Source organism: Acinetobacter sp. MYb10, from assembly GCF_002980175.2.
GTDB classification, from domain to species: domain Bacteria; phylum Pseudomonadota; class Gammaproteobacteria; order Pseudomonadales; family Moraxellaceae; genus Acinetobacter; species Acinetobacter guillouiae.
On the sequence record NZ_CP058272.1, the window covers coordinates 691,935 to 748,755 of the forward strand.

The 56,821-nt window shown below is 36.0% G+C and carries 68 protein-coding genes (2 of these 68 only partly in view); 32 read left to right on the top strand and 36 right to left on the bottom strand.

The genetic code is table 11. From position 1 onward, the window contains the following. The 11 genes from CQZ96_RS03235 to CQZ96_RS03285 form a co-directional block, all read right to left on the bottom strand. Positions 1-21 carry the 5' portion of a hypothetical protein gene (locus CQZ96_RS03235; RefSeq protein ID WP_105712690.1) on the bottom strand. It extends 228 nt beyond the left edge of the window, so only the first 21 of its 249 coding nucleotides appear in the window; its start codon is at positions 19-21; the stop codon falls past the left edge of the window. Positions 22-2,988: 2,967 nt separating this feature from the next. Beyond that, positions 2,989-3,297: a hypothetical protein gene (locus tag CQZ96_RS03240; protein WP_105712693.1), complete on the bottom strand. Its 309-nt coding sequence runs from the start codon at positions 3,295-3,297 to the stop codon at positions 2,989-2,991. Between the two features lie 30 nt (positions 3,298-3,327). Next, positions 3,328-3,561: a hypothetical protein gene (locus CQZ96_RS03245; RefSeq protein WP_105712694.1), complete on the bottom strand. Its 234-nt coding sequence runs from the start codon at positions 3,559-3,561 to the stop codon at positions 3,328-3,330. Positions 3,562-3,876: 315 nt separating this feature from the next. Beyond that, entirely contained in the window at positions 3,877-4,506 is a 630-nt protein-coding gene (locus CQZ96_RS03250) for a hypothetical protein (protein WP_105712695.1), read from the bottom strand. A gap of 76 nt (positions 4,507-4,582) precedes the next feature. Then, on the bottom strand, positions 4,583-5,056 hold the full coding sequence (locus CQZ96_RS03255) for a hypothetical protein (protein ID WP_105712696.1): 474 nt from the start codon (positions 5,054-5,056) through the stop codon (positions 4,583-4,585). 4 nt (positions 5,057-5,060) lie between these two features. Then, positions 5,061-5,468, bottom strand: coding sequence for a DUF559 domain-containing protein (locus CQZ96_RS03260; protein WP_105712697.1), 408 nt, complete (start codon positions 5,466-5,468; stop codon positions 5,061-5,063). Continuing rightward, complete coding sequence (locus CQZ96_RS03265) at positions 5,469-6,389, bottom strand: helix-turn-helix domain-containing protein (RefSeq protein WP_105712698.1); 921 nt, start codon at positions 6,387-6,389, stop codon at positions 5,469-5,471. Further along, positions 6,386-6,682, bottom strand: coding sequence for a hypothetical protein (locus CQZ96_RS03270; RefSeq protein ID WP_105712699.1), 297 nt, complete (start codon positions 6,680-6,682; stop codon positions 6,386-6,388). The genes CQZ96_RS03265 and CQZ96_RS03270 overlap by 4 nt, the downstream gene beginning before the upstream one ends. Beyond that, positions 6,679-6,924 carry a hypothetical protein gene (locus CQZ96_RS03275; protein ID WP_105712700.1) on the bottom strand — a complete coding sequence of 82 codons (246 nt, stop codon included), beginning with the start codon at positions 6,922-6,924 and terminating at the stop codon, positions 6,679-6,681. The genes CQZ96_RS03270 and CQZ96_RS03275 overlap by 4 nt, the downstream gene beginning before the upstream one ends. Before the next feature lie 45 nt (positions 6,925-6,969). Then, a complete protein-coding gene (locus tag CQZ96_RS03280) occupies positions 6,970-7,467 on the bottom strand; it encodes a phage regulatory CII family protein (RefSeq protein ID WP_004720015.1) in 498 nt (165 codons plus the stop codon). A 59-nt stretch (positions 7,468-7,526) separates the two neighbouring features. Then, positions 7,527-7,712 carry a hypothetical protein gene (locus CQZ96_RS03285; RefSeq protein ID WP_105712701.1) on the bottom strand — a complete coding sequence of 62 codons (186 nt, stop codon included), beginning with the start codon at positions 7,710-7,712 and terminating at the stop codon, positions 7,527-7,529. Positions 7,713-7,814: 102 nt separating this feature from the next. Between CQZ96_RS03285 and CQZ96_RS03290 the strand changes: the two genes are divergently transcribed. Together CQZ96_RS03290 and CQZ96_RS03295 are read left to right on the top strand one after the other, a co-directional pair. Next, on the top strand, positions 7,815-8,537 hold the full coding sequence (locus CQZ96_RS03290; protein ID WP_105712702.1) for a S24 family peptidase: 723 nt from the start codon (positions 7,815-7,817) through the stop codon (positions 8,535-8,537). Positions 8,538-8,611: 74 nt separating this feature from the next. Next, positions 8,612-10,747 carry an ATP-binding protein gene (locus CQZ96_RS03295; protein WP_105712703.1) on the top strand — a complete coding sequence of 712 codons (2,136 nt, stop codon included), beginning with the start codon at positions 8,612-8,614 and terminating at the stop codon, positions 10,745-10,747. Here the strand turns inward: CQZ96_RS03295 and CQZ96_RS03300 are convergent. Continuing rightward, the gene (locus tag CQZ96_RS03300) at positions 10,721-11,953 is read right to left on the bottom strand and encodes a DNA cytosine methyltransferase (RefSeq protein WP_228722771.1); all 1,233 of its coding nucleotides are present in this window, start codon (positions 11,951-11,953) and stop codon (positions 10,721-10,723) included. The genes CQZ96_RS03295 and CQZ96_RS03300 overlap by 27 nt on opposite strands. Positions 11,954-12,342: 389 nt before the next feature. On the opposite strand from CQZ96_RS03300, the gene CQZ96_RS03305 reads away from it, so the two are divergent. From CQZ96_RS03305 to CQZ96_RS03335, 7 genes are all read left to right on the top strand, one after another. Further along, complete coding sequence (locus CQZ96_RS03305) at positions 12,343-12,813, top strand: hypothetical protein (protein ID WP_105712704.1); 471 nt, start codon at positions 12,343-12,345, stop codon at positions 12,811-12,813. After that, on the top strand, positions 12,813-13,433 hold the full coding sequence (locus tag CQZ96_RS21615) for a hypothetical protein (RefSeq protein ID WP_228722772.1): 621 nt from the start codon (positions 12,813-12,815) through the stop codon (positions 13,431-13,433). The genes CQZ96_RS03305 and CQZ96_RS21615 overlap by 1 nt, the downstream gene beginning before the upstream one ends. An 11-nt stretch (positions 13,434-13,444) precedes the next feature. Then, a complete protein-coding gene (locus CQZ96_RS03315; RefSeq protein WP_105712705.1) occupies positions 13,445-14,179 on the top strand; it encodes an ERF family protein in 735 nt (244 codons plus the stop codon). Positions 14,180-14,191: 12 nt separating this feature from the next. Then, positions 14,192-15,418, top strand: coding sequence for a hypothetical protein (locus CQZ96_RS03320; RefSeq protein ID WP_105712706.1), 1,227 nt, complete (start codon positions 14,192-14,194; stop codon positions 15,416-15,418). A 134-nt stretch (positions 15,419-15,552) separates the two neighbouring features. Then, the gene (locus CQZ96_RS03325; protein WP_034616612.1) at positions 15,553-15,792 is read left to right on the top strand and encodes a hypothetical protein; all 240 of its coding nucleotides are present in this window, start codon (positions 15,553-15,555) and stop codon (positions 15,790-15,792) included. Positions 15,793-15,795: 3 nt separating this feature from the next. Further along, on the top strand, positions 15,796-16,395 hold the full coding sequence (locus CQZ96_RS03330; protein WP_105712707.1) for an HNH endonuclease signature motif containing protein: 600 nt from the start codon (positions 15,796-15,798) through the stop codon (positions 16,393-16,395). Then, positions 16,396-16,683, top strand: a complete 288-nt coding sequence (locus CQZ96_RS03335) for a DNA-binding protein (protein ID WP_105712708.1) — start codon at positions 16,396-16,398, stop codon at positions 16,681-16,683. On the opposite strand, the gene CQZ96_RS03340 is transcribed toward CQZ96_RS03335, so the two are convergent. Then, positions 16,680-17,699 (bottom strand): tyrosine-type recombinase/integrase, encoded by a 1,020-nt coding sequence (locus CQZ96_RS03340; RefSeq protein WP_105712709.1) that lies wholly within the window; start codon positions 17,697-17,699, stop codon positions 16,680-16,682. The genes CQZ96_RS03335 and CQZ96_RS03340 overlap by 4 nt on opposite strands. Positions 17,700-17,976: 277 nt before the next feature. On the opposite strand from CQZ96_RS03340, the gene tusD reads away from it, so the two are divergent. The 4 genes from tusD to CQZ96_RS03360 all read left to right on the top strand — a co-directional run bounded on the left by tusD (position 17,977) and on the right by CQZ96_RS03360 (position 19,457). After that, entirely contained in the window at positions 17,977-18,345 is a 369-nt protein-coding gene (gene tusD, locus CQZ96_RS03345) for a sulfurtransferase complex subunit TusD (protein ID WP_004720599.1), read from the top strand. Between the two features lie 43 nt (positions 18,346-18,388). After that, positions 18,389-18,739: a hypothetical protein gene (locus CQZ96_RS03350; RefSeq protein ID WP_096734067.1), complete on the top strand. Its 351-nt coding sequence runs from the start codon at positions 18,389-18,391 to the stop codon at positions 18,737-18,739. Between the two features lie 20 nt (positions 18,740-18,759). Next, positions 18,760-19,044: a DsrH/TusB family sulfur metabolism protein gene (locus CQZ96_RS03355; protein ID WP_105712710.1), complete on the top strand. Its 285-nt coding sequence runs from the start codon at positions 18,760-18,762 to the stop codon at positions 19,042-19,044. Between the two features lie 101 nt (positions 19,045-19,145). Beyond that, positions 19,146-19,457, top strand: a complete 312-nt coding sequence (locus CQZ96_RS03360) for a TusE/DsrC/DsvC family sulfur relay protein (RefSeq protein WP_004821403.1) — start codon at positions 19,146-19,148, stop codon at positions 19,455-19,457. Between the two features lie 89 nt (positions 19,458-19,546). Here the strand turns inward: CQZ96_RS03360 and CQZ96_RS03365 are convergent, their stop codons facing one another. The 3 genes from CQZ96_RS03365 to CQZ96_RS03375 all read right to left on the bottom strand — a co-directional run bounded on the left by CQZ96_RS03365 (position 19,547) and on the right by CQZ96_RS03375 (position 23,214). Continuing rightward, positions 19,547-20,845: a reprolysin-like metallopeptidase gene (locus CQZ96_RS03365; protein ID WP_105712711.1), complete on the bottom strand. Its 1,299-nt coding sequence runs from the start codon at positions 20,843-20,845 to the stop codon at positions 19,547-19,549. A 420-nt stretch (positions 20,846-21,265) separates the two neighbouring features. Further along, positions 21,266-21,745, bottom strand: coding sequence for a winged helix-turn-helix transcriptional regulator (locus CQZ96_RS03370; RefSeq protein ID WP_004720612.1), 480 nt, complete (start codon positions 21,743-21,745; stop codon positions 21,266-21,268). Between the two features lie 251 nt (positions 21,746-21,996). Next, positions 21,997-23,214: an alkane 1-monooxygenase gene (locus tag CQZ96_RS03375; protein ID WP_056511027.1), complete on the bottom strand. Its 1,218-nt coding sequence runs from the start codon at positions 23,212-23,214 to the stop codon at positions 21,997-21,999. A 191-nt stretch (positions 23,215-23,405) separates the two neighbouring features. Here CQZ96_RS03375 and CQZ96_RS03380 point away from each other — a divergent pair, with 191 nt between their 5' ends. Further along, positions 23,406-24,326 (top strand): AraC family transcriptional regulator, encoded by a 921-nt coding sequence (locus CQZ96_RS03380; protein ID WP_004720615.1) that lies wholly within the window; start codon positions 23,406-23,408, stop codon positions 24,324-24,326. Between the two features lie 117 nt (positions 24,327-24,443). Here the strand turns inward: CQZ96_RS03380 and CQZ96_RS03385 are convergent, their stop codons facing one another. The 3 genes from CQZ96_RS03385 to CQZ96_RS03395 all read right to left on the bottom strand — a co-directional run bounded on the left by CQZ96_RS03385 (position 24,444) and on the right by CQZ96_RS03395 (position 27,366). Continuing rightward, positions 24,444-26,318 (bottom strand): SurA N-terminal domain-containing protein, encoded by a 1,875-nt coding sequence (locus CQZ96_RS03385; RefSeq protein WP_105712712.1) that lies wholly within the window; start codon positions 26,316-26,318, stop codon positions 24,444-24,446. A gap of 129 nt (positions 26,319-26,447) precedes the next feature. Next, on the bottom strand, positions 26,448-26,720 hold the full coding sequence (locus CQZ96_RS03390) for an HU family DNA-binding protein (RefSeq protein WP_004720620.1): 273 nt from the start codon (positions 26,718-26,720) through the stop codon (positions 26,448-26,450). A 160-nt stretch (positions 26,721-26,880) separates the two neighbouring features. Next, positions 26,881-27,366: a phasin family protein gene (locus CQZ96_RS03395; protein WP_004821389.1), complete on the bottom strand. Its 486-nt coding sequence runs from the start codon at positions 27,364-27,366 to the stop codon at positions 26,881-26,883. Between the two features lie 268 nt (positions 27,367-27,634). Between CQZ96_RS03395 and CQZ96_RS03400 the strand changes: the two genes are divergently transcribed. The 8 genes from CQZ96_RS03400 to fdx all read left to right on the top strand — a co-directional run bounded on the left by CQZ96_RS03400 (position 27,635) and on the right by fdx (position 33,889). Beyond that, the gene (locus tag CQZ96_RS03400) at positions 27,635-28,288 is read left to right on the top strand and encodes a hypothetical protein (protein WP_004720623.1); all 654 of its coding nucleotides are present in this window, start codon (positions 27,635-27,637) and stop codon (positions 28,286-28,288) included. Positions 28,289-28,438: 150 nt separating this feature from the next. After that, on the top strand, positions 28,439-28,912 hold the full coding sequence (locus CQZ96_RS03405) for an Rrf2 family transcriptional regulator (RefSeq protein WP_004720625.1): 474 nt from the start codon (positions 28,439-28,441) through the stop codon (positions 28,910-28,912). Position 28,913: 1 nt separating this feature from the next. Then, the gene (locus tag CQZ96_RS03410) at positions 28,914-30,131 is read left to right on the top strand and encodes an IscS subfamily cysteine desulfurase (protein WP_004720627.1); all 1,218 of its coding nucleotides are present in this window, start codon (positions 28,914-28,916) and stop codon (positions 30,129-30,131) included. 110 nt (positions 30,132-30,241) lie between these two features. Beyond that, a complete protein-coding gene (gene iscU / locus CQZ96_RS03415; protein ID WP_004720629.1) occupies positions 30,242-30,628 on the top strand; it encodes a Fe-S cluster assembly scaffold IscU in 387 nt (128 codons plus the stop codon). 45 nt (positions 30,629-30,673) lie between these two features. Beyond that, entirely contained in the window at positions 30,674-30,994 is a 321-nt protein-coding gene (gene iscA / locus CQZ96_RS03420; RefSeq protein ID WP_004720632.1) for an iron-sulfur cluster assembly protein IscA, read from the top strand. Between the two features lie 100 nt (positions 30,995-31,094). Next, positions 31,095-31,610, top strand: a complete 516-nt coding sequence (hscB, locus tag CQZ96_RS03425) for a Fe-S protein assembly co-chaperone HscB (protein WP_105712713.1) — start codon at positions 31,095-31,097, stop codon at positions 31,608-31,610. A 65-nt stretch (positions 31,611-31,675) separates the two neighbouring features. Then, positions 31,676-33,535: a Fe-S protein assembly chaperone HscA gene (gene hscA, locus CQZ96_RS03430; RefSeq protein WP_004720636.1), complete on the top strand. Its 1,860-nt coding sequence runs from the start codon at positions 31,676-31,678 to the stop codon at positions 33,533-33,535. Positions 33,536-33,550: 15 nt separating this feature from the next. Beyond that, complete coding sequence (gene fdx, locus CQZ96_RS03435; protein WP_004720638.1) at positions 33,551-33,889, top strand: ISC system 2Fe-2S type ferredoxin; 339 nt, start codon at positions 33,551-33,553, stop codon at positions 33,887-33,889. A gap of 99 nt (positions 33,890-33,988) precedes the next feature. On the opposite strand, the gene CQZ96_RS03440 is transcribed toward fdx, so the two are convergent. The 9 genes from CQZ96_RS03440 to CQZ96_RS03480 all read right to left on the bottom strand — a co-directional run bounded on the left by CQZ96_RS03440 (position 33,989) and on the right by CQZ96_RS03480 (position 44,052). Then, entirely contained in the window at positions 33,989-35,437 is a 1,449-nt protein-coding gene (locus tag CQZ96_RS03440; protein WP_004720640.1) for an adenylate/guanylate cyclase domain-containing protein, read from the bottom strand. A gap of 54 nt (positions 35,438-35,491) precedes the next feature. Further along, positions 35,492-35,926: an HIT domain-containing protein gene (locus CQZ96_RS03445; RefSeq protein WP_004720642.1), complete on the bottom strand. Its 435-nt coding sequence runs from the start codon at positions 35,924-35,926 to the stop codon at positions 35,492-35,494. 229 nt (positions 35,927-36,155) lie between these two features. Beyond that, positions 36,156-39,617: a transcription-repair coupling factor gene (mfd, locus tag CQZ96_RS03450; RefSeq protein ID WP_105712714.1), complete on the bottom strand. Its 3,462-nt coding sequence runs from the start codon at positions 39,615-39,617 to the stop codon at positions 36,156-36,158. Positions 39,618-39,912: 295 nt separating this feature from the next. After that, on the bottom strand, positions 39,913-40,269 hold the full coding sequence (locus tag CQZ96_RS03455) for a hypothetical protein (protein ID WP_105712715.1): 357 nt from the start codon (positions 40,267-40,269) through the stop codon (positions 39,913-39,915). Between the two features lie 106 nt (positions 40,270-40,375). Then, a complete protein-coding gene (locus CQZ96_RS03460) occupies positions 40,376-41,317 on the bottom strand; it encodes a Dyp-type peroxidase (protein WP_105712716.1) in 942 nt (313 codons plus the stop codon). A gap of 182 nt (positions 41,318-41,499) precedes the next feature. After that, entirely contained in the window at positions 41,500-41,883 is a 384-nt protein-coding gene (locus tag CQZ96_RS03465; protein WP_323848065.1) for a DUF6678 family protein, read from the bottom strand. Between the two features lie 150 nt (positions 41,884-42,033). After that, entirely contained in the window at positions 42,034-42,819 is a 786-nt protein-coding gene (locus tag CQZ96_RS03470; protein ID WP_105712718.1) for a glutathione S-transferase N-terminal domain-containing protein, read from the bottom strand. 42 nt (positions 42,820-42,861) lie between these two features. After that, the gene (rraA, locus tag CQZ96_RS03475; protein ID WP_105712719.1) at positions 42,862-43,374 is read right to left on the bottom strand and encodes a ribonuclease E activity regulator RraA; all 513 of its coding nucleotides are present in this window, start codon (positions 43,372-43,374) and stop codon (positions 42,862-42,864) included. Between the two features lie 12 nt (positions 43,375-43,386). Beyond that, positions 43,387-44,052 carry a nucleoside-diphosphate sugar epimerase gene (locus tag CQZ96_RS03480; protein ID WP_105712720.1) on the bottom strand — a complete coding sequence of 222 codons (666 nt, stop codon included), beginning with the start codon at positions 44,050-44,052 and terminating at the stop codon, positions 43,387-43,389. 213 nt (positions 44,053-44,265) lie between these two features. On the opposite strand from CQZ96_RS03480, the gene rpsT reads away from it, so the two are divergent. Beyond that, positions 44,266-44,532: a 30S ribosomal protein S20 gene (rpsT, locus tag CQZ96_RS03485; RefSeq protein WP_004720657.1), complete on the top strand. Its 267-nt coding sequence runs from the start codon at positions 44,266-44,268 to the stop codon at positions 44,530-44,532. Positions 44,533-44,685: 153 nt separating this feature from the next. Here rpsT and ispF read toward each other — a convergent pair whose 3' ends face one another. Further along, the gene (gene ispF / locus CQZ96_RS03490; RefSeq protein WP_105712721.1) at positions 44,686-45,177 is read right to left on the bottom strand and encodes a 2-C-methyl-D-erythritol 2,4-cyclodiphosphate synthase; all 492 of its coding nucleotides are present in this window, start codon (positions 45,175-45,177) and stop codon (positions 44,686-44,688) included. Between the two features lie 100 nt (positions 45,178-45,277). Between ispF and CQZ96_RS03495 the strand changes: the two genes are divergently transcribed. From CQZ96_RS03495 to CQZ96_RS03520, 6 genes are all read left to right on the top strand, one after another. Continuing rightward, on the top strand, positions 45,278-45,928 hold the full coding sequence (locus CQZ96_RS03495) for a hypothetical protein (protein ID WP_004720662.1): 651 nt from the start codon (positions 45,278-45,280) through the stop codon (positions 45,926-45,928). Between the two features lie 26 nt (positions 45,929-45,954). Continuing rightward, entirely contained in the window at positions 45,955-46,638 is a 684-nt protein-coding gene (locus tag CQZ96_RS03500) for a hypothetical protein (protein WP_171287871.1), read from the top strand. A 47-nt stretch (positions 46,639-46,685) separates the two neighbouring features. Then, entirely contained in the window at positions 46,686-46,835 is a 150-nt protein-coding gene (locus CQZ96_RS03505; protein ID WP_171287872.1) for a hypothetical protein, read from the top strand. 21 nt (positions 46,836-46,856) lie between these two features. Further along, positions 46,857-47,498: a DUF4304 domain-containing protein gene (locus CQZ96_RS03510; protein ID WP_105712722.1), complete on the top strand. Its 642-nt coding sequence runs from the start codon at positions 46,857-46,859 to the stop codon at positions 47,496-47,498. A 198-nt stretch (positions 47,499-47,696) separates the two neighbouring features. Continuing rightward, on the top strand, positions 47,697-48,737 hold the full coding sequence (locus CQZ96_RS03515) for a helix-turn-helix domain-containing protein (protein ID WP_105712723.1): 1,041 nt from the start codon (positions 47,697-47,699) through the stop codon (positions 48,735-48,737). Positions 48,738-48,777: 40 nt separating this feature from the next. After that, a complete protein-coding gene (locus CQZ96_RS03520) occupies positions 48,778-49,320 on the top strand; it encodes a CbrC family protein (protein ID WP_105712724.1) in 543 nt (180 codons plus the stop codon). 22 nt (positions 49,321-49,342) lie between these two features. On the opposite strand, the gene CQZ96_RS03525 is transcribed toward CQZ96_RS03520, so the two are convergent. From CQZ96_RS03525 to CQZ96_RS03550, 6 genes are all read right to left on the bottom strand, one after another. Beyond that, the gene (locus CQZ96_RS03525) at positions 49,343-49,954 is read right to left on the bottom strand and encodes a GNAT family N-acetyltransferase (protein WP_105712725.1); all 612 of its coding nucleotides are present in this window, start codon (positions 49,952-49,954) and stop codon (positions 49,343-49,345) included. 150 nt (positions 49,955-50,104) lie between these two features. Further along, the gene (locus tag CQZ96_RS03530; RefSeq protein WP_105712726.1) at positions 50,105-50,713 is read right to left on the bottom strand and encodes a GNAT family N-acetyltransferase; all 609 of its coding nucleotides are present in this window, start codon (positions 50,711-50,713) and stop codon (positions 50,105-50,107) included. 98 nt (positions 50,714-50,811) lie between these two features. Further along, positions 50,812-51,663, bottom strand: a complete 852-nt coding sequence (locus tag CQZ96_RS03535) for a DMT family transporter (RefSeq protein ID WP_105712727.1) — start codon at positions 51,661-51,663, stop codon at positions 50,812-50,814. 116 nt (positions 51,664-51,779) lie between these two features. Beyond that, positions 51,780-52,817 (bottom strand): class II fructose-bisphosphate aldolase, encoded by a 1,038-nt coding sequence (fba, locus tag CQZ96_RS03540; RefSeq protein ID WP_004720677.1) that lies wholly within the window; start codon positions 52,815-52,817, stop codon positions 51,780-51,782. A 128-nt stretch (positions 52,818-52,945) separates the two neighbouring features. Then, entirely contained in the window at positions 52,946-53,224 is a 279-nt protein-coding gene (locus CQZ96_RS03545; RefSeq protein WP_105713018.1) for a hypothetical protein, read from the bottom strand. A gap of 148 nt (positions 53,225-53,372) precedes the next feature. After that, positions 53,373-54,560 carry a phosphoglycerate kinase gene (locus CQZ96_RS03550; RefSeq protein ID WP_105712728.1) on the bottom strand — a complete coding sequence of 396 codons (1,188 nt, stop codon included), beginning with the start codon at positions 54,558-54,560 and terminating at the stop codon, positions 53,373-53,375. A 139-nt stretch (positions 54,561-54,699) separates the two neighbouring features. On the opposite strand from CQZ96_RS03550, the gene CQZ96_RS03555 reads away from it, so the two are divergent. After that, entirely contained in the window at positions 54,700-55,083 is a 384-nt protein-coding gene (locus tag CQZ96_RS03555; RefSeq protein ID WP_004720680.1) for a DUF2237 family protein, read from the top strand. 21 nt (positions 55,084-55,104) lie between these two features. Beyond that, positions 55,105-55,698 (top strand): Maf family protein, encoded by a 594-nt coding sequence (locus tag CQZ96_RS03560; protein ID WP_105712729.1) that lies wholly within the window; start codon positions 55,105-55,107, stop codon positions 55,696-55,698. Positions 55,699-55,801: 103 nt separating this feature from the next. Here CQZ96_RS03560 and CQZ96_RS03565 read toward each other — a convergent pair whose 3' ends face one another. Then, positions 55,802-56,197 (bottom strand): hypothetical protein, encoded by a 396-nt coding sequence (locus tag CQZ96_RS03565; protein WP_105712730.1) that lies wholly within the window; start codon positions 56,195-56,197, stop codon positions 55,802-55,804. 144 nt (positions 56,198-56,341) lie between these two features. Here CQZ96_RS03565 and CQZ96_RS03570 point away from each other — a divergent pair, with 144 nt between their 5' ends. Further along, positions 56,342-56,821: the beginning of a cupin domain-containing protein gene (locus CQZ96_RS03570; RefSeq protein WP_105712731.1), read on the top strand. It continues 684 nt past the right edge of the window; the window shows 480 of its 1,164 coding nt (coding positions 1-480); it begins with the start codon at positions 56,342-56,344; its stop codon lies off the right edge, out of view.

A 56,821-nucleotide genomic window follows, 5' to 3' on the forward strand; every position in this document is an offset into this window, starting at 1 on the left:
ATCCCTCAATTCATTCTTCATCGTACTTACCCTCTTTTACATAAATATTAGAGAATAAAAAACAGCTAAAAATATAAGTATTAGATAAATATCTAAGAAAATTAGCTGTTTTTTAAACTCTTAATTTGTTAGTTATCAAAAGCTTTTAGACAATGGCGACAGACAATTAATTCACCATCTTTACAACGATGAATATCCAACACTCTGTGTATGCCAATGAAGCATTTAAAATATTGAAACACAATTGCCTCCTCTCTAAATGCATATCTTTAGATATGCTTATGTCTACATTGAATTATTTATAAATCCATATTCCTGCAGGAACGCTTCCAAACTCATGAACTATTAAAGTTAGTACAACGAAGATAAAGAAGAAAAATGTAATGTTCAGCGCTTTAAATATCATTTTCTTCATCCTCGTTTTGTTACGCTATTGCTTCTATCGAAACTCTTTTAAATTATTTGATCGACAAATTCTTCAAGATTCAATTTGAAGAAGTTCAAATTTTCTTAAATCGTTTAATAGCAATAACTTCCAACTATCCCCCATGCTTAACAAGACTAATATTTTCATAATTCATTTTTACTTTGTAAATATGAGAATATTAAAAATAGCACCTTGATTTGTATCAATATTATGTTCTTAAGATAATTTTTGTATTGAATGTGAAAAAATGTAATAAATTGATCATTTTTTAACGATAAATTTTGAAATATTTTTTGGAATAACAAGTTGTTTTTTTGATATTAGATATAAAATATTCAATTCAATCATGCTTATTTTTTTATTAAAACTCTTGGACTTCAAGATATCTTAGGTCTTCTAGAATTTCTAAAATTTCATTTACGATAAAAATCTGATCGCAGATTCCATTATTCTTCTTAATTATTTTAAAACCAAGTTCAATATTGGATCTCACATTTTTAGTAAAAATTCTAGAATTTTTCACGATCAAACACGATGATAACTCATGTTCATTTCCATCATTATCGACAACATAAAGCAAATCTGTAAAATTCAATTTAGAGCTCTTATGGGTAAAAAATCGAAAAACAAAGGGAAAACAATTGATTAATAAAAATTATGATTTATTTGAATAATAAATCAGCGCAATTATAGCAAAAAGTACCAAAGTAATTTGGAGAATTAATGAAATCATAGATGAGCTCTCTCCTTATTCGTTATTTCATTAAAGTCAGTTAGATAGAACATTTTTAAAAATTACTGCGATTTCAAAATAAAAAATATGACTAAAGTGTAATTTTTTACATTTGAATTATTACCTAATAAAAAGATAATCAACTTCAATAAACTTAATACTAAACAATCATTTAACTCAATATATAAAAAATATATTAAAAAAAGCCCACATGATTGGAGATGTGGGCTCAAACATCAAAAGCTTCTATTAGGAAAAGCTAGAAATTGCAAAGCGATTTCATGGTGTGATTTTAAAACAATTTATTTCTAGCACATTGGCATAAAATACCTAAATTAATTAATACTTAACAGTAATAAACTTAATTTAGTAAAATTAAACAGTTTGCTATTTCTTGCCAATTCTGGAGTTAAAATTGCCACATTGATTAAATTCAATTCATTTAAAAACAATTAATCATTTAATCAAATAGACATTAGTCGGAGCACTTCCTATAAGATAAATTAGAATCGTGAAAATAAGAAATATGCATATAAAAAAAGCAATGTTTAAAAATCTAAATTTCACAAAGAACCTCAATTTTTATGCTCTTTAAATAGCCATGATTTGATCCACAATATGAAGCAGAACAAGAATCAATCAATAAAATGTAAGGTAATTATCATTATCAAATATTATTTATAGTTCAATCTTGTCTGACAACATGCTTTAAATTTACCATGATAAAATTCAGAAGATTATTGAAATGAATACTCACCCATGAACATTTTTTGTGGTTATGAATATTCATAGTGGTTTTAATTTGAAACTTATAGTTCTTTAACTTTGATTAATAAGGAATTACAAAGTGTTCGTGATAGATTTTTAATCATGTAGATTCTGCAGCAAACACCTTTGTGTTTTTTTATAATTTTGAATCCGTTTTCAATCTTGATTTCAGAATTTTTAACGAAAATTTCTCCGTCTTCACTAACTTGAGTTCGAGTTAGTTCATGCTCATTTCCATCATTATCAATTAAAAAAAGCGTATCGTTGTAACTCATCATAAATCCCTTCCTATGACTAATAACAATAGAAATATTGAAACATGATAGACAGATCTGTACAACATGCTTTTGTTCTAACACGGTTACATCTTATGAATGAAAAGAAGTGGGATTTTAAACTAAATTAGAGAAAGACACGATAATTTTAAATAAAAAATAAATCATATAATTAATAATAATCAAAAGACAATCTTGATTTGAATAAATAAAAAGCCCATCTTTCCAATGAGCTTTTTAACTTAACGAAATTATTATACTACCCATAACGCTGCAGGCAACCTCCCGAAGAGATAGACTAACAATGTAAGAATAGCAAACATAAAGAAGAAAAAAGCGATGTTTATTGATTTATGTAGCATGTAATCACCCCTATTTTTTATTGTTCAGAAACTATACAACACTCTTTGTATTACCTAAATAACTTAAAATTCTTAGCTTATTGTTCTGAGTAAATATCCTCCTTCTTAAAGTTTTTGTTTCATAAGAAATAGAGTGCCCGTCTTTCCGGGCTGTCAACAAATTCACAATCTATATATCTTAGACTGAGATTAAACCTGACTATAGATGATAATGATTTTCATTTCAATAATATCACTTAAAAAAATACCCACACTTTGGGGAAAGATGGGTATATAAACTATGAATATTTTGCAATAAATTAACAATACTTTAAATTAATCACACTATCAATAATAATAGTTATTTAATTAACATTTTAAAACATATTTGTTAAATAAAAAACATATGGTATAGAAGACAAAACCCGATAATGGACCATTTTATTAATCTATAATTTTTAGATCTTCGAGTACTTCGTTAAGCTCAAGACCTACAGTGATTGCTCCACAATTTTGGCATTCACACAAATACAATGTTTTCCTAGTTCTATATATGTTCATTTCGTATTCTAGGCAGCTTGGACAGAGATACCTCTCAAATATTAGATTTGATTCAATTCCATCTCTATCGTCAAGCTCAATCGCATCAGACTCTTTACTATTAGATTGCTCAATATTAAATTTCGGATCACTCTGATTGGTGTTATCTTCAGAGGCTAAATTTAATAAGGTGTCTTTTATATTTTTCGCCAACGAATACTCCTCATAAGCTCCTCTAAAAGACTAAAATTCATGAATCTCAATCAAAAAAATACGATCTCGATTTATCTTTACCTTATCTACAACAAAAATTTGAACGCATATACCGTTTAGTTTTCTAATTATTTTGAAGCCTTTCTCAATTTTTGCTCTTAGATCTTTGGTCGATATTTTAGAAAGGTTTTCTACTCGACAAAAGAATAACTCTCTTTCATTTCCATCATTATCAATAATGTAAAGTAATTCTATATAATTCACTCTAGCCTCCAACTTTAACTATATTGGCTATAAAACTAAGAATTTACTCACGAGTAGATTTAGCTTATCGGAATGAAGAATCAATTTACAGCCAATTAGAAAAGCCTAATTCTATCTATTAGTTATTATTAACAAGTTTAACTTTTAAAAAGTCTTAATTTTGTCGAACAATTTAGTAGTTATTAATATTTAAGGTAAAAAAATACCCACTGAAGAGGGTCTTAGTGGGTTTAAAATCAATCAAATACGTGGATTACAATTAGTTCGTCCACTATAGTTAAAATATGCCATATCTTGTGTACACAATCAAGAGGGCTAAATAAAAAAACCTGTGTAGTGTTTTAACAAGCCAGTTCTTTCAAAAAACTCTTCACCCAAAAATTCAGGAATATATTTATTGTCAGCTGTGGCATCTTCATCTGGATGCCCTCCTATAACTCCACCATCAATCAAATCAGCTACTTTATGATTTCCTTCTCTACGATAAAACTCTGCCAAAGTTGATAGGAAAGTAAAATCTAATATTTCTCCAGTTGGAAGAGTCAACCACGTATGTAACTCTAAAGGTTTTGTAATATCATACCCGTTGTTTAGAGCATTTATTCTCAAATCCATTTCCTGAAAAAACATTTTACCACCATTTTGGTGTATCAAATGTCCAATAGTTATAACCGAATCAACCTTATAGAAATCATCTACATATTGCTTGAGATCGATATGAGTTGCATGACAAGTAGCTACTAGATCCTCATTTTTTAAATTCAATTCTTGGATAGACTTTTGAAATTCAATAAAATTATCTTTAGTCAAAAGTCTTTCTTGAGTCAATTTAAGAGACTTATAATTGCCCAAATTGAATTTTTTAGAATTTTTGGCTGCTAAATTGTAATTTTTACAATATTCACTCTCTTCTTTTTTGAACATTCGATCAAAAACTGCAAACATACAAACCCTTTCAAATTATTAATATTATTCAACATTACCATTTTGTAAAATTTAATTTTACAATTTTCTGTATGTTTTATATTAATAATTCAGATTTTAAATTTGGGTATCTACCTGAAATAAATGCTAATGCACATTTCATGTCTTGTCTTATTTGAATGGTAGAAGTTTCGTACATTTGAGCTACTTCACGGAGCTTTCTATTTTCTACAAAAATTTGCCAAACAACATCAACCCAATCCTGAAGTGATTCACTTTCAATTTGACGTATATCAAGAATAATTCGCTGGAATGCACGTGCTTCATTATCCGAAATATTACAGACAACTCCACGGCGTAGTTGAGGCTCTTTAAAATTTTCATCACGTAGATATTGAGCTATTAAATCTTCACGTTGCTTCTGAGTTAACTTCTTTGTCGGAATAGTTTTATATACTAATCGCTTAGTTTCAGTATCCCCATTCATCCATGCACCAAACTGACGAAACCAATCTTCTGTGCTAAAACGTGTCCAATCTGTCGCTTGAATAATTGTAACTGCCGCATTCATGTAATCACCCCACCATTGTCTCAATTTGTTGAACCGCTAAACCTGACTTCACTTGCTCTGTACTAAAGCGTAATACCTGATATCCCATTACCACAGCAGCGTTGTATTTCTCCATGTCACCGATATAACCCTTCCCCCTTGTATGACGTCCACCGCTCCAAACACCGCCTTCAACCTCAACCAAAATCCGTTTACCAACAATATGAAAATCGGCTCGCCATTTTCGTTTAGGATGGAACTTATATTCCTGTTCAAAGCTAATTTTTAAAACTCGTAACTGGTTGGCCAAGGTTGATTCACCGATACTTTCAGCGCGTTGAGTTTTAACTCGAGCACCGCGTTTCAAGTTAGATTTCTTCTTAGTTCTAACACTGTAAAGTTTTTGGTATTCAGCGATTGAAATACTTTCCACTTACGCAGCTCCTCTACCCTTAGGCTTAAATCCAACAGCCTGCAGATGTGATTTCCAGTTTTGGAGTTCATTCGGATCTGAGAGTTTTGCAGCAATGCGGCTTGCTAGTTTTTCAAAGGATTCACCAGGCATACTGAATTCATCGATGACGTCTGACAGTTGAGCGAGTTTGTTGGCAAACACGTAAATCTGTTGAGGTGATGAGAAAAATACTAAATCAGATTCACCGCTTGATTTGCCATTTTGCGCTTTGTGGTATTTGTGACGGTTTTTCAAAAGAGTGTCAGCAAAGTGGTAAATCAAAAGATCATCACAAAGATTATTTCCAGCATTGAAAAGCTCGAATGCTTTTTTCTCGCGTTCAAACCAACTTGCTTCGATAATCGATTTCGGTACTACCGTGGGATCGGCTTGATCTAATTCAGAACGAAGTTTTTTCAAACAAAGCCAATCTTTTTTATTTATAGATTCTAATGGGAGATTCCTTGGGAGGTTCTGTGTCCCAAAATTGGTACTGGTCTCGGTACCAATATCGGTACTGGTTCCAGTTCCATTATTGGTACTAGTACCGTTTTTGGAACCAGTGCCTAAATCAACACCAGTGTCATTTTTGGTACTAGTCCCCTTTTTGGTATTGGTATCTGAACTATCTTCACGTCCAAATACACCAATTAATTGATAGACTTTAACGCCATTTCCTTTAATTTCACCTGTAAATTTAATCAACTTTTTAAGCTCAAGTTCGTCTAATACTTTGATAATCGTTTTGCGATTTAAAGTGGTGTCTTTCTCTAACCGTTTTAAACTTGGGAAGCACTTATGGTCATCTCCAGCTCGATCAGCAAGTGATAGAAGTACTAGCTTTTGACTAGCACCATCTACAGTTGTTTTCCATGCCCATACAGTTGCATCTAAGCTCATATTTCACCGACCTTAGGCTTTACGTAACCACCAAATGAAATGACCTGTTCAGCTTTGATCAAGCTCGTAATAACCTGATGTGATAACCAAATCGTGATCTTGAATCGATAAGCCATCTTTTGGGCCAATTCCTCCTTGGTTACAGCAGCATTCTCTTCGTTGTAACCACGCATTCTTAAATTGCCTTTTTTGATGTCATGAATATGGTTCAGCAAAAGCAAAGTTGGTTCATAAAATGATTGGATTTCCTGAGTCTGCTTATGCTCAGGTTTAATTTGAAAATGTCTATTCATGGAACCTCCGCAATCGATTGCTCGATTTCATCTAAACGGCGTTTATGAAATAGCTCTGGCAAAGTGGCTGTACGTATATCAGCTTCCTTTACCAACTTACCGCTTTCTAACCAGTAGTGATTGTTCGGTTGATACGCCTCTACCGTTTGTAAGTCTTTTATTTTGATGTGATTCATATACACAACCACATCGCCATTCATGTATTTGCCGAATTCTTGTTCTTGTGCTAAATTTGATTTCATATTCATTTCACCCTGTTATGGATATACGAAGCCTGATCTCGCAAATCAGGCTTTTTCAATTTCAGTACCTGATGTGTACTTCTTCATTTGTTTTAAAGCTGCTTGATCTACAGCTGTCGCCAATTCAATTAGATGCAATGTCAATTGATGGATCTCTTCATATTCTTGTGGTGTTACTACACCATCCTCATACGCTTCATATACAGCTTTGTTGGTCTTTCCTGACTTAATGTTGTGCTGCATCATTGCCTCAAAAATCGACAATTCATGATGCTTACTGCGGTCACATGTCACAGGAACTAATGCAAAGCCAAGTTCATGCGCCCAAATTTTTAACAGCGCTGGGTTCTGGGTGTAATAGAGAATTGCTTCTAACTTTTTAATACTGGGTAAATGGTTCGGCATATTGATATTTGCGTAATTGCAAATTGTGTTATGTGAATCCCCAAGTACCTGTGCAATATCTTTAGGCGTAAATCCCGGTGTATTACTTATCATTTGCCAAATTGCGTTTTGAGCTTCTCGGCTTAAATTGATTTCCATATGTGAATCCTTTGTATTTATTCACGTTTATTTATTAATAGACTTAAAGCAAAATCCATTTAAGTAATTAAGGATTTTCTATCAGCTATTAACTTTCCATTTGTTTGTATTTCGAATACAGCTTGAGTTTTTAGTGGAAAGTTTTTCCGCCAGTAATTAATTACAGACCTGTCTTTATTTAATATTCGAGCAAGCTCAGCATCACTTTTTGCTTGAAAATGATTTTTAAGATCATCGACATTCATGTTTAGTTTCCAGAACCATAAGTTTAGTTTATTGAACAATAAGTTTAGGAACATGTCAATTTTTTTGTTTAGTATTTTAAACAAATATTAGGTTTACAAAATATGCAAACTACATCTGATCGAATCTCTTTACGTATGAAAGAATTAGGGCTTCAGCACAAAGATTTAGTTGCTGCAACAGGAGCTAGCAAAGGAACAGTTACAAATTGGATTAATGGTGTGAATAATCCAACAGGTAATCGATTAGTTCAGTTAGCACAAACTTTAAACACAACTTCTGAATGGTTGTTGAATGGTATTGCGACTGAAACTTATGAATCGGGGAATATACGTTTTGCGCCCATAGAGTTTAGAAGTGCAGATACTAAAGGTCGTCAATCTAATATTCGTATCCCAGTTTACAAAGATGTTAAAGCCTCATGTGGTACAGGCATTCAAAACTTCTTAGAAGATGCAAGTGAATACCTTGATATAGATCCACAGATCTTAAAGCTCATGGGTATTCAAACCAACCCTGCTAATTTAAGAATTATCTATTCAGCTGAATACAGCATGTACCCTACTGTTGCCCCAGATAGCCCTCTGTTTGTTGATACATCTGATAAAGATCCAAATTCTTTGAAAAATGGAAGTGTATATGTTTTCACTCATCATCATGAATTGCGTATGAAACGCGTTTTTGTAAGTTACGCAGGTTCAAAAACTGTAAAATTGACAAGTGATAATCCAGATAAGAATAGATATCCAGATGAGTTTATTACGAATGAACAGCTCAATGAAATTAATTTTGTTGGACGCTTAGAGTTGGCTTTAGTAAAACCATGATATTATAATTTAACCAAATAGATAAAATTATCAAACTGATATACTTGAAAATTTATTGATAAGAGAGGGAAAAAATGGCTAATTATGTACTAACATATTCACATAATATTATAGAGCACCTAGGTCTTAAGCTTTATCAGAATAAGCCTACAAATGTAATTGCTGAATTAGTATCGAATTCTTGGGATGCTTTAGCTGAAAATGTATTTATAGATTTAGTTGCAAAACAAGGATCACCAATCGGAATTCTAGTTACTGATGACGGAACAGGAATGACTAGTGATGAAATTATTAATAACTGGCTGATTATAGCTAAAACTAAAAAAGGCTCCAGATCGAAAATCGAAAATAGTACAAGAAAACCAATGGGGAGAAAAGGTATTGGAAAATTAGCTCCATTTGGTGTAGCAAAACAAGTTGAGCTTATTACACTTAAAAATGGTAAGCTTAATTGGCTTAGTTTAGACTATAGACATTTAACAGAACAGACTAATCAAGATAAGCCTTATGAAATTTATAAACCTAAGGTTTATTTTAATGATGCAGAAAATTTCACAATTGAACAAGCTAAAGAAGTTTTAGATAATTTTAAAGATGAGGAACTGAAAGATAAGATTTCTACACGTTTAAAAAAACTTATTAATTCTAAACATGGAACAATTATAATTGGTCATGATTTAAGTCTAACTAGAGTGGTTACTACAGAAACTTTAAAAAAATCTTTAGGAAGAAGATTTACTATTACTCTTGATGATAATAATTTTAAAGTTCAAATTAACGATGAACAATTGAAAGAAGAAGATTGTTTTCCTGTATGGGGACTACGAATTCCGAATGAGGGTAAGGTAACAGCACATATCCCTTTCAAATATATAGATAGCAATAATCAAGAAATAATTGAATTAAAAGAAATTAAATATTGGATAGGATTTGTAGATTCAGCAAAATGGTCTCAAGATGAAGCTGGTATCGGTATTTTTGCACATGGCAAATTGGCTCAAGATAGACCTTTCTTTTTTAAATTAAAAGGATCTGAAATTTTTACCCGGTATATGTATGGAGTTATTGAAGCTGATTGGATCGATGAATTTAAAGAAGATATCATTTCAACCGATAGAACTACTTTAAATTGGGAATATCCAGGATTAGATTCTTTTTTAGAATGGGGTGCGACTGAAACAAGAAAATTTATTAATCAGTATATAGCTTATAGAAAAAAAAATGCGTCAGATGAAATAGAAAAATTAGTTGAAGATACATTAAAAAGTAAAACGGATTATCATTTAACTCCGAATGAACAAACACACTTATCTTCACTTATAGCAGAAGTGACACCAAATGTAGAATTAACTGAAGAGGATAAAATTCATTTTATCGAAGTAGCTGCTAAAGCATGGGTTCATGAACCAGCTAGAAGACTTATTAAAAACTTATGGGATGAAACATCTAAGTTTGATCCAACACAATTTCCTTTAATTGTGGATAGACTTGTACAAGAGTTGGTACCTGAAGGTCTTTCGTTGGGTGTCATGTTTTCATTAAGAATTTATGCATTAACACAATTAGAACATAGAATTATGGTAGGAAACGAAACTCAGTTACAACATTTAGTAGAAGAGTTTCCTTGGATATTACATTCAAATTATGAGAAATTCTCTGCAAGATCATCTCTAAAGAAACTTGTTGAGGAAGCTAAACAAACTGGAAAATGGCAATTTAGAGATGCTGCTGTGGCAACTCCAAATGATTATAAGCAACCTGATGTAGTATTTTTAGGTGACGCAGAAGATAAAAATATAATCGTAGTTGAATTAAAAGGTCCTGATGCGACAGTAGCCTGGTTGGAATTTAATCAACTACAGTCATATATGCAATATTTTCAATCCAGATTTCCTGAAGCAAATGTTACAGGTTACTTGATCGCAAGAGGAATTGAGGAAAGTGTATTAAAGCAAGCCCCATCAACTGTTAAATTTAAATCTTGGTCTAGAATTCTAAATGAGTCCAGAAAAGAACACATGCAAACATTAGCCACTATATTAGCAGGAAATGATGTAAGCCCAACAGATCCACGTGTTCAACAAATTTGCCAATTAGGGGGCGAACCTGTTCAGCAATTTTTAAATCAAATGGCTAAAACCAATGAAGATTTGGCACAAATTATGAGCAAACTTGATCCAAAATTAAAGTCTCAAAAGAAAATAAGCTAATTGATAGCTAACTAGGGGCGGTAATGCCTCCCCTACCATTTCTCTAATTAAATGCATAGATTTATGAAATAATTTTTCTGGCCATATAAAAGTCTCAGGAATACTTTGAATTAACATACATTCACGAACACTTAAAACTCTATTTTGGTTTGGATGTAATTTATTATCACTACTAAAAGCATTTGTATTAGTGGTAATTGCTGATGATAAACCATCGGGGCTTATACGTTTATAGCTTGTTCTAAATCCTTTTATACTTCTTATTTTATTATTTTTTTCAACTACATGAGGACGGACTTTGATATTTTTATTACATGCTATGCATTTAATCTCAAACATAGGGGTTTTATCATCTCCACAGTTTTCACACGCATTAAGCCACGCTGATCTTCCACTGTTTGGTGGAATTTTTGCTATCCATTGATAATGAATTTTTTTTAAAACAGGAACATGATGAAAAATATCATTTGAATCTTTCGCAAATTTTTCGGATATACTATCTAATGGATTTAGATGACCAATAGCTTGCATGATAGAAGTAGGACAATCAATTGGTTTTGAAATAAACATATTTCTTAAAATAGATACATCAACTTTTTTATTTTTTGCAACTTCTTTTAATATATAAATGCTAAAACTTCTTTTTCTAGATTGTGGCACTCCAAAATCGGATACACATTTTACAAAAGTCACTCCTAAATAGTTAACTAATATGCTATCTATGAATTCATCAACATGACCGATTATACCTTCATTATTACGTAATAAACGTCGTCCAAAATTAGGTACATTCTCGATAATAATAAACTTTGGCTTTAATTTACAGCAAATTTCTAACGCTTCAAAAAACAGAAAATTTCGTGGATCCTGATTTGCACTATGGGAATCAGTGAGTTTACCCCTTCTGGAGTTTGCTGTACTAAAACTTTGACATGGTGGCGTTGCAAAAATTAAATCAAGGTTTTTTTTCTGAGATAAAACAAAATCTATTAGTTCTTTTTTTTCATTTTTGATATCTCCAAACACTTTGCCAGAACTATTTGTTTTATGAACTAAAGATCTATTTTCATCTATTTCACATGCTGCTAAACAATTCCCACCTAAAAGATTCAAACCAAAATCAGAAATACCTGCACTTGAAAAAAGGCTGACGTAGTTAAAATCAAATTTTGGCTTTACTATCCCCTTTATAAACTCCGAATACATCACATCATTCCAATGTGACACAAAGTCGGTCTTAACAGCTAAGTTGTTCAAACGGCACCCTTCATTAAGGAAGAAACAAGAATAACGTAATCATACTCAATTTCAGAAATTTGAGCATTCTTTTAATCACTAATTTGTTAATTTTCAACCTTCTCACTAAAATTATATAGATTACTCTTTAATCAAAAAATTAAAAAACTCACTATATTTAATTTATAGTTCCCATTTCAAACTTTAAAATATAGTGCATATAAATTCAAAAATAAGTTCACTTTACTAAACATTCCTATTGACCATCTTTGTTTAGTTTACTAAACTGAATTAACAGATAACAAAAAAAGCGCACTGACCTCGAAATCTAATGCGCTTTTCCTTACTACAGGTGAATTATGAACACAAAACCAAATTCAATCAATCATCCCATTGTTACACATCGTGTACAGCCATCCAGCTTTATCAAAGTAGCTGCAATCAGTGGTTTATTCACAGTAGGTGCTATTGGTCTTACATATGATCAGAAGGTTACTGAATACAAACCTGCATTAGCAATCCCTAACACTACCCCTTCTTCATATAGCATCCAAGCTTTAAAAGTCACTTCTGATTCATCAGGCATGGCCGTTGTTAAACTTGATAGCTTCTTACTTAAAGTTAGCTTTGATTTTGAATCTCATCAAGATAACTACGGTGTTCCTGGTTCCGAATTTACTGCAGTTGATATCACCAACTTAGCAATTGACGAGATCCAAGACATCAACGGCAAAGAATATAACGACTTCACAGATTACAACGATCACCGAAATATCAATCAGATAATTATCGGCTATATCGAACGTAACCGTTTGGTGGAGGCTTTCTAATGAATACAACTCTCAATACTAAAAATTCACTTTTACAAGTTTCATCAGCGCTCAAAATTCAACCGTCAAGTTATGGCGCAGAGACACTTGTAAGCCCTGTAAATACTAGAGGTTCAACACCATTTACTAAGGGTGAGTTCCCAAAAAGTAAACGTATTTCTCCCAACCCTATCACCCTTCAGCAAGGTGTTAAAAGTCGTGAATTCACAACCCTCAAAACAACTCAGTTTGTGGAGCCAGTGATGGAAAAGAAACGCTATAACACCCCTTTCGCACAATTCATTTGTAAGGACGTGAACGGTTATTACAACGTGCGACTTGGTCCAAAAATTTATTTGGTCAAAGTATCGTTAAATTACACCCCTGATTTTGACGCAGAGTTCTTTGGTGGTGCTAAAGCAAATCCTTTTAATTGGCATTCGATTCTAGTTAAAGAAACTCCTGACAGTATGCCTCGCCCTATCACGGAGGATGAATTAGCTGTGAGCTGGCTTAAGAGGAATGTTAAGAAACTTGTGAATTACCAACGTGCAATTAAACGCAGTGCCAATACTCAAAGCCCACGCTATAGCAAAGAACAACGTATTAATTACCATAACTCACAGTACAACGGCGCTTAAGGAGAATAAAAATGAATGCAGCAGTGAATCAACAAGTAGTTTCATCTACACAAAATACATTACAACTCATTCAACTTGAGTTAAAAGCGCCAAAAAGTAAGAAGAACACTTTCGGTAATTATAACTATCGAAACTGTGAGGATATTCTGGAAGCGGTTAAACCGCTTCTTCAGAAATATGATGCTTCCCTGGTTATCACAGATGAGGTTCAAGAAGTTGGCGGTGTAGTCGTTGTTACAGCAAAAGTAATTTTTACAGATGCAAGCGGCAAAGAAACTACGGTAAAAGCCCATGCTGGTGTGGAGATTAGCAAGAAAGGTATGGATGTAGCTCAGACGTTTGGCGCATCCAGCTCATATGCTCGTAAATACGCGCTAAATGGCTTGTTCTTAATTGATGACACCAAAGACTATGACTCGGATGAATATCATAACCAAGTTAATCAGGGTGCTACACGCAATAACAACCAGCAAAACTCAAGACAGGCTCAACAACCGAATCGCAATCATAATAATCAAGCTAGTGGCCAGCAACAAAAGCCATTGGCTCAGCGTTATAACGATGCACTTCTAGCTATAAAAGATGCTAAAAATCCTCAAACCCTTGATAAAGCAATTAACACATTCAAAGGCACTCAATACGAGTCAGGTATAACAAAAGCCTGCCGTGCTCGAGCAGATCAAATGGGATGGAATGAAGCGCCACCGATAAACCAAGTTCAACAACAAAATCAAATGCAGCATTGAGGAAAATAAAAAATGAATTTATTAAATAGTAATGAAGCATTTTCAGCACTCATGGCTGGTAAAAATATTATGTGCCGCGCTGTTGGCGAATTGATGGACTTTGATGACTTAAATCAATTCCCTGCTACGATCTTTGCTTTACCTGGTTATGAGTTCTGTATCAAACGTGAATCTTTAACTTTGGCAGATATTCAATTTACTAAGCCAGTAGAACCACACGATCTGGAGAATGGCCAAGAAATCTTTATTGTGATGCCAACATGTATCTTGCGTACTAAATACGATTCAGAACATGGTGATATATGTTTGAGTGTGGCAAATGGATTTGCTCAATTAGATGCTGAAAATGCACAGCTGCAGCTTCAGGCATTTGGTAAAACATTTGGCAATATGATTACTGAAATTGAAATTAAAGACGGTTTCAGTGAAAAGCCTAAAAAAACTCGGACTCCACGTAAAACTAAAGAAGCTTTTACAACTGAAGATACTCCAGAAATTGAAACAGATCCTGCCTTAATAATTGATAAATTTACAGCGAAAATTGCAAACTGTACTACAACAGAAGCTGTACTTTCATTACGCCCGGTGTTTTTTGCCAATGGTCATCTTGAGCGTGAACATACTCAACATCTATGCAAATTGACTGAGAATAAGTTGATAGAGCTTGATCCTGAGCAATATGCACCAAAACCAAGTTACATTGATCATCAAATTTATATAGATGGCATTAATGCATGTGTTTCAGAGGAAGAAATTAAAACCACACTACATGATTTGAGTGATCAAGGTTTTAGCGAAGAACAACTCTCAGAAATTAATCTTGCAAAATGTTCTAAACTTGCTGAGTTTCAAGCGACTGCATTAAAGAATATCCGGGATAATCAATATGAAAATCTGTTAACAGAACTAATAGAATGTGCTCAAAAATCAAAATCGCCTGCTGAAGCTAATGCCTTGTATAAATATACGGTCAATTGGACTGAAGAACAGCGTAAGCCATTGTTGGATGCAATTAATAAACGATTGAGTGAATTGGATGCGACTGCTCCACCTCCTGAACAGCCACCTTCTTTAGCAGTTCAGATCCAAAATGCATCTGATTTAACAGCTTTGGATATTTTGGAAATTGATGTTGCAGGCCGACATCCGGATATTCAACCTAAATTAATGGGACTGGTTCGTAAACGTCGATTTGAGCTTGAAAACTCAGTTTCCAAGGTGGTGGAAAATGAAATTTAAATATTCTTCGATCACTAGAAACTTAACCGTATTTGGCAACCGAATGACCCACATATTCAACAATGTTTCATTTTCGGAAATAGACAGTTTAATTGCGGACGCTAAATTTAAAGAAGCAGTCTGGAGATAAAAATATGAATACACCTATAGATTTAAATTCTATTTTATTTGCACAACTTGATCGTTTAAGCAATCCAGATCTTAAAGGTGATGAGCTTCAAGCGGAAATCCAAAAAGCCGGTGCAGTTGAAAAAATCAGTAAACAGGTTATTGAGAATAACAATATGCGCTTAAGTGCTGCCAAGCTTGTTGCTGAACATAAGGGATTGAAAAATGTCGATCCAATTGAAGTTCCTCAAAACTTAATCGGGTGATTTATGCCAAAAGGTACTGTTATTAAATATACCCTAGCGCAATTGGATTTTATTAAATCAAACTGCATTTTGGGGCGAAAAGAATTAACTGAGAAGACAAATGCTCAATTCGGCACAACATTTACTGTTGATCAAATCAAATCCCTTTGTAAGAGAAAAAAATGGAACACAGGTAGAACCGGTTGTTTCGAGAAAGGTTCTAAACCGTGGAATACTGGTACCAAGGGCCTTACTAAAGCAAACAAAACAAGTTTTAAAAAAGGTCGGCCAACTTGGAATGCTAAGCCCATCGGCTATGAAAGAATTTGCTCTAAAGATGGTTATGTCCTGGTTAAAACATCTGAGCCAAGCGTGTTTGAATTAAAACATAGAATAGTTTGGGAAAAGGAAAAAGGCCTTATTCCTGAAGGCTATGTGGTGGCCTTTAAGAACCAGGATAAAACAGATTGTCGAATTGAAAATTTGATTCTAATGAGCAAGGCTGAAATGGTCAGATATAGTCAAAGCTATTATGAATTGGCTACACCAGATAGCAATGAATCTTGCCTATTAATGGCTAAGATCAAAAACTTGAAACATCAAATACATAAGCAGGTGGCCTGAATGGGTGCTATCAAATACATTATCACTGTCGAAAGTGATACCCCTCCGCAGGTAATGCTTGGTCAAAATATTGGTGGTGGGATTGTTAAAGAGTTGAAGGAAGTAGATGTTGAATTAGTTTCTGCAGCACAACTTGCCGAAAAATATAATCTATCATCCACAACAATTAGAGAACGGCTTATCTCAATAGATCAAGGTACCCCTGGAAAGGCCTTGTATAATCCACGATTAGCCCATGATCTACTCACCACTAAAAATAAAAAAAGAGGCAGACCGAGAGCTAATTAGCTCTCACTGTCATTAAACATCTCGACTAAATCCTGTGCATCTGGATTGTAATAAGTATTGATTAATATCCCGATTGTCTTATGTCCTGTAATTTTTGCCAAAACCTCAACTGGTAATTTACGAACCTTAACCATCCTTGTGATTGCCTCATGTCGAGAATCATGAAAGTTAATTTCAGGCAGCTTTGCTTTTTTCTTAACCCTCATCCACATGGCACAAAATATATTCTTATCAATCGGTAATAATTTATCATTTTCTGGAGGAAGCAATAAGAGCAAGCGCTTTGCTTCCTTAGAAAGGGGCACGTTACGAGATTCACCATTTTTAGTCATCGGTAGATGAATAAAACCATCTCTTAGGTCTGCCCTGCGCATCGCTAATATTTCACCTTGCCTCATTGCTGTTTCAAGTGCAAATAAAAAAGCCCATGCAACATATTGTCTAGAATTAATTGGCGTAGTTGAACCATCCCACTCCATCACTTTTAGTAAAGTATCTTGATGTTCAGGAGTAATTCTCTGATTTCGTGATTTTTCTTTGCTAGGCATTGATACTGAGTGCCAAACGTTAGACTCAAGCAAAAACAACTCTTTCATTGCATATGTAAAAACTGCAGAATATATTGCATGCTCATTTCTTAATGTGGCCACCTTAACTTCTTTCTTTCGATTATTACGCCATTCTGCAATATCGGCTGGCCTAAACTCATAAATTGATTTGTCTGCAAGGTTTGGTGCGATATGGTCTAAGTTTTTTAATTTAAAGTTTATAGTGCGAGCCGATCGCATATGGCGACCATGTTCTTCATAATATTTATTACATAATAGTCGAAATGGATAAGCTGGTTTTATTCCTTGTTCAAGATTAGCCTTCCCTGTTTTAAGTTCAAGTAGTTTAAGGGATGCCCATTGTTCACATTCTTTTGCAGTATCTCTAGTTGCTGAGTATCTCTTATTATCAAAAGTTACAGTAATACGCCAACTTGATCCACGTTGTATTGGTTTTGGAAGTTTCATTGTTGGTGCAGATTTGGTGTAGATTTCATTTTATTCTATCAATTTTATGGGAAAAAGGAAGAAAATACAGGTTATTTTATGCAGATTATATAAAAGATATAGTGACTTAATAATTCTAAAAATCCAATAAGGTACTGTTTATAAATATATTTTATTGAGTGATTTTTTTGATTTTAGAGAATATCATAAAAATGTCACCTAAAATCATTGTATACTACCTATCATTATCAAGTTTGAATGTTGCAAACTGTCCATTCTCCAAGTGAATCGCCATCAAATGAGTACTTTATTACTAATCACCGCAGCACCGACTTCAATCCATGCATGGCATGCATTGGGTTTAGCTCAAGCACTGCAAGCTGAAGATCAAGAATTTCGTGTTTTCTTTTATCAAGATGGTGTACAAGTTGCGAACAACTTGCAATGGGTTCCTGACGATCAACGTAATTTATCTGTAGAATGGCAAAAACTCTCAATTCGACTTCCTGTCTGTGTGAGTGCTGCATTAGCGCGGGGGATAACAGATCAAGAGAATGCCAAACGTCACCAAATTCCAGCCGATAATCTTGCAAAAGGCTTTGAACTTGTGGGTTTAGGCGAACTTGCAGATGCTGTTCAATCTACAGATCGTATCATTCAATTCTAAGTTGATCATCCCATTAGCGTGTTGCATTTAAAAGGTAATTTGTGTGAATACTGTGCTCGTTGTGATAACCCAAGCAAATTTAAATACATTGCAGGTACATGAAAGTTTGTCAGCAACCATGGTGCTTGCAACTTTTGGCAGTAAAGTCAAAGTGTTACTTAAAGACGCTGGATTAAGCCTACTTAAATCAGAAATGGCTTTTAGCCAATTAAATCACGTATTTAAGCTTGCTTCAAATCTGGTCGATAGCTTTGAATTCTATGATTTAACACCAGTTTTAGTAGAAAATATGAATAAATCCTCGACTTTTGTTACTCAATCACAACAAGAGTTGGAATTTGTAGAACTGAATGCTGAATTTATTCAGTCTTTTGATCATGTGTTGTATTGGTAAGCAGTAGATGGAAAGTCCAAATGTCAGATAAAACACTTTATTTAATTCAATCTTCTTTTATACATACAGACCATATATTGAATCAGTTGGATCAGCTGTATGTTTCTCATGATCACATTGTTTTAATGGGTGATGCGGTACTGTTTGCAGCAGATCAGCGTTTAACAAACAAACAGAATCTTTATCTTCTTGAAAATGATGCTGAGATTTTATCTGAATCCATTCCTGAAAATTTTAAATCAATTTCTTACCCACAATTTGCTCAGTTGGTTTTAGACTTTAGCCGTTGTATCAGTTTAAAATAGTGGGCTAGGTTGTCAATTATCTTCGATTTTTTAAAAATCAATCTTTGATGTTTTGTTGATCAAAAGTTACATTGTTTCGGTTGTTTTGTTTAGGTGGTTTTATGAGCTTTGAGTTAGACCAAGATGGTCATTTAGTAGATTACACCATTTGGAATGAACAGGTTGCCCAAGAGTTAGCACAAAGTTTAGATCTACAACTGACCCCATGGCATTTTGAAGTGTTGCATGCAGTACGTCAATTTTATACCCAGTTTGGCCACTCTCCTGCGACTCGTCCACTGATTAAATTTTTAATGAAAACGATCAACCCAGCAATTGATAATGCTGTTCTACAAGATAAGTTTAATACAGGACTGGTTGCCCGCCATTTAAGCCGTTTGGCGGGTATCCCTAAACCTGCAAATTGTTTGTGATCAATGCATAAAAATTGATTCGTTTAATTCAATATGAGATCAAACCCATCAATATAGCGAGTAAATATCTAAATTGGCGATAGCATAAATTATTTCACTTTCTTCCTGAGCAAATCCCATTGGTATTTGAAAAAATATTTTAGTGTTTGATTTGGATTGACTGCAGTTTTATTTTTTAAATTTACGCCATCCGAATGATCATAATCTAAAAAATTAGCTGTAGTACCCTGTATAAATTGAAAGCTCGATCCTTTGGCTGTAATTTTCTGTGATTCAAACAAATGATCTAATCCAAAACGATGCCCTAATTCATGTACCACGACCTGATTAAATATATTTTGAGGACAGTTAAATAAGGTAACGCTGTCACCACCAGCACCAACTGCATTCTTTATCTCTACAGTTGTTACGAAAACATAATTTTTAGTCGCTAAGTTTTTATCTTGATATTTTTTATAAAACTTAGTTAAGTCACTTAAAAAATAACCCGTGTCATTTATATTTAATTTATTCAAAGATATATTAACATCATCGTCTTTGCTACGATATTTGTTTAAATCAAATGTTGGGGCATTTTTTATTTCTACATTAATTAAAGCTTGGTTAAATGAATTATGCTTTAAAAAATTTTCATAATCATGTGAACGGCTTGGTTTTTTTCCATCAGTTATAACGTCTACAAAGATAACCGATATAGTAGGAATCACAGCATTATGATAAAGCATTAGCTTCCCAACTTTCTCTTGGGTCTCTCCTTTTATTGCTGTTACAATGATTTCTTCGTGTTTTTGCAAAGCACTTGTGCACTTAATATTCACTATTTCTGAAGCTAGATAATAAATCTCTTCTTCTCTTTTAGTATCTTCGCCTAAATCTCGGGTCATTTTTTTGGCGTAAATAAAATCTTCGACACTGAACTCTGCTGGTTCAATAATAATATTCGGATTTGAAACTTCAAACTTAATCTTTGTTCCATCATTTTTTAATGAAAAATTATTTTCTGAATCTAATAGTCTCAACTCTAAATTAAGCCTAACCCCTTGATTGACAGGATTAGAACTATTGCTATCCTCCTGTGAGCTTGGGTACATTGCTAACCATGCAGGGATATATTCTGTGCCAAATGGGCTAATTTTGGTAATTTGGTCTTGGGTATATGTCGCTTTTAATGATTGTATCGAACCACTGACTAAAGCAACTTTGTTTCCAAATTTTGTTGTTGCATTCGGTCTATAGTTGGTTAATTTTTTAAAGTATTCTGGTCTGTACCAATCAAAACCATAAGTTCCATCATATATGTTATCTTCACATCTTCGAAAATGAATCGTAAACTTCTGTAGGCACGTATCACAGGTACTTCCGACTGTTGGGCTTGAACCAATTCCCATTCGATTACTCCATATTAAATATTTTATAAATTATTAAAATTTTGCATCAGTTAAATAAGTATATAAAAGTGAATGACTTGATCAAAGTTATCTGTTAAAAAAAACTCTAAATTCTTTATCAAGCAATAAACCTTATTTTCTAAACTAAGATTACAGTTACTGTTTTTCATACTTTTACTTATTAATTTAAATTATATCTTTTTAAAATTGAACAATCACATATTTTATATCTTGTTAACAAAAATCAAAAACAATATCAGTAATTAAAAGTTCAAATTACTTGCAACGCTTCATCTAAACATTTTCACAAACACTAAAGATAATGAGTGCCCCTGCCTTTAGATTTTTATGAAATTTACCAACAACTTAATCTAAAATTAATTCATGATAAATATTGAAAAATCATCTAGGGAATAGCAATCAAGCTAATTTTTTCTGCGCTAAGTATTGGAAAAACGCAGAGGTAACGATTGGCTTCACCTGTCTCGCATTCACCGCCTGCTGACATTCTGAGCAAACCAATATCGGAGTAAACTCATGACCACAGACGGTATGTTGATACACCATAGGCGCTCCCAGACCCTCATCCATCCATTTATCCGCCCATGCCACCATGGTTAATAAAATAGGATATAGATCTAAACCCTTTTCAGTTAAGCGATATTCATAACGCTCTTGTCGATCGACATAAGCCACTTTAACCAATATTTCATGCTCAACCAAACGTTTTAGCCGTTCAGACAATACATGTCTTGTCACACCTAAATTTTCTTGAAAATCATCAAAACGACGTAAACCCATAAAAGCATTACGTAAAATAAGCATGGTCCATCGATCACCCAATACAGATAATGTACGCGCAATTGAACACGGTTGATTGCCTATTTCTTCCCATTTCATACGAAGTTCCAAATTACATTTGTAAATTTAAAATACCATTGCTGAATACTATGAAATAAACAGAAAAAGAAAGATAGTATTTCAGGGATTTTTTTTTACATTCATTAAAATTGAGCGACAAGTGCTTATGCTTTAACAAGGATGACTCACAACTAAAAGTAGCGTTAGTCAACATTTAAAAATGCTGGGATATTTTTAATGCTCAAAAACAATAAAAGCCCAATTCTGGGCTTTTATCTTAAAATTAAATTTTACTTATTCAACAATTTGTCCACGACACCAAATTTTTTAAAAATGCTTGCTCGACGTTTTGGATAAATACTGGCCTTATTTAAATCACCCTTGTAATGATCAAATACCCGCTTATCCATAATTTTAAACCACCACGACGGGATCATCGCTGGCAACAGCATACTTGCATAACCGCTTGGCAATTCAGGTGCTTCATCAAAGTGACGTAACGCTTGGAATGGGCGTGTCGGAAAGGCATGATGATCTGAATGACGTTGTAACTGATATAAGAATAAATTCGTTACGATGTTGTTATTGTTCCAACTATGCTCAGGCATTGTGCGTTCATATTTGCCATTTTCATCTTTTTGGCGCAATAAACCATAATGCTCAATATAATTAATGATCTCAAACAACGTAATACTATAAGCTGACTGAGTTGCTAAATAAGGCAAAATACCTTTACCAAATAACCCGACCATAGACGAATGGAATGCTGCGGTCATTGTCCAGCCTTGCAATAACTCATTATCTTTAGACCAGAATCCAAGGCCCTTACGTTTAAGACGGTTGGTTTCAATTTCAATCGCTGATTTAAATGACCCAATGACGGTACGTGGTAAAAACTCATAGAGGGTTTCACCCATTTGCGATGAAGCTGGATCTTCAGGCGTCGCAGCGCGTTTATGGTGTCCATAAGGATGTTCGATACGGAAATGGTTATAACCTGATGGAACCAATGCCAAATGCGATAAAATATGGTCCATACGGTCATGCTTATGGCTTAACTCATGTGCTGTGTTAATGGCAATACCATTAATTGCACCCATTGAAACACCTAGCAAAATCTTATCTAAAAGTGATGTTTGTTTACGACCCACCAAATAACAAGCATAAACATTGGCGACATATTGAATCGGAATAAAGGATTTGACCAAACGTGAATAATACGGATCTTGCTCAAGTAATTTTACATCTTCACTGGTCGGATTGTTTTTATCCTTACCAATCAATGAATCAATGGCTGGAATAATCACATGCAGTACCAGTGGCCCACCCAATGCAAAAACTTTTTTTAGTGGCTTAGGTGCAACATGATATCCCGCTAAAATTCCTAACCCAATCACTGGAAGTGATGGGCTAATCATCCAAAGATAACGCTTTTTATCAAGTGCCAAACCTGACTTTGGTTTTAATTCTTGCAATTGCTGCTCTGTCAGTTGAACTGGTGCATTCATGGCTATATCTTCCCTATCTTTCTACTTAGTTATATATTTATGTAAAATTCAACTTAAAGACAGTTGTAAGCGTCCATAAAACCTATGAAAAAGTCTTTGGCATCTTCAACATAGAGTTTGTCCTTTGCGCACATGTTTTAATAGCATGAAACATTTTTATTATTTGAGAACAGGAAATTTGAACTGAATCTATGGATGCTTTAAGTAAAATTTTTGATGATATTCATCTCAACCATTCAGAATATATTTACCTTCAAGCTCAAGGTGATTGGTCATTTCAGAGCCCAAAACAAGATGCCGTGATCGCGCATATTGTTCTGTATGGAAATGCTTATTTAGAATTTTCACCCAAAATGACTGTTGCACTACAAACCGGCGATATGTTTTTAATCCCAGCAGGATTAGCACATACTGTAAAAAATCATTTAGACACGCAGTTAGTTGAAAGCCTCAATATAGAATCACTGTTTGATGGATTAAGACAAGACGCAATTGAATTTGGTCAAGGAAGCTCAGAAAAGACCCTTATCCTTTCTGTACGATGCCATATGAATGCAATCATGGCTCGTCCATTGATCAATGCACTCCCACCATATTTACATATTCAAAATGCCTTGAGTGATGAGGCACCTGAATGGCTTAAAATTGGATTATATTTTGTTTCTGCTGAAACCCGTAGAACCATGGCAGGTAAAAATAAAATTATGGACCACGTCGTCAGTATTTTGATGATTGAGTGTGTACGTGACTATATTGAGCAAATGCAAGATCACAATAACTGGTTAAATGCCCTGGTGCACCCTGAACTTTCAAATGCACTTGCAGCCATTCACAGCCGTCCAGAACAGAGCTGGACCGTAGAAAGCTTAGCAGAAACCTGTTGTATGTCGCGTTCTAAATTTGCCAGTTTATTTAATCAAATTATTGGGGAAACACCTTTAGCCTACTTGCAACAACATCGCTTACGTCTTGCCAGCCAGCTGATCAAACAAGGACAACTGCCTATTCAGCAGATTGCACACCAAGTGGGATATTCATCTGAAACCGCATTTAGCCAGGCATTTAAGAAACAATTTGAACTTAGCCCAAGCCAATATCGCAATCAGATCTAAAAAAGATTAGAGACATCCGCTAATCATATCTTAGTGATATAGCTCCTGTACTCACACTATATTTCATTTCACATAAAAAAAAGCGCCGAGGCGCTTTTTTTAATCAGAGAAGATCAATTATTTAATTTTTGCTTGTGCTTTTAAATAACGTGAATAATCATCTAATAATTGTTCACCACGGAACTTCTGATACATTTGCGTAAGTTGCTGAACTTCAGCAGGATCCATCTGAGCAGTATCTACTTTTTTCACATTCGCTACAGCCACAACAACTAACTCATTTGGCAGCTTGGCAGTGCTGACAGACCACATGCCTGCTTTAGGTACTGGCTGGCTAAAGGCAACGCGCTCAATCTCACGCTTAAGGCCTTTTGAACGTGTGAATGTTCCCGCATGGACAAAATTAGACTGATATTTCGCAGTAACCTCTTGAGCCGGCAATTTTTTGAAATCTGCAATCATGGCATTTAATTTTGCATGGGCAGCATCAAACGCTTTTTGTTCAATCAATTGTGCTTTTACACGCGCAGTTGCTTGCGCTAAAGGCTGTACACCTGCTGGATGATACTTACGAACTTTAACCCAGACAACATCACCATTGGCTGTTTGGATATTACTTGAAGCCGTCGTATTTCCGCTTTTCACATCTTCATTAAACAGTTTAGATTTAACAGCAGGATCAGCAAGAACTGGATTGGTTGTCGTTAAATTCACATTATTTGCAGATTGAACTTGAACAGTCTTCACTGCTTGTGAAACCACATCCAATGCATCACTGTTAACCACTTGCTCATTTAAACTATTTACAGTGTCTGAGAAATAGTTGGCTGATTTATTCTTTAAAACCTCAGCAGTCAATTCAGCTTTTTTCGACTCAAATGATGGCACTGAATCTACTGGTGTATTCACTTCAATCAAATGATAACCGAATTGAGTTTTAACAGGCTTAGACACTTGACCATTGCTTGTTGAGTTCACAGCTTTATCAAAATCATCACCAAAGGCACCTGGCGCATAGGCAGCAAGTGCACCACCTTTCGCTTTAGAATCAGGGTCTTCTGAATATTGCGCAGCAGCTTGAGCAAATGACGTACCTGCCTGAATTTTTGCATACACTTCATTTGCAAGTGTAGCAGCTTGCTCAGGCGTACGAGAATCAGTCGTGATCAGAATATGTTTAACATCACGCTTCAAACTTTGCTTATATTTTTCTACAAACTGAGTATAAGCTTGTTGTAATTCAGCATCAGTTACTGCCGCATTTGGCTGTGTCAATGTCGCTGGGCTGAGCACCACATAGTCCACATCCACTGAAGCAACTTGTTTAAACTTATTTTGATGCTTGTTGTAATAATCCGCAATTTCCTGATTGGTCACTTTAACATTGGCTTTATAGTCATCAAGTTTAACGCTTGATAAGAATAATTCACGTTGTTCAGATTGCAAGTTGGCAATTTGCTGGATATCCAATTTACTGATCAGTGCATTATCCGAAATTGTAGAGCTCAAAATGCTTAAGGCAAAATCTTGGCGAATATTTTGGATAAAGGCTTGGCTAGTTAAACCCTGTGAACGTAAATAGTTTGCATATAGTGTATTTGAAAATTTACCATTTTCCTGAAAAGCAGGAATTTGTGCAATTTTCTGTTCAATTTGAGCATCGCTCAAAGTCACACCTAACTTATCAGCTTGTTGTCTTAAAAGACTTTGGCTAATTAGGTAATCAAGTGCTTTATTTGCAATAAATTCTTTGTTCAATAAAGACTCATCCCCATGTATAGCAGGATTTGCCAATAATTGATCTGTATAGCCTTTTGTAACCGTTTCTAACTCTTTTTTAGAAATATCTTGACCATTAACAGTTTTAGCTACGTCTGCTTTTTGCCCACCGCTGAAATAGCCTTCAATACCAACCACAGCAAATGGCGCTAAAAATAACACAAGGAGAACTTTACCAAACCAGCCCCTTATGAGAGTGCGAAACGATTCCATGAGTATTCCAATATTATATTTCGTAAGGATTCTAACTGAAATTGTGAAATGAATGAACGAGCAATCACTGATAATTTAATATATTTCATAAAAAACGCGCCACAAAGGCGCGCTTTTAACAAGCTCAGATTAAGCTACTGAGTCTTTTAAGCCTTTACCAGCTTTAAAGCTAGGTACTTTGCTTGCTTTAATCTGAAGCTCTTCACCAGTTTTAGGGTTACGACCAGTACGAGCAGCACGGTCTTTAACACTGAATGTGCCAAAGCCGACTAAAGTCACTGTGTCGCCTTTTTTAAGCGCTTCACCAATTGAAGCAATAGTCGCATCTAATGCTTTACCAGCATCGGACTTTGACAATCCCCCTTTTTCTGCAATCGCATCGATTAATTCTGATTTATTCATGAAGATTACGTCCTCTTATATCGTTTGTTTAAGTTCCAAGGCTGTAGATCAAAGGCCATGACGACTTTATAGCAATGCTTTGGGGGGAAACGCAAGACTCCAAACACGCTTTTCACAAAAATTACGACTAAAATTTACGATTTTTTTGGATTAATGGTAATTATTTCATTTTTTTTAGCAATTGGTCGCGTAAGTTTTGGTTCTCTTCAGCCAATGCATCGACCTTATTGTGGAGTTGCAGGATCAAGTTTTCCAAATGCTGAAGATCTTTAGCAGTCACTAAACCAATTCTGTTTAATGAATGATTTACACGCTGATCTAAAAGTTTTTCAACCTTGTCTTTGGTTTCTGCAACTGACTCTTTGGTTTTTTCAGTGACTTTATTGACTGTCTGATCTGTGACTTCAACTGTCTTGGATTCAAGCTCCTCACCCACCTTGACTAGAGAATCAAAGAGTTTATTGCCTTCTTCTTCGGCTCTGGAGAACGCTCCCAACCCTGCCAACCAGATTTGTTTTGTATATTTTCTGAAATCTAATGCTGACTTTTTATGATTTCTAGGCTTTATTTGAGATTCATCAAATTCATTTTGATCTTCATAAAGATCCGTTTGTTCTTTGTTGCTCTTTTTCATATCTTGCTCCATTTACCCCAAACTCCAGCGTGTAATGACCTATATGACCAAATTATGTAGAAAATATTGCTATATTATCAAATAAAACTATTGAACCTTTTGCTAAACTGTTCTACAAAGCAAAGTAATTGTTTTAATGTTAAGGAACACTTGGCAATTCGACAATGGTTATTAAGATAATTTTTATATCATTGTGGAAATATTGTGTTTCAAGTCATGGATGAGATTGTTTCAAATTTATTTAGAGATCGGACTCTCTGTTTTGCTATAGGAATTTTTTATGAATGAATCGCAACAAAAGCAAGGTCATTCTCGTTTGTTGCTAAACATTGTCATGATTATATTGGAAACCATTTATTCTTTCGTATTAAAACATGATCGTGTTGTTCGCTTACAGGCAAAAAAATTCGTCGGACAGCAGATTACAATTAAAATGAATAGTTATATTCCTTATTTTGACTTTTATGTTCAATTTACAGATCGTGGTATTCTTTTTGATTTACAGCCTCCAGAAAAAGCTATTGACCTTTCTGTGAGTAGTACACTCATCGATTTCATCCAAATTTTTGTCTTTGCTAATCGTCGTAGCATGAAAAAAATGCGTCTGGAAGGCGATAACCTGCTCAAGGAACAGTTCCGTGATCTAGTTGTACACTTAACTGCCCCTAAATTGCTTTCAGACTGGAAGCAATGGTTAACCAATCCAGATGATGACAGCCAGACAAAAGCATCAAAAAAACGCATTGCCCCTTTGCTTGAAAAGATTGATCAGCAACGCTCTAAAATCAACACACTCCAAGTTGAAGTGAAACAATATCAAAATCGTGTTAAACGCTTGCAGCTCAACCAACAACGTTTATATACGGCTTTAGGCGTATTGGGCTTTCTATTTATGGCATTAGTCGTGTATAATCTTTGGCAAATATTTTCATAAAACTTGAACAAAAATTGAAATTTTCCAGTAATTTTTGTTCAAGTAATAAATTCTGACTAAATTAGTCAGAATTAAACTTAAAAATACTTGACTATTTTAGTCAGGATTCATAAAATTCATACATCTAGTCTAAAACATGTGTATCGAATCATGCGCCTAACTACTCGCGGTCGCTATGCAGTGACTGCACTACTTGACTTAGCATTGCAGCCACCTGAACAAACGATTACGCTTGCAGAAATTGCAACCCGCCAAACGATATCTGTCGCTTATCTTGAACAATTGTTCGCTAAACTTAAACGTCATGGCTTAGTTTCAAGTGTTCGTGGAGCAAATGGCGGTTATCACTTAGCGCGCCATGCTGAAGAAATTACTGTCTTAGAAATTATTGAAGCTGTAAATGAAACTGTTGATGCGACTCGTTGTGACCACAAAGGCAACTGCCAAAATGGTGCAATGTGTTTAACTCACGATTTATGGCAAGAACTCTCTCTCCATATTGCCGATTATTTAGCTAAAATCACCCTTGCGGATTTAGTAGCTCGTGACAACGTACAAACCGTTGCGGTTCGCCAAAATTCAGCACCTCTTGATTCAGCCCTTTTATCGGTTACAGGTATTTGACATGAAACGTCCGATTTATCTTGACTATGCAGCAACTACGCCTGTTGATCCTCAAGTAGCAGAACGCATGATGGAGTGTTTAACCTTTGATGGTACATTCGGTAATGCTGCTTCTCGCTCACATGCTTATGGATGGCAAGCTGAAGAAAAAGTTGAATATGCACGTGAACAAGTCGCAAATTTAGTAAAAGCTGATCCACGCGAAATTGTCTGGACTTCTGGTGCTACTGAATCTGATAACCTTGCCCTTAAAGGTGTTGCTCAGTTTTACGGTTCTAAACGCAAACACATCATCACAAGTAAAATTGAACATAAAGCAATTTTAGATACTTGTCGTGAATTAGAAGAAGAAGGTTTTGAGATTACCTATCTTGAACCTGAACCTAAAACTGGTTTAATTACCCCAGAAATGGTTCAAGCTGAACTTCGTCCAGATACGCTACTTGTTTCATTGATGATGGTGAACAATGAAATTGGTACTGTGACAGATGTTGCTGCAATTGGTGAGTTAACACGTGCCAATAAAACCTATTTCCATGTTGATGCTGCACAAGCTGCGGGTAAAGTTGAAATCGATCTTTCTACCATGAAAGTTGATTTGATGAGCTTCTCAGGTCATAAGGTTTATGGACCTAAAGGCATTGGTGCTTTATTTGTACGCCGTAGCCCACGTGTTCGTATCAAAGCACAAATTCATGGTGGTGGTCATGAACGTGGTATGCGCTCAGGTACACTTGCAACCCATCAAATCGTCGGTATGGGTGAAGCATTTGAACTTGCTGGCAAATCTTTACAAGCTGAACAAACACGTTTACGTGTACTCCGTGACAAACTCTGGAACGGTTTACAAGATTTAGAACAAGTCTTCTTAAATGGCCACCCTGTTTACAATGTTGCAAACTACTTAAATGTTAGCTTCAACTTTGTTGAAGGTGAATCATTGATGATGGCGTTAAAAGATGCTGCTGTATCTTCTGGTTCAGCATGTACATCTGCAACACTTGAACCTTCTTACGTACTTCGTGCCCTCGGTCTTTCTGACGAGTTAGCACATAGTTCAATTCGTTTTAGCTTTGGTCACTATACGACTGAAGAAGACATTGATCATGTAATTAAGATTACTAAAGCTGCTGTTGAGAAATTGCGTGAGCTTTCTCCGCTTTGGGATATGTACAAAGAAGGGATCGACTTAAATTCAGTTGAATGGGCTGAACACTAAGTTCCTTGAAATCAAAACGCGGCATTTTATTGAAAATCAGTAAAATGCCACCAAATTAGATTGTAGAAATACATATTATCAACGCTGACCCCGAGGTTTGGAGAAGCAACATGGCTTATAGCGAAAAAGTAATAGATCATTACGAAAATCCTCGTAATGTTGGTGTGTTGGATAAAAATGCAGAAAATGTTGGTACAGGTATGGTGGGTGCACCTGCATGTGGCGATGTAATGCGTTTACAAATCCAAGTGAATGACAGTGGTGTAATTGAAGAAGCTCGCTTTAAGACTTATGGCTGTGGCTCTGCAATTGCGTCTAGCTCACTCGTAACCGAATGGTTAAAAGGTAAAACGCTTGACGAAGCACAGGCGATTAAGAATATCGACATCGCAACTGAACTTGCACTTCCTCCTGTAAAAGTACACTGTTCTGTACTTGCAGAAGATGCAATTAAAGCTGCTGTTGAAGATTACCGTAGCAAGAAAACTAAAGCCTAATATCTGTTCGTCAAATTTAGCAGATGATTTTTTAACGGAGTTTTCATGATCAATCTAACTGAAAATGCTGCAACTCATATCAGCAATTACTTAAAGAATCGCGGTAAGGGTGAAGGTATTCGTCTTGGTGTGAAAACTTCAGGCTGTTCTGGCTTAGCTTATGTACTTGAGTTTGTTGATAATATCGACACTCATGATCAAATGTTCGAGCAGTTTGGTGTAAAAGTTTTTGTAGATCCAAAAAGTTTGGTTTATCTCGATGGTATGGAAATGGACTATGTTAAAAATGGTCTCAATGAAGGCTTCGAGTTTAATAACCCAAATAAAAAAGGTGAATGTGGCTGCGGTGAATCTTTCACTGTATAATCTGCCCTGCTTTTTCTCATGTTAAAACAGTGTCTTGCACTGTTTTAATCACATTTAATTACACCGTTTTCCTGTAAAACATCGTGGATGAGTATCTCCCATGAGTCATTTTGAGTTGTTCGATCTCCCGGAAGCACTCGATATTGATTTAGCGACATTAAAAGCTAATTTCCTAAAACTACAACAGCAATATCATCCTGATAAAGCTGAAGATAAAGACAAAGCTTTGATTAAATCAAGTGAAATTAATCAAGCATATAAAGCTTTATCCAATGTAGACAGTCGTGCTGCTTATCTACTGTCACTCAAAAAGCAAGATCATCACTTAAATCAATCAATTAGTGATTTTGAGTTTTTACAATCTGCTTTAGAAATTCGTGAGCAGCTTGATGAAGCAACCAATACCGAACAATTGCATTCTTTAAAAAAAGAAGTCCAACAATGGATTGATGGCTTAGTTCGTGAATTCAAAATTGATTTTGAGGATGAAGATTGGACTGAAGCACGTGACACGGTGCGCAAGTTACGATTCTTTCAAAAAGTCATGAATGATATTGATAAAGCCGAAGATCAGCTTTTAGATGATGAAGATTTTAGTTTAGATGATGATTTCTAAATTTTAACTTTCATTATATGTTTTACCCGAATTTGTTTTTAGTTTTTATTTTAAGGATGTGACAAATGGCACTCTTGCAAATTGCTGAACCAGGACAATCAAGTGCGCCACATGAACACCGTATTGCGATTGGTATCGACTTAGGGACAACCCATTCTCTTGTTGCTACGGTATTATCAGGCAAAGCCAAAGTACTGAACGATGAGCAAGGTCGCGTGTTACTTCCTTCTATTGTACATTATTCTAAAAATTCGACCGAATATGGCGACGCAGCAAAACCGTTTATTACTGCTGACCCTAAAAATACCATTGTTTCTGTTAAGCGCTTTATGGGCCGTTCTAAAGCAGATGTTAAATTTCAACACCCTTACACGCTTGCAGGTGCTGATAATGAAATGCCAGCATTTGAAACAGCTCAAGGTCGTAAAACACCTGTAGAAATCTCTGCAGAAATTTTAAAACAACTGAAAGATCGCGCTGAACAAAGTTTAAGCAATCCGGTGAATGGCGCTGTTATTACGGTTCCAGCCTACTTTGATGAAGCGCAACGCCAAGCTACACGTGATGCAGCTGAACTCGCAGGTTTAAATATATTACGCTTACTCAATGAACCTACCGCTGCAGCTGTTGCATATGGCTTAGATCAAGAGAGCAATCTAACAACAGACCGTAACTATGTCATTTATGATTTAGGTGGCGGTACATTTGATGTGTCTATTTTACGCTTTTCTCAAGGTGTGTTTGAAGTTTTAGCTACAGGCGGTCATACCGCACTGGGTGGCGATGACTTAGATCGCCTTATTGTTAAATGGGCAAAAAAACAACTGAATATTGAAACCTTAGATGATGCAGAATATGCACACTTTATCGTTTCTGCACGTAAAGCCAAAGAAGCGCTCAGTGATGCTACCTCTGTTGATATTAAAGTTCTAACACACCACCTCACGCTAGATCGCACGACATTTGAAGAAATCATTCAAGTGGCATTAGATAAGACGATCAATGTGTGTAAACGTGTCATGCGTGATGCAAAACTTGAACTCGATGATATTCAAAATGTAGTTCTTGTTGGTGGCTCAACCCGCTCTTATGCTGTACAGAAAGTGGTGCGTGAAGTATTTAAGCAAGAGCCGCTTTGTACCATCAATCCTGATGAAGTTGTGGCGATTGGCGCTGCGATCACTGCGAATCAACTCATTGGAAATTCTAAAGATGGTTCATTACTGTTAGATGTTACCCCGCTATCACTTGGTCTAGAAACCATGGGCGGTTTGGTTGAACGTTTAATTTCACGTAATACAGCCATTCCTGTTGCACGCCGTCAAGAGTTCACCACCTATCAAGATGGTCAAACGGCCATGTTGATCCATGTCTTGCAAGGCGAACGCGACTTAGTTGAGCATTGCCGCAGCTTAGGTCGTTTTGTATTACATGGTATCCCACCAATGACCGCGGGTCAGGCACGTATTGAAGTCACTTTTCAGGTCGATGCAGATGGCCTGCTTACTGTTTCAGCCAAAGAAACCACATCAGGGGTCAATGCGCAAATCGACATTAAACCTTCTTATGGATTGTCTGAGACCGATACTGAACGCTTGCTTTTAGAAGGTTATAAATTCGCTGAAGAAGATAAAAATCTTCGCCATCTCAATGAAACTAAAGTTGAAGCACAGCGTGAACTTGAAGCATTAACACAGGCGTTAAAGGTCGACTCCAACCTGCTCAGTACTGAACAACTGACTGCGCTCAACCAAGCCGCTGAAGCTTTAAAAGCCCAGCTTGAAACAAACGATATCAAATCGATTGAGCATGCTGTTGAACAGTTAAAAACTTATAGCGATGCCTTTGCAGCAGAACGCATGAATCAACACATTGATCATGCACTCAAAGGCACCAAACTTGATGATTGGTCTAACTCAAACTAATTTAAGGTAACGACTATGCCACGTATTAAAGTACTACCTCATGCAACAATTTGTCCAAATGGTGCTGAGTTTGAAGTTGAACCAAACGCGAACCTGTGTCAAAGCTTACTCGATAATGGTATTAAAATCGAACATGCCTGTGACATGTCTAAAGCATGTACTACATGCCATGTGATTGTACGTAAAGGCTTTGATGAGCTTGAAGAGATGGATGATATTGAAGCCGATTTACTCGATCGCGCTTGGGGCTTAGAACCCGATTCACGTCTGTCTTGCCAAGTCAAAATCACAGACGAAGATATGGAAGTTGAAATTCCAAAGTATACAATTAACCATGCTTCTGAAAACCACTAAGTTGCTTTTCATATAGGCAAAAACCACTCTTTATGAGTGGTTTTTTAATGTCTTGGCAATTTTTAATGGCTTAGGTATTTAATTTAATATTTAATGATTTTACAAATAATTTGAGTTGACTTCATCTTCAATATTAAGCTTTGCAACGCCTTGAGAGTTGGTAAGTTTTTGCTGAACCTTAATCCGTTCTACCATTTTTTCTAATACTTCCACCAACTCTGGATATTCAAAGTTTTGCACTTCTTCTAAATTCAGCACCAAGTGGAAGCCTTTATACTCATAATCAAACCATTGCTGATTTTCATTCTTGGTTGCAGAGTATTTTTCCATCACTTGCCAAGTGCGTACCTTACCTTGAATCCCTTTCAGTTCAATCGGGGTTTTTGGTGCACAAAGATAATCGTTTTTAATCAGCTTATAGGTTTCATCTGAAACCAAAATTTCATCGATATCTGCAGCATATTGCAAACGCGCTGCTAAATTGGCATCACGACCCACAATGGTATACGCCATACGATGTACAGCACCATAGTTTCCAACGTGGCAATAACCGGTACTTACCCCCATACGAATATGTAAAGGTGCATAGCCCATTTTCACCCAACGTTCACGGAGAAATTTCATCTGCTGGCGCATTGCAATCGACATATCAATACAGTTTTTCGCATCCTGCTCCACACCTTGTGAGTCTGGATCACCAAAGAAAATTAGGATTGCATCACCCATAAATTTATCAATGGTTGCACCATATTGTTTGGCAATTTCAGTCATATGACTTAAATAGTCATTTAATACAAAGGCCAAATCATCTGGAATCAAAGTTTCTGATAATTCTGTAAATCCTTGAATATCAGAAAAGAAAACCGTCATTTTTTTACGTTTATATTCAATCTTGGCTTCTGTATCGCCACGCATAATCGCCTGCCAAAGCTGTAATGGCGCATAACGACTGAGTTGATTTGACAACTCAATATAACGATTCATTTCATTGAAATAGGTGTTTTTCTTGGTTTCTACACTTTTGATACGGCGATTTTGATAATAATTTCCGATGTTTACAAACAAGATAATACTAATAAAAGACAGGACTGATAGCTCAGGGCTGGTTTGCTGAAAATAATCATAAAAACCAAAGATAAAAATAATATTGGTATAAAACACAACAAAGGCAACTAAAATTGCCAAAGAGCCCATCATAAAAGAAATTTTGTTGTTAATCGCTGTATAGATCAGTGCAAATAACAATACAAAAGTTACCACGAGGCTTAAATGTACAGCAGCCAATGCGGTAGAAACAACGATGACATCAATTAAAAAATAAATATTCTTCCGAATCTTAGAGCCATATGAATATTCTAGCCAACGCGATAATTTAGGGCTAACAATAAAAATAAAGCCAATAAAAAAAGGAACATAAAATTGATAATTTGCAATTGGGGAGGTGAAATAATAAACCATGACCACCAAAGCAATAATCAAATACCCCATAAATCGCTGGAATATTTCAAATTGCTTTGGCTCTTTATCTAACATACGTTCAAATGGCAAAATATTTTACCTCGGATGTCATTTTATTAAACACTTCCCTTGTGCTGTTTACACTTAATCCATACGCCAATCGAATGGCATCTCACCTTGACCACGTAACGCCAACATCAGTGTTTGACGCATGTGTGCTAATACTTCATTGCTATAAGGAACTGCTTGCAGGCCAAATACAGGTTTAGGCCAAGCTACATCATTCTGATAACGAACTACATGATGAAAATGTAATTGCGGAACCATATTTCCAAGTGCAGCGACATTCATTTTATCTGCACGAAAAACACGAGAAAGCTGACTAGACAACCAGCTTGATTCACGTAAAAACTGCTCTTGGTCAGCTTGACTTAGTTCATATAACTCAGTGATACCAGGAACACGTGGAATAAGAATCAGCCACGGAAATTGCATATCATTCATTAAACGACATGTTGAAAGCGGAAAATCGCCTACAAAAAAAGTATCTTGAGCAAGTTGTGGATGCAAACTAAACATATCTTTATAAATGACGCAAAATTAAAAGGATGGCTAATACTAACACATCGGTTTTCGTGTGAATATTGGTTATCTTGTGTTTTGGTACAAATAAACACAGTTTGTTTTGAACCTGATCACAATTACACTTTAAAGAATCACAGAATTTTTTCAAGTGATTTACTAGAAAAAATTCATAAGCACTTTTAATCTCAAATTGAGCATTTTTTAAGCTCAAAATCCTGATAAATTAACGCTTTAATTCTGTCAGTAAATTGTTTAACAAATCCTGAATAAACTGAATTCGCTTGTCATTTTCTTCAAGCATCACCATCACTTTTAAACGTTGCCCACCTTCCATACGGAACCAAGTTGGATGCTTCTGCATTAGCTGAATAATACTGATCGCTTGCACAGGTGTATCAGGTGAAAATTCGATCACCCCACCATTGGCCCCAATATCAATTTTGGTAATTTCTAAGGCTTCAGCCTTAACCCGAATTTGATGAACACTAAACAGTTGTTTTACCGGCAATGGCGGTACACCAAAGCGATCAATCAACTCCATACGGATGTTGTCAAGTTTATCCTGAGTGTCGGTATTACTAATACGTTTATAGAACATAAGACGCTGATGTACATCGCCCAAATATTCATCTGGGATCAAAGCAGGCATATGCAGGGTAATTTCAGAAGTAAGTGAAAGTGGTGTATCAAAATTAGGCGTCTTGCCCTGTTGAATTGCTTTGGTCGCTTTGGCTAACATTTCCATATATAGGCTATAACCAATTGCATTCATTGAACCGCTTTGTTGTTCACCCAGTAATTCACCTGCACCACGGATCTCTAAATCTTCCGTAGCCAGCATAAAGCCTGCGCCAAGATTTGAAGCTCTTTGAATTGCATCTAAACGTTTTTCTGCATCACCTTTAAGGCCTTTAATCGATGGCACCATCAAATATGCATAGGCTTGATGATGTGAACGTCCAACACGACCACGCAATTGATGTAATTGGGCTAGGCCGAGTTTGTCTGCACGTTCAATAATAATCGTATTGGCATTGGGAACATCAATCCCTGTTTCAATAATTGTTGAGCAGACCAGCACGTTAAATTCTTTGTGATAGAACTGTTGCATGATTTGCTCAAGTTCACGTTCACGCATTTGACCATGCGCAACCGCGACACGTGCCTCTGGTACAAGTTGACGAATATTTTCTGCAGCGCGCTCTATGGTATCTACTTCATTGTGCAAGATATAAACCTGACCACCACGTAACAATTCTCGCAGAATTGCCTCTTTCATGGTTTCATTAGTTTGTTCATTGACAAAAGTTTTAACAGCTAAACGACGTGCGGGTGGTGTGGCAATAATTGAAAGATCACGCATCCCACCAAAAGCCATATTCAATGTACGAGGAATTGGTGTTGCAGTTAAGGTTAACATATCAACATCTGCACGCATGGCTTTGATACGCTCTTTATCACGTACCCCAAAACGATGTTCTTCATCGACAATCATTAAACCTAAGTTTTTAAACTGCACATTTTCCTGAAGAATTTTATGTGTGCCGATGACGATATCGACTTTACCATCGATTAAATCTTCAATAATTTTGGTATGACTTTTATTGGTTCCAAAACGCGAAAGTACCTCTATACGAATTGGCCAATCGGCAAAGCGATCTTTAAATGATTCAAAATGTTGTTGTGCCAATAAGGTGGTAGGTACTAAGACAGCCACTTGCCTATTATTTTGAACAGCAACAAATGCCGCGCGCATCGCCACTTCCGTTTTACCAAAGCCAACATCACCACAAACCAGTCGATCCATTGGTTTGGCTTGTTGCATATCATATAAGGTCGCTTCGATGGCATTGGCCTGATCCAATGTTTCCTCATAAGCAAAGCCACTGGAAAATTGCATATATGCACTTTGATCCAACTCAAAGCTAATCCCCGGTTTAGACTGACGACGTGCTTGAATATGTAACAATTCAGCTGCCACATCATGAATCTGTTCAAGTGCTTTACGTTTTGCTTTATTCCATGCATCTGTACCCAATTTATGTAAAGGTGCTAAATCAGGATCACCACCACTAAAACGGCTAATCAGGTGTAAATTGGTGACAGGAACATACACTTTTGCATCATCTGCATAGTTTAATTTTAGAAACTCATAGTCTTGTTCATCAATATTTAAGGTGACTAAGCCTGCATAACGCCCGACACCATGATCAATATGCACCACTGGCGCACCAATATTGAGTTCCGTCAGACTTCGGATCAGAAACTCTTCTGAAACCTCTTGTTGACGTTTTCTACGGCGCTGTACTACACGGTGTTCATACAATTGGTTTTCAGAAATAACCGATAGATCATTGCTGATGACCAATCCACGATCCAAAGGCGCATTGGTAATCGCGACAGAGAAATTAGATTGTTGAAATACAGCAAAACTTTCAACAACTGGAATTTCACCTAAACTTGCACGTAAAGCATCTTTTAAAGTTTCACGACGTCCAGCACTTTCAGCCACCAGTAACACTGGATGATTGGCCTCATCCACATATTGTTTAACGGCTTTAAATGGCTGGTCTTGTTTAGGATCTACAGGCAATCGTGGCGGCAATTCAACCGACAAATTGATACAGCCTGCTTTTAATTCAATGGCTTCTGTTGAGGCAATAATTCTTGAAAATTGATTTAAATATTCGAATAGTTGATTCGGTTGTATAAAAATTTCTTCAGGTGGTAATAGCGGTTGATCAGCATTATGGCGTCGGTCTTCATAACGGCGCATCACATCTGTCCAAAAACTCAACAATCCTTCGTCAATGTGTTTATCTGTAATGACAATCGCATTGCTTGGTAAGTACGATACCAAACAACTTTGTGTTTGCATGGCTTGCTGTGAAAAGAATAATGGGAAATAGAAATCTAATCCTGGAGAAGCAATGCCTTCTAACACATCTTGATAAATTGGGTTTTTCTTGGGATTTGCAGTTGGAAAACTTTCTGCATAACGATCACGAAATGTTGAACGCGCTTCTTTTAACGGAAATTCTTTTGCAGGAAGTATGGTAAAACGCTCTAACTTTGTTGTTGTTCTTTGGGTTTCTGGGTCAAAGAATTTTAAACTGTCTATTTCATCGTCAAATAAATCAATACGGATAGGCGCGTTTTGCCCAGAGGCATAAATATCCATGATGCTACCACGTACCGCAAATTCCCCATGATCATAAACGGTATCAACCAGATGATAACCCGCCTGAACTAATTTTAATTTTTGTTGTTCTAATGCAAATTTCTGACCAACGCGGATATCAAAATGCTCACCCAACACCCATGATGTAGGGGCAACACGTTGTGCCAAGGTGGTTGCAGAGACTAATAAAATACCTTTTTGTGGCATATTGGAAAGTATTGATAGTCTTTCAGAAACAATATCTTGGTGTGGAGATAAACGATCATATGGCAATATCTCCCAATCTGGAAATATTGTTGGTTTTACCCCATAAAATTCTAATTCACTTTCCAACTGTCCCAAGTGCTGATTATTTTTTGCAACCAATACAAAGAGCTGATCCGATTTCTCTGCGATCTCCTTAAACAATAAGGCTGCAGATGAACCGAGCATTGTGCCAATCCAGCGCTTTTCACCTGCTTTCAGTTGTTTTAAATTGAGGTCAGAGATTTCTTGTTTAAACATAATCGCATAGGGTCTAAAAGACATGAGCAATAGTTTAACATGATGACTTTATTCAGTTGAGTGATTTTGTTTATTCTATTTATCTGCGCAATGACTCAACAACAGCATTTCTTCATCAGGATAGAATTCACATCAACCTCAAGACAAACTCACAGGATCATAGACCTGTGGAAGCTCTTGCAAATGAATTGAGAATAGTTATTTGTATAACAGAGAAAAATCTAAGCGACATCACACATTATTCTTTAGTGAAATATTCTGATTCCACCAGATATTTTGCATTCCTTAAGTTGATTTATTTTTCTCGTTTAAACGTTTTATAATAATCATTGAGTTTTTGAATAATTTGTTTGAATTGTTTTAAATTTTCTTCTGTATTGCCAAGTCTTTGCACATAGTTGTTTGTCGCAATTTCTAAATCAATCTTTTCATTGATCAAAATTGTTTTATAGAACAAAGCCTTTAAATCATCAAAATTATTGAGTTTTCGGTTGGAAAAGTATTCCAGCCTTTCAGATAACTCACGATTTAAAACAATACCATCTACAATAAAACCATGCTCAGCATCAATTTGAATATTATTTTCTTGTAGAAAAACTTGTTCAGGACCGTTTTTATTGCCCTTAAATAATGCTGCAATTTTATCAAACATCATTAAAACTCAATTAAATCAAAGATTCATCATAACAAAGATGACAAAAGTTCGCAGTAAAAGGCCGTTTTAAAACGATCCTTTACCTGAACATAAACCATCAGCGTTATTCGTCACCCAAATCATCTAAGAAGTCGACAGTAGGCACAAAGAATAAGGTTCCAGTCACTGCTGTACTAAAATCTAATAAACGATCTAAATTACCCTCTTCATCACCTTGAAACATATGCTCTAACATTTGTCGAGTCACACTAAATTTGCGTGCATAACCAATAAAGAAGGTGCCATATTCATTTTTAGATGGATTTGAGAACGGCATATTTGCACGCATGATTTTAATTTCATTACCATCTGCATCGTGTGCCTTACTCACTACATTGTGTGCTGTTTTAGGCTTTACATCATCACTCAGTTCAACATCATTAAACTTTTTACGTCCGATGACTTTTTCTTGTTCTTCATCACTGAGCGCACGCCACTTGTCCATATCATGCATATATTTTTGAATAAATGCATAACTGCCACCTTTAAAGTCTGGATCTTCATCACCCACCAGTGCATATCCAGCTGCAATTTCAGGCTCTGGGTTTTCTGTCCCATCAACAAAGCCAATAATCGCTCTACCGTCAAAATATCGAAAACCATTCACTTCATCCACTGGATAACTTACGGCTTTTAATTGCGTATTGATCATATCTGCCATTTCAAAACACAACGCTTGACGATCAGCACGAATATGGAAAAACAAATCACCTTCTGTTGAAACCGCCGTATATTTTGGCCCTTTAATTTCTTTAAACTGTTCTAATTCTTGTGGTTTAGCCTGATCAGGAAATAAACGTTCCCACGCATTTGCCCCAAATCCCATGACTGCACTAAATTGTGCATCTGGATAACGGTTGGTTAAACTACGTGTTAATGCTGAAAAATTTGCTGCAAAATCGATTACTGTATCTATTACTTCAGCCCCAAGCCTTAATCCTAAAACAATAAATAAGGCATTTTCCCCTGGACGATTCATAACAGGTTGAATTCGAGTTGAAGTCATAATTTATCTCAAAATATTCTATTGGTTACAATCTAACATAGGCTGTTTTAAAGCTTAAGTTTTTATCGTTAACAATCCACTAATTCACAATATTTATATGGATAGAAATGTTGCGAAAAATGATTAAAGCAATAAGTTTTGACTTTTTTATTCAGACACATTTATTGTCATTATTTTTAAAATTACTTTGAGTGATAAGCATAAATTTTAAAACAACTATTTTTTTCATCAAACACAATATTCAAACGCTGCAATAAAGTACGAAATTGATCTGTTTGATCTAAAATCAAATCATCGATCAATCTTCCCCTCGGCTTGCTTAGCATAGGCTTTACAATTAAATATTCAATTGCAATAAATACAGGCATAGCATCGTAATAGAAAGGATGCCAATCACCCAAATACCACGGAATTTTCTTCACAAATTGGTCTTCAGCTTGTAGATCTCTATTTTCAGTCACCAATTTGACAATAAATGCAGGTGGAAAATCCAAGTCTGTCATTGCATGCAGAAGTTTGAGCCATTTTGAATCACTCATACAAGATACCAACTGCCGTTGATGCATGATCTGCTGAATTTTCAAAATATACTTTATATAGACTTGGTCAGTCTTTAAAGTATTTATATGATTTCGATATTCAAGATAATTTTCTTGTAAACCCACATTTATCCTTCAATTAAAAGCACCTATGTTCGGTGCTTTTGACACATAGAGTTAACCATATTGTTTCTGTAAATAACGTACGATTGCTGCTGACTCAAAGAGTTTTTCACCTGTATTTGGATCTTCTAAATAAGGCACTTGAATGTCTTGCTTTGCGCGATCCATAACTGGAATAATTTTTTCACGTTTGCCACCCACCAAAGGAACATATTTACCCGGTTTTAAACGTAAAACTGCTGGGCCTAGATCTTGCCAACACTCTTTAGCCACATTATGAAAGATAAATGGAATTTCTAATTCAGTTAACACACCACGCACAACACGTGTATAGGGGCTGGCTTCAAACCCCCATAATTCCAATAATTGCGCTGGACTTGCACGATCAACAATTTTTTTATTAACCCAAACCCCGCGTGCACCATTAATAATGGTTCCAACCATAGCGACCGTTGGGTATTTAGGATAATGAGAATATTTCTTTGGTGTTTTGCCTGTTTTACCATAATGCTTAAATAAGTAATCAACAATCTTTTGCGATTCGTACATTGCTGTTTCCGTGTTTTCATCAATGAAATACGGAAAACGCAATTTTCCACCTTTTTCTTTTACAACCTGACGATATTTGGTCCCACCTTTAGGGCATGGATAGACTTCATAATCCAAATTGAGCAAGGTCATTACTTCTCGTACACGGCGGCAAAATGGTGAACCCTCAAACTCATATAACTTTAAAGCCTTTTCTGGCTGGTTTGGAAACGGAGTTCCTGTTACACCACGGCCTCCCTCAGTCAGTGATGAAGCCAAAGCTTGTACAACTTTAATTTGATGATGCACCATTTTATACCCCCTAGACGATTGTTTTTGCTTAAATTAAGCTTTTTATAAATCCACTAATTTTTCTTTTGAAACTACAATGCCATTGTTATCTGCATAGATATATTCACCAGAATTGAAAGTGACACTACCAAAATACACAGGAATATCGACCTCACCTATGCCTTTACGATTGCTTTTTTGTGGAATTGAAGCCAATGCATGGACACCTAGATCAAGTTCAACTAGTGTATCTACATCACGTACACAACCGTAAATCACCACACCATTCCAGTGATACTTAACCGCTGACTCTGCAATCATGTCACCCATCAAGGCACAACGCATGGATGCTCCACCATCGACAACCAAAACCTTACCTGTTCCATCTGTAGCAAGTAACTCTTTCACTCGTGAGTTATCTTCAAAACACTTGACTGTCACGATTTGGCCACCAAAGGTTTTACGAGCTCCATAACTTCTAAAAAATTTGCCATCTAGAGATGGAATCAAGGTTTGGATGTCTTGGTCTGGATGATCATCTAATAAATCACAAGTTACAAAAGGTACTGTAGTCACGTTATCACTCCATTATTTGCTATTTTGTATACGCAAATTATCATAAATTTCAATTTTTTGAGTTTGTGTTTGAGCAGCCTCGACCATAGTATGAGCCACTTGTTGTGCTGTCACTGGCTTATATTTAAAAGAATTGGGTACCAAATGCGAAAATTTACCATACAGCTTTTGCGTTACATCTTCCAAGAATCGCTTTTCATTTCGATCACCAAGGAGTAACGATGGGCGAATAATTGAAAAACGATATAAATTCAACTTTTGTATATAGTCCTCAAGTTCACCTTTCACTTGATTATAAAAAATTGGCGAGCTGGCTTTTGCCCCCATCGCACTGACTAAAAGTAAATGGGTTTCAGTCATTTCAAATAAATCTGCAAAATGTGCATTGATCTCAAAATCAATATTATAGAAAGCTTCTTTAGAACCTGCCTTTTTAATAGTCGTTCCCAAACAACTGAATGCATGAGTGTAACCGCTGACATCTTGATCATTGAGTAGAAGGAAGTCATCCAATACAAATTGTTCAACTTTTTGAAATTTTGAAAAGTCGGGATTTTCTCGTCGCACAACAACTGTAATTTTTTCACAATCAGCCAATAAATTGAGCTGTTCAATGAGACGCTGCCCCACTAAACCTGTTGCTCCAATCACAATCGCATTTTTTATCGAATTAGTCATTTTTTAAACAATCTCCTAGATTTATTACTAATCTAACGTTTTATTTCAAATTTTTCTTCAACAAAAATGTTGTCAAAGCATGTCAACACTTGACTTTACTGGCCTCTTTAATCACAATATGGCACTTGTTTACGGGCTGGTGATAATCCTCTGATGTGGTTTTCAGATGTGGTTTCAGCCCGCCCAGACCCATCTAATTCAAGGAGTGCACGAGTGGCAAACTCTGCTCAAGCAAAAAAACGTGCTCGTCAAAACGTTAAAGCACGTAAACACAACGCAAGCTTGCGTTCAATGGTACGTACTTATATCAAACGCACAATCGCTGCTATCGCTACTGGTGAATATGCTGCTGCAACTGAAGCTTATAAAGCTGCAGTTCCAGTTATTGACCGTATGGCGGATAAAGGTATCATCCATAAAAACAAAGCTGCTCGTCACAAGAGCCGCTTGAATGCACAAGTTAAAGCGTTAGCTAACTAATTTTTGCATGTGAAAAGAGCCCTTTAAAGGGCTTTTTTTGTAGCTAAAATTTGACTATAGCGCTTTAAAATCGGAAACCATCAAAACTTATCTACCACCGCATCAATATTTCTCAGTAGATAGATAAGTAAGAGTTCTAAACAATAAAAATAATTATTTTGCTAAATGTGAAATTAAGACTGTTGCAGTAGTTAAAATACCTTCCTGACGGCCAGTAAAACCCAATTTCTCTGTGGTTGTTGCTTTAACGCTAATTTGAGTCACATCAACATCTAACACATCTGCAATACTTTGACGCATTTCCAAATTGTGTTTGGCTAATTTAGGCCGTTCACATGCCACGGTAATATCGGCATTATTTAATTTATAACCACGGTCTAAAATTAATTGATAAACATGTTTTAAAAGTTTACGGCTATCCGCACCTTTAAATTCAGCATCTGTGTCTGGGAAATGCTGTCCAATATCACCTAAAGCCAATGCACCCAATAAAGCATCACATAATGCGTGTAATACGACATCACCATCAGAATGTGCTTTTAAACCATGCGTATGTGGAATTTGAACGCCTGCCAAAGTTACAAAATCACCTTCTTCAAAAGCATGTACATCCATTCCCTGCCCAATACGAATCGGTATGATCATTCTTAGCTCCTTTTGCAGTTTTTAAAATTTAAAAATCTTGTATTCGTACTTTCTCTTTCGCTATAGTACGTATGCAAACATTGTGAAAGTATAAGCGATCATGCTGTTGAATACAGAATTTAATCAAATTAAAACACTCTTGTCTGGTCTCATTTTGAGCTGTATCAGTACATCAGCTGTTTACGCCCTGCCTCTTGACTGTAAGCACCAAGATTCATCACTTTTAAAAAAGTTATGTGGTTCGCAGTATAGTGAACTACGCGCTCAATTAAATGAGAGCTATCTCACTGCATATCTGGTCACAGATGCACCAATACGCTTAATCAATGATACGCATCGTTTGTGGCTCAACCGTTTAAGTCAATGTAAAAGCAACGATTGTTTTAAACAACAGTTCGATATTCGCCTAGAAGACTTAAATTTTTACACTTCAATGAATCAAAGTTTAACCCAACATTTCATCAAATATGAACATGGTAAAATTTCAAAGCAACCCGCCCATTTACAAATCCATCAACTGACTAAAGATCGGATTAAAGTTGAAGGCATCGCCTACCGAAATCCCAATAACCGTAAAGATAGTCAAATTGTCTCATTGTTGGCTTACACCACGCCTGAAAAAAAGAATCAAATTTTGGACAATGAACATGACTGTAAATATGTGCTTAATTTCCAAAAAGCAATTTTGTCTGTGACAACAACACAAAAAGGCTGTGAGCGCTTTACTGGAATTTACCGTTTATATGATTAAGATTTATAATTAAATTTGGCAAAACCATGAGTACAAAACTAGCGTTAAGTGAAGAAAGATTAAAAATATTATCTGAATGTATGCAGAATTATGACGTGGGTGCTGATACAGATGAATGGCCTAACAATATCATTTCGCGCTTTACCAGCGTTTATAATGATGGGTCTATTTCAAAGCACAATATCCAATTGCAGCATGAAATTGATCCCGATGAATTAAAACTTTGTCAAAAACTAAGCGCTGAAATCGCCAATATCATGACAAATGTTGAAGTTGGTATGGGTTCAAACTCGGGTGATTATTTTCAAGATTTTTATATCATGCATTCACAAAACTCAGCTAGCCAAAAAATTACGCCTCAGCTGATTCAACAATACTTTGCCAATACTATTTTTCCTTTGGCAAACATTACGACTGAACCGCTTACAACCAATACACAGTGGTGGAAAGAAGTAGAACAAGATGGTGAAGAATCTCCAGCAGAATATTTTCAGCCTTGGCACAAGATGATGGATTGGTTTGCAGCACAACACGATTTTATCGACTGTGCATTTGTTCGGATTGGTGACTCAGCACTTTTAGAACAAATCAATTCTGATAATTACCCGAAAGGAACAATCATTACAGGTTGTGTCTTGCCTCGACTTGCATTGGGCTTAACCCAGAAGAGCAGCTTTGTTGGAATCTTTGGATATGTTGTACACAGTTAAGATCTAACGCCCCCAGCGCTAAAATACAAATAAAATAAGGTATAAACATGACTCAACTGTTAATTTTAGACCAAATCTCACAACACCTTGATCAAACCTCTTTTGGCGGTCTTCCTGTTAAAACGTTTGGCTTACAAGTTGAATGGCTGTTTGTTTGCCCTCAGGGTAAAACTGCTAAATTTCTATGGCAATGCTAGCCTTCACCATGGATATATCTAATGGATAAAAAAGTCATTTCCAAACTATTACAACGTCAGTTTTATCCCATTTTAAAAGCACAAGGCTTTATAAAAAAAGGCGATGTATTTAGGCAGGTTGAGGGAGAAGTTATTCGAATCGTCGATATACAGCACTCCATTAAAAGACATTGTTTTCAAGTTAATCTCGGTATTCACCTCATCCCATTAGGTGAATATGTTATGCGATGTACAGGTAACGCTTTAGATATTGAAAAAATGCGTGATTTCGATTGTGCATGGCGTAGTTCGATCCTGCCTTATTTGATGAATGATCATGACAACGACTGGTCATATACCTCAAATGAACAAGATGCTAACGAAATGGTGCAATTTCTAGTATCTGAGTGGAATCGTCAAAGCCAAAATTTCTTTAATCAATTAGCACATTGGCCTGAAGATTTTCTCAAGAAAGCGCATCAGGCCTGTATAAATCCCTTACATCCCGCACACATGTGTACCCTCTGCTATGTAGCTGGTGCTGCTGGTGATTTACAATTGGTCAAGAGGCTCGCTGAGATTGCAATTGATGCTGTTCCTGAACGAGCCACCTCATTAAAAGAACGATTAGCATCATTTATCCAAAATCCAAGTTTAGCGATTCCGCAAATTATCGATGAATGACGAAATGAAGCAGTCAAATGCGCTATTCACCAAATTGAAATATTTGTTATATTTTCTAACAACTTTCACGATCCGATTTAAAGTTTTACGCTTTATTTCCTGACTTAATTAACTTATAAATAACTATATATAAATAGTCTGATGACATATTTGTTGTAAATACCGAACACCAAACAATAGAGGATCAAAGGTGTTGCTATGGATTTGAACATGTATCTCACCAATAAATTTAAGAATTTTAATGAGTTTCTAGAAACGCATTGGCATGACTACCCCAATAAATACAAAGAAATCCAAACACTGCTGTTTTTTCAAGCCTATACCACCAAGCCACTTTCCGAGAAATTTGAAATCAATATTGATCAGGCCTTAAAGTATCCAACCTTAAGATATTACTTTCAACAGATTGAAAAATATATCCATATACCGCCCAAGCAACTGTTTCCTAACTCATTTCATCGCCCTTATGAACATATTTTAAATGAGTTTAAATATTTAAGCTTTTACCAAGAAGCTTTTGAATTTCACAAAAATTTAGAAAAAATAAGAAATACTTTTAATAAAATTTCCATTCCAATTGCCAGTCATGCTATTTACACAGAAATTTTACAATATCTCAATTTGAGCTTTGAATACCTTGCTGATCCCAACTTAGCCAACGAGTTAAAGATTAAATTAATTTACCAATGGCAAGATATTCATAATTTAGAAACTGTTGCCGCATATAAATCATTAGAAAAAATTAAGACCACACTCAATCATTATCGGCAAAAATCCTGTTCAGAGTACTATTTTAATTTAATTCAACTGGGTGAAAATCAACGGATTGAATTTAAAGAACGTACCACTGACCTATTAACCAACCGCAAATCAGATAAATGGGTCAAAGCGTGCTTTGCATTTATGAATACCCGCAATGGCTATGTATTTATAGGCGTTGCTGATGATTTAACCATTGTAGGGATTGAAAATGAACTTGCGGAACACTTTAATAATTCACTCGACTTAATGAAGCGGAGTTTGATTGATAAACTGGCACACGAAAGTAACAAAATTTCAAATATTTATACCACACTAGAAGAAATACAGATTCGAGGAAAAACCATATTGGTCTTTAAATGTAATAAATCGGACCGTCCTTTGTATTACAAAGGCGAACTGTTTATGCGCACCAATGGACAAACAACACGCGTTCCACCTGAACTGATTGAAAGTTTTCGGGTAGAATTTTATTGTTAGCATTCAATAGTTAAAATCTTTGCCTAGAAGAATCAAAAATATGAATTACCCTCAGTTTAAATATCATCCCAATGCATACAAACTTGATCTGTTTGAAAAAGAAGATGGTATTTGTTCAATTTGCAATCAACAACGCGACTTAAAGTACGTATGTTCTTTCTATAGCATAGATGAACCCGATTATATCTGTCCGTGGTGTATTGCCAATGGTGCAGCAGCGCAAAAATACGATGGAGAATACAATGACTATTGTGGCATTGAAGGTATTTCTTCAAACCCAAATGTTCCTTCCGAAAAAATCAACCCTGAATTTTTAGATGAAATCTGCTTAAAAACGCCAAGTTATCATAGTTGGCAACAAGAAGTTTGGCTGGTGCATTGCAATGAACCATGTCAGTTTATCGCTTATGCGGATAGTGAAATGCTTAAACCAATTTGGGATGAGGTTAAAGCCGATATCGAGGAAAATGGTTATCCAGTAGAGCTTATCCAAGATCACCTCAGTATCGACGGTGATTTAACAGGCTATCTGTTTCAATGCATTCATTGCCAACAACATCGCTTACATATAGATTGTAGTTAAATACATAATCAAACTTTATAAGTTAAACCTTATAGCTTTGGCTAAGTAACTGGCTTAAATGCTGTTTAATGCCCTGCCATTCATCTTTGAGTATGCTGTATATAACAGTATCGCGAACAGTTCCATCTTTTCGTAGCGCATCTTGACGTAGCACACCATCATAATGCGCACCTAGACGCTCAATGGCGCTTTGACTTTTAACATTGCGAATATCCGTCCTTAATACAACCGAGTTGGCTTGTAGTTTTTCAAATGCGTACTCAAGTAATAACAACTTACAACTGGTATTGATATGACTGCGTTGTGCTGATTGTGCATACCATGTATAACCAATCTCAACACGGCGTACCTCCCAAATAAAATCGCGAAAACTGGTGGTTCCTACAATACGACCATTCCGCTGATTTAAAACAACAAAAGGTACGCGTATTCCTAAAGATTTTTGTTCAAGTGCCTTGGCAATATAAGCCTTGATCTGAGAATAATGTGGAACCGATGTATATTCCAATTCCCACAAGCGGCCATCTTTACATACCTCAACTAAAGCATTTTCATGTTCTATTTGTAGTGGTAAAAGCTGCACTTGATGGGTTTGTAATGATGTATAAAGCGTTGAAAAGATATCTTGATTCATAGCAATTACACCAATGTAAAGAATGCTCCTCCATTGTCCGCTATGTTTTTGAAAGTTTTATGATCAAAATATGAAATCACCATGACGATCTTTCAAATGATTTCAAAGGCATTTGCATGCCCTTGAATCGAATATAATTCAACAAAATAGTTATTTTTTATAATGTGCCAACATGTCTTGTAAATGTGCTTTTACATTGTTCCACTCACCTTGCGAAATACTGTACAACACCGTATCTCGAATCGTACCATCTTTACGCATTTGATCACCCCGAATAATGCCATCTTTTTTAGCACCTAAACGTTCAATGGCTTTTTGGCTTTTAAAATTAAATTGATCAGTCCGCAACGCCACGGTATTGGCTTGAAGTTGTTCAAAAGCGAACCCTAATAGCAATAGTTTACAGCTTGTATTGACATGGGTCCGTTGTGCCGATTGTGCATACCATGTATAGCCGATTTCAAAACGTTTTACGTTTAATAAAATATCGTGATAACTGGTCGTTCCCAAGACTTTCCCTGAGCTTTGCTCTATGACAACAAAGGGATAACGGCTGCCCTGTGCTTTTTGGATCAGTGCTTTTTCAATATAATTTTTAACTTCTGTGTAATGTGGTGTAGAGGTAATTCGTAAATTCCACAATTCACCATCACGACACGCTTCAGCGAGTCCTTGCTCGTGTTCAAAAGACAGTGGTACTAAGCGCATATTATTTAGTTGTAAATCTAAATGAATAAATAATTGTTCAAATGCATCCATCTCATATCCACCAAGTTAATCTATAAATTTACCGTTTGATGTCATTGTAAAGTGATCAGCAATCGTATTAACAGCGAAGCTTTCTTGCTGTTAAGTCATTATATTGCCAAGGCTAAACATACCACCCCAGCCAAACCTAAAACCAGTCCTAGAGCGGTAATCACTTTAAGCTTTTCTTTAAAAATTAACAGCCCTGCAATGACCCCAAATAACACCACAAGGATATTCATCCCTGCAAAAACGATGGCTGGAGAATCTTTTAATAAAATATGCGCTTTGACATATAAAGCAATATTGGCAAAATTTAAAATCCCCAAGGCCAAACCAGCAACAAAGTTCTGAAGCATCCACTGAGTTTTTCGAATCAGTAAATAACCGACAGATAATAGGAATGAACAGATAAACATCAAGGTTAATGTAACTGGAAACTGTAAACCCAGGCTGGTTGTGTATTTCAATAAAACATCAACCAAAGCATAACCTACCCAAACACTGAGTAAATAAAGGATCCCTTTCTGATTGAGGGATGAATTTGATGAACTCGACTGGGAAAGTACAATACATAAAACTGCCACAATACCCAAACCGATACCAAGCATTTTTAATTGGTTAAATTGTTCTTGGAATAAAAAATATGCAGCCAATAATGATAAAACCACAGACAATCGTTGTGCAATTTCAGTTTTTAAAATTCCTGCACTATTTAATGATTTAGCTAGACATAAAAAAATACTGGGTAATACAACACCTAAACCAAAAATCAACCACCATGGTGTATTTGAAATTGAAATATGGGCCAAATCAGGCTTAAACCAGATGTAGCTCAATATACTGGCGATTGCATAATTCCAAGCAATCATTTGCAATGCATCAAAACCTTTTTGTTTGGTCCATTTTAAAAGCATTGAAACCAACACACTACAAAGTGCTGCTGAAAATATGAGTTCCATAATTTACTTCTTATCTCACCAATCATTGCAAAATTTATGCGGAACCGAGTCCCTATGATTCAAGAAAAAGCCCACTAGCATGAGTGGGCTTTTAGGTAATCAACAACCATCAAAGATTATTTATAACGATCAACCATTTTTTCTAAAGAAATTGGGCGAATCTTATCTGCATTACCCGCAGTACCAAATGCTGTATAACGATCGACACAGATTTGTTTCATTGCTTCAACAGTTTCACCGAAGAATTTACGTGGGTCAAATTCACTTGGTTTTTCAGCCATCATACGGCGCATTGCACCTGTAGATGCTAAACGTAAATCTGTATCGATGTTGATTTTACGTACACCATGCTTGATTGCTTCAACCAACTGCTCAACTGGAACACCATAAGTTTCTTTGATGTCACCACCATATTGGTTAATAATCGCTAACCATTCTTGTGGTACCGAGCTTGAACCATGCATAACAAGATGAGTATTTGGAAGTGCCGCATGAATTTCTTTAATACGGTCAATTGCCAAGATATCGCCTGTAGGTGGACGAGTAAATTTGTACGCACCATGAGAAGTACCGACTGCAATTGCTAAAGCATCAACATTGGTATCTGCAACGAATTGACGAGCTTCTTCAACAGAAGTGAGAAGTTGAGAATGATCAAGTACACCTTCTGCACCAACACCATCTTCTTCACCAGCCAAACCTGTTTCAAGGCTACCTAAACAGCCAATTTCGCCTTCTACAGAAACGCCACATGCATGTGCCATTTCAACAGTACGACGTGTTACATCAACATTATATTCATAAGATGTTGGTGTTTTACCGTCTGCACCTAAAGAACCATCCATCATTACAGATGAAAATCCAAGCTGGATCGAACGTTGACAAACATCTGGGCTTGTACCATGATCTTGATGCATTACCACTGGAATATGTGGCCATTCTTCAATTGCAGCTAAAATTAAATGACGTAAAAATGGAGCACCTGCATATTTTCGTGCACCAGCAGAAGCTTGCACAATTACAGGTGAATTTGTTGCGTCAGCGGCTAACATAATTGCGCGCATTTGTTCTAAGTTGTTCACATTAAACGCTGGAACGCCGTAACTATGTTCACCGGCATGATCCAAGAGTTGGCGCAATGAGATAAGAGCCATAATATCCTCCCAAGTAATGCCCCATATTCTACATGTTGCTTTATTTCAATTCAGCAACAATATTGACTATTTCATAAAAAATCCCCGCGTTTGCGAGGACTTTTAACAAATAACAACATTTAGAAAGATTATTGAGCTTTAGGTGCTTCTTCTTCAGTCGCTGGTGTAGCCGCATCCGCTGGAGCATTTGCTTTTTCAGCTGGAACATCTGTATTTTTTTCATCCAAAACAGGCTGATCAAGCGCATCAATCACAGCTTGTTGTTCTGCAGATGTGTTTGCTGATTCTGCTGAAGCAGCTTCAGAAGAAGATGTTTGTTCTGAGGCTGATGCTTTTTCTTGTTTAGAACATGCAGTAAATGCCAAAGGAGCAATAAGAAGTGCTGCAAGTGTAAATTTAAATTTCATCACATTTCCCAGTGTTGGTGATTGGATTTGATCTAGTTTATTGCAGTTATATTTCATTTTTATTACTTTACAATGAATCTCTCAGATAAAAAAGGCTGACACGAGGTCAGCCTTTCATATAAACGTCATAATTAAAATAATTTTTCAATTAAGCACGTTCAAGCAATACCGCTACAGCTGGAAGTGTTTTGCCTTCGACAAATTCAAGGAATGCACCACCACCAGTTGAAATATAACCAATTTTGTCTGCAACTTGGTATTTATCAATTGCTGCCAAAGTATCACCACCACCAGCAATAGAGAATCCTTCAGATTCTGCAATCGCTAAAGAAAGTGTTTTTGTACCTTCGCCAAATTGATCCACTTCAAACACGCCAACTGGACCATTCCAAAGGATCGTTTTAGACGTTTTTAAGATTTCAGCAAAAGCTTTCGCAGTTTCAGGACCGACATCCAAAATCATGTCATTGTCTGCTACATCTTCAACTTTTTTTACTATTGCTTTAGCATTTGCCAATGAACCTAAGAAATCTGCAAAATCGATTGCAGAAGCATCTGCCACAACAACATCGGTTGGAAGTGGAACAGATACTTTTGCCGCAATCGCTTTCGCTGTGTCAATCAAATCATTTTCACACAATGATTTACCGACATTGAAGCCAGCTGCAGCTAAGAATGTATTGGCAATACCACCACCAACGATCAATTGATCACAAATATCAGAAAGCGAAGTTAAAACATCAAGTTTAGTAGAAACTTTAGAACCAGCAACAATTGCAACCATTGGTTTTTCAGGTGTTTGTAATGCACGACCTAAAGCATCTAATTCAGCTGCAAGCAAAGGGCCTGCTGCTGCAACTTTTGCTAAGCGTGCTACGCCTTCAGTTGATGCTTCTGCACGATGCGCTGTACCAAATGCGTCCATCACAAATACATCACAAAGCGCTGCATATTTTGCTGAAAGTTCAGCATTATTTTTCTTTTCACCCACATTGAAACGACAGTTTTCAAGTAATACCACTTGCCCTGCTGCAACTTCAACACCATCTAAGTAATCTGTAAATAATTTAACGTCTTGACCAAGTGCCTCAGTTAAATAAGCAGCTACAGGAGCTAATGATTGTTCCGCTTTTGGCTCACCTTCAACGGGACGACCAAGATGAGAATACACCATGACCGCAGCACCTTTCTCAAGTGCCAATTTAATTGTCGGTAATGCAGCACGTAAACGTGCATCACTTGTAATCACACCATTTTTAACAGGTACGTTTAAGTCTTCACGAATAAGTACACGCTTGCCTGCTAAATCGAGGTCAGTCATACGCTGAAAATTCATGTATAGCTCTCTTATAGATATTAAAAATCGCGTAGATTCTAAATGATTACACAAAAAAAGGTTAGATACTTTTGTAGAAAAGCTGTAGAAAAGTTGAGATTTGATTATTATAGGGCGAACTTTTAAATTCTATACGCTTATGTCTTTTCATCCCGATCCTAAAATCAATGGTTTAAATGTCTTAGGTGAACCTTTAGCAAGTTGTTGTTTTTCCCCAATCACAGGTTATTTTCGTAATGGTTTCTGCCATACAGCAACAACCGACCTCGGTCAGCACACTGTATGCGCTGAAATGACTTCAGAATTTTTAAATTTTTCACAAAAAGTGGGAAATGACCTAATTACACCGCTGCCAGAACACGGCTTTCCGGGACTACAACCTGGTGATTTTTGGTGTTTATGTGTGACGCGTTGGGTTGAGGCCTATCAAAATGACATGGCACCTCGTGTAAAACTACAAGCCTGTCATCAAGCTGTTTTGGCGTATGTTCCCTTAGATCTCTTGATGGAATATGCAGTATAACTAGGCATGAATTATTCAAAGATGAATCACCCTGAAATTATTTTGGCTTCATCGAGCCAAACCCGTAAAGATTTAATGAATCGTTTGCGCTTAGACTATCATTGTATCTCTCCTGAAATCGATGAATCACCACAGGGTGAATCTCATGCCGATGACTTGGCTAAGCGCTTGGCTTTTGAAAAAGCCCAAGTCATTGCACAAGATCATCCAAATGCAATTGTGATTGGGTCAGATCAGGTGGCTTGGCGTGAACATGCACCACAAGATTTTATTGGTAAACCTCTATCTGTAGAAAAAGCCATTCACCAGCTACAAGCCAATTCAGGCAAAAATGTCTTTTTTAGTACTGCCTTAAGTGTGCAACATTTGGCTTCTGGTTTTGAACAAACCTTAGTTGAGCATTATCATGTGAAATTTCGTGACTTAACTTTGGATGAAATTGAGCGTTATATCGAAATTGATCAACCTCTGCATTGTGCGGGTAGCTTTAAGTGTGAAAGTCTTGGTATTAGTTTATTTGAGCAAATGATTGGGCAAGACCAAACCACTTTGATGGGTATGCCAATGATTCAGTTATGTGGAATTTTAAGGAAGTTGGGCATCCTGCTACCTTAATTTCCACATTGTATAATAAGCTCGATCTTATTATAAATTTTCATAATTACATGGACTTTGTGTTATTTGCTCATGCATTAAAAAAGGATGAAGACTTTTTGAGTTAATCCCATAAATCCTGATAATGCGTTGCAAATAACATAAGCCCTTCTTTAATCTTAGCCTTAGATTCTGTTTGGCAGTCCCCCATCAAGACCAAATCAAAAGCAAGAATCATCTTGTTTAAATACTCTAACCAAATTTGATTTAATTGCGCCTCACTAAAATCATTCACTTGCGCTTCATTCACCACCCAAGTTGGAATAGACATATTTTTACCTTTGATAATCAATTGTCGATACGAACGCAATACTGAAAGTGTTTTGTTTGCAATTTCTTTTTTTGGGTCAGAATAATACGAAATAGGAACAAATCCATATCCCTCAATCCAATTAAAAATGCTTTCTTTTAAATCTAGGCAAATCTCGAATATATTATGAGATATTTTTTTTAAAATCATGACTTTTATAACTCCTTTAATTTTCAAAAAGCATGGCTGTTTTTATATAAATATATTTTGAATAAATTTACAAATACTTGCACCACCTGTCATCTCATAAGACAATAGCCACATTATAGATTCAAATTTGCTTAGGCTATTTTCATGTCCCTACCTTTAGATGTTCTTGGCGGAATTACTGCTGAACAATTCCTCTCAGAATACTGGCAAAAAAAACCTTTATTGGTTCGTAATGCTTTACCTGAAATTGCCAATATCCTTGTTCCAGATGACGTCATGGAGCTTGCTCTGGATGAAAACATCACAGCACGCCTGATTAAGCAAAAAGACAAAGATCCAAATCAATGGTCAGTAAAATCATCACCGCTCATCAAAGGTGATTTTCAAAAAATGCCAAAACTTTGGACCTTATTGATTCAAGCTGTAGATCATTATTCATTTGATTTAGCAGAGCTTTGGAAGAAATTTCCTTTTATTCCACAGTGGCGTCGTGATGACATTATGGTCTCTTATGCTGCTAAAGGTGGTTCTGTAGGTCAGCATTTTGACTTTTATGATGTATTTCTTGTACAAGGTTATGGACACCGTCGTTGGCAACTTGGACAAATGTGTGATGCTGAATCT

What these genes read in the sequence shown, in the direction of transcription:
- ispF (WP_105712721.1), bottom strand. Translation starts at nt 45,177, where the DNA reads ATGATCATACCGATTCGTATTGGGCAGGGAATGGATGTACATGCTTTT.
- CQZ96_RS03265 (WP_105712698.1), bottom strand. Translation starts at nt 6,389, where the DNA reads ATGAGCTTAGATGCAACTGTATGGGCATGGAAAACAACTGTAGATGGT.
- CQZ96_RS03280 (WP_004720015.1), bottom strand. Translation starts at nt 7,467, where the DNA reads ATGGAAATCAATTTAAGCCGAGAAGCTCAAAACGCAATTTGGCAAATG.
- mfd (WP_105712714.1), bottom strand. Translation starts at nt 39,617, where the DNA reads ATGTTTAAACAAGAAATCTCTGACCTCAATTTAAAACAACTGAAAGCA.
- CQZ96_RS03250 (WP_105712695.1), bottom strand. Translation starts at nt 4,506, where the DNA reads ATGTTTGCAGTTTTTGATCGAATGTTCAAAAAAGAAGAGAGTGAATAT.
- fdx (WP_004720638.1), top strand. Translation starts at nt 33,551, where the DNA reads ATGCCACGTATTAAAGTACTACCTCATGCAACAATTTGTCCAAATGGT.
- CQZ96_RS03480 (WP_105712720.1), bottom strand. Translation starts at nt 44,052, where the DNA reads ATGACTAATTCGATAAAAAATGCGATTGTGATTGGAGCAACAGGTTTA.
- CQZ96_RS03270 (WP_105712699.1), bottom strand. Translation starts at nt 6,682, where the DNA reads ATGAATAGACATTTTCAAATTAAACCTGAGCATAAGCAGACTCAGGAA.
- CQZ96_RS03505 (WP_171287872.1), top strand. Translation starts at nt 46,686, where the DNA reads ATGACTCAACTGTTAATTTTAGACCAAATCTCACAACACCTTGATCAA.
- CQZ96_RS03455 (WP_105712715.1), bottom strand. Translation starts at nt 40,269, where the DNA reads ATGTTTGATAAAATTGCAGCATTATTTAAGGGCAATAAAAACGGTCCT.
- CQZ96_RS03335 (WP_105712708.1), top strand. Translation starts at nt 16,396, where the DNA reads ATGGGTGCTATCAAATACATTATCACTGTCGAAAGTGATACCCCTCCG.
- CQZ96_RS03525 (WP_105712725.1), bottom strand. Translation starts at nt 49,954, where the DNA reads ATGAATCAAGATATCTTTTCAACGCTTTATACATCATTACAAACCCAT.
- CQZ96_RS03285 (WP_105712701.1), bottom strand. Translation starts at nt 7,712, where the DNA reads ATGAATGTCGATGATCTTAAAAATCATTTTCAAGCAAAAAGTGATGCT.
- CQZ96_RS03255 (WP_105712696.1), bottom strand. Translation starts at nt 5,056, where the DNA reads ATGAATGCGGCAGTTACAATTATTCAAGCGACAGATTGGACACGTTTT.
- CQZ96_RS03520 (WP_105712724.1), top strand. Translation starts at nt 48,778, where the DNA reads ATGAATTACCCTCAGTTTAAATATCATCCCAATGCATACAAACTTGAT.
- CQZ96_RS03400 (WP_004720623.1), top strand. Translation starts at nt 27,635, where the DNA reads ATGAATGAATCGCAACAAAAGCAAGGTCATTCTCGTTTGTTGCTAAAC.
- CQZ96_RS03510 (WP_105712722.1), top strand. Translation starts at nt 46,857, where the DNA reads ATGGATAAAAAAGTCATTTCCAAACTATTACAACGTCAGTTTTATCCC.
- CQZ96_RS03515 (WP_105712723.1), top strand. Translation starts at nt 47,697, where the DNA reads ATGGATTTGAACATGTATCTCACCAATAAATTTAAGAATTTTAATGAG.
- CQZ96_RS03390 (WP_004720620.1), bottom strand. Translation starts at nt 26,720, where the DNA reads ATGAATAAATCAGAATTAATCGATGCGATTGCAGAAAAAGGGGGATTG.
- CQZ96_RS03560 (WP_105712729.1), top strand. Translation starts at nt 55,105, where the DNA reads ATGAATCACCCTGAAATTATTTTGGCTTCATCGAGCCAAACCCGTAAA.
- tusD (WP_004720599.1), top strand. Translation starts at nt 17,977, where the DNA reads ATGAGTACTTTATTACTAATCACCGCAGCACCGACTTCAATCCATGCA.
- iscU (WP_004720629.1), top strand. Translation starts at nt 30,242, where the DNA reads ATGGCTTATAGCGAAAAAGTAATAGATCATTACGAAAATCCTCGTAAT.
- CQZ96_RS03535 (WP_105712727.1), bottom strand. Translation starts at nt 51,663, where the DNA reads ATGGAACTCATATTTTCAGCAGCACTTTGTAGTGTGTTGGTTTCAATG.
- CQZ96_RS03320 (WP_105712706.1), top strand. Translation starts at nt 14,192, where the DNA reads ATGAATTTATTAAATAGTAATGAAGCATTTTCAGCACTCATGGCTGGT.
- CQZ96_RS03550 (WP_105712728.1), bottom strand. Translation starts at nt 54,560, where the DNA reads ATGAATTTTCAGCGTATGACTGACCTCGATTTAGCAGGCAAGCGTGTA.
- CQZ96_RS03410 (WP_004720627.1), top strand. Translation starts at nt 28,914, where the DNA reads ATGAAACGTCCGATTTATCTTGACTATGCAGCAACTACGCCTGTTGAT.
- CQZ96_RS03275 (WP_105712700.1), bottom strand. Translation starts at nt 6,924, where the DNA reads ATGAAATCAAATTTAGCACAAGAACAAGAATTCGGCAAATACATGAAT.
- CQZ96_RS03495 (WP_004720662.1), top strand. Translation starts at nt 45,278, where the DNA reads ATGCTGTTGAATACAGAATTTAATCAAATTAAAACACTCTTGTCTGGT.
- CQZ96_RS03500 (WP_171287871.1), top strand. Translation starts at nt 45,955, where the DNA reads ATGAGTACAAAACTAGCGTTAAGTGAAGAAAGATTAAAAATATTATCT.
- CQZ96_RS03530 (WP_105712726.1), bottom strand. Translation starts at nt 50,713, where the DNA reads ATGGATGCATTTGAACAATTATTTATTCATTTAGATTTACAACTAAAT.
- CQZ96_RS03465 (WP_323848065.1), bottom strand. Translation starts at nt 41,883, where the DNA reads ATGCATCAACGGCAGTTGGTATCTTGTATGAGTGATTCAAAATGGCTC.
- CQZ96_RS03355 (WP_105712710.1), top strand. Translation starts at nt 18,760, where the DNA reads ATGTCAGATAAAACACTTTATTTAATTCAATCTTCTTTTATACATACA.
- CQZ96_RS03330 (WP_105712707.1), top strand. Translation starts at nt 15,796, where the DNA reads ATGCCAAAAGGTACTGTTATTAAATATACCCTAGCGCAATTGGATTTT.
- iscA (WP_004720632.1), top strand. Translation starts at nt 30,674, where the DNA reads ATGATCAATCTAACTGAAAATGCTGCAACTCATATCAGCAATTACTTA.
- CQZ96_RS03340 (WP_105712709.1), bottom strand. Translation starts at nt 17,699, where the DNA reads ATGAAACTTCCAAAACCAATACAACGTGGATCAAGTTGGCGTATTACT.
- fba (WP_004720677.1), bottom strand. Translation starts at nt 52,817, where the DNA reads ATGGCTCTTATCTCATTGCGCCAACTCTTGGATCATGCCGGTGAACAT.
- CQZ96_RS03565 (WP_105712730.1), bottom strand. Translation starts at nt 56,197, where the DNA reads ATGATTTTAAAAAAAATATCTCATAATATATTCGAGATTTGCCTAGAT.
- CQZ96_RS03555 (WP_004720680.1), top strand. Translation starts at nt 54,700, where the DNA reads ATGTCTTTTCATCCCGATCCTAAAATCAATGGTTTAAATGTCTTAGGT.
- CQZ96_RS03405 (WP_004720625.1), top strand. Translation starts at nt 28,439, where the DNA reads ATGCGCCTAACTACTCGCGGTCGCTATGCAGTGACTGCACTACTTGAC.
- CQZ96_RS03385 (WP_105712712.1), bottom strand. Translation starts at nt 26,318, where the DNA reads ATGGAATCGTTTCGCACTCTCATAAGGGGCTGGTTTGGTAAAGTTCTC.
- hscA (WP_004720636.1), top strand. Translation starts at nt 31,676, where the DNA reads ATGGCACTCTTGCAAATTGCTGAACCAGGACAATCAAGTGCGCCACAT.
- CQZ96_RS03380 (WP_004720615.1), top strand. Translation starts at nt 23,406, where the DNA reads ATGGATGCTTTAAGTAAAATTTTTGATGATATTCATCTCAACCATTCA.
- CQZ96_RS03290 (WP_105712702.1), top strand. Translation starts at nt 7,815, where the DNA reads ATGCAAACTACATCTGATCGAATCTCTTTACGTATGAAAGAATTAGGG.
- CQZ96_RS03365 (WP_105712711.1), bottom strand. Translation starts at nt 20,845, where the DNA reads ATGGGAATTGGTTCAAGCCCAACAGTCGGAAGTACCTGTGATACGTGC.
- CQZ96_RS03545 (WP_105713018.1), bottom strand. Translation starts at nt 53,224, where the DNA reads ATGAAATTTAAATTTACACTTGCAGCACTTCTTATTGCTCCTTTGGCA.
- CQZ96_RS03460 (WP_105712716.1), bottom strand. Translation starts at nt 41,317, where the DNA reads ATGACTTCAACTCGAATTCAACCTGTTATGAATCGTCCAGGGGAAAAT.
- CQZ96_RS03395 (WP_004821389.1), bottom strand. Translation starts at nt 27,366, where the DNA reads ATGGAGCAAGATATGAAAAAGAGCAACAAAGAACAAACGGATCTTTAT.
- CQZ96_RS03370 (WP_004720612.1), bottom strand. Translation starts at nt 21,745, where the DNA reads ATGAAATGGGAAGAAATAGGCAATCAACCGTGTTCAATTGCGCGTACA.
- CQZ96_RS03360 (WP_004821403.1), top strand. Translation starts at nt 19,146, where the DNA reads ATGAGCTTTGAGTTAGACCAAGATGGTCATTTAGTAGATTACACCATT.
- CQZ96_RS03470 (WP_105712718.1), bottom strand. Translation starts at nt 42,819, where the DNA reads ATGGTGCATCATCAAATTAAAGTTGTACAAGCTTTGGCTTCATCACTG.
- CQZ96_RS03445 (WP_004720642.1), bottom strand. Translation starts at nt 35,926, where the DNA reads ATGTTTAGTTTGCATCCACAACTTGCTCAAGATACTTTTTTTGTAGGC.
- CQZ96_RS03325 (WP_034616612.1), top strand. Translation starts at nt 15,553, where the DNA reads ATGAATACACCTATAGATTTAAATTCTATTTTATTTGCACAACTTGAT.
- CQZ96_RS03295 (WP_105712703.1), top strand. Translation starts at nt 8,612, where the DNA reads ATGGCTAATTATGTACTAACATATTCACATAATATTATAGAGCACCTA.
- CQZ96_RS03315 (WP_105712705.1), top strand. Translation starts at nt 13,445, where the DNA reads ATGAATGCAGCAGTGAATCAACAAGTAGTTTCATCTACACAAAATACA.
- CQZ96_RS21615 (WP_228722772.1), top strand. Translation starts at nt 12,813, where the DNA reads ATGAATACAACTCTCAATACTAAAAATTCACTTTTACAAGTTTCATCA.
- CQZ96_RS03300 (WP_228722771.1), bottom strand. Translation starts at nt 11,953, where the DNA reads ATGTATTCGGAGTTTATAAAGGGGATAGTAAAGCCAAAATTTGATTTT.
- CQZ96_RS03375 (WP_056511027.1), bottom strand. Translation starts at nt 23,214, where the DNA reads ATGAATGCACCAGTTCAACTGACAGAGCAGCAATTGCAAGAATTAAAA.
- CQZ96_RS03305 (WP_105712704.1), top strand. Translation starts at nt 12,343, where the DNA reads ATGAACACAAAACCAAATTCAATCAATCATCCCATTGTTACACATCGT.
- hscB (WP_105712713.1), top strand. Translation starts at nt 31,095, where the DNA reads ATGAGTCATTTTGAGTTGTTCGATCTCCCGGAAGCACTCGATATTGAT.